The organism is Centipeda felix (genome assembly GCF_900186465.1).
Taxonomy (GTDB): domain Bacteria; phylum Bacillota; class Negativicutes; order Selenomonadales; family Selenomonadaceae; genus Centipeda; species Centipeda felix.
On the sequence record NZ_LT891958.1, the window covers coordinates 115344 to 173014 of the forward strand.

Genomic DNA, 57671 nt, shown 5'->3' on the forward strand with positions numbered 1-57671 from the left:
CACGCCGCCGAGAGACGCGCGAGGATCTCGGGCGGAAATCCGTTCGGATACGTCGGCATGGGCTGCTCGGAGACGATGCCCGCGATCTCCCAGTGTCCGATCGTCGTATCCTTGCCGCGCGAGAGCTCCCGCAGGCGGGCAAAAGTGCCGATGGGGCTGTCTGCCGGCGTGCCGCAGCCGACGCCGTCGATGTTGAAGAGGCCCAGTTTTGTGAGGTTCGGCGCGTGCAGCTCCGGCGAGGTCGTCAGCGACGCGAGTGTATTGCATTTCCCGTCGCCAAAATCCGCTGCGTCCGGCTCATTCCCGATGCCAAAGCTGTCGAGCACAATGATGAATACGCGTTTGATACCAGCCATTGCCGTCTCCTTCCTCCGTTAGGCGATGGACGCCTCCAGTGCAATCTCGATCATCTCGCTGAACGAAGTCTGACGCTCCTCCGCCGTGGAGGGCGGCTCGTCACTGACGAGGTGGTCGCTGACGGTAAAGAGCGCGAGCGCACGCACGCCGAACTTCGCCGCGATGAGATAGAGTGCCGCAGCCTCCATCTCAAGGCCAAGGACGCCGTAGCTCGCGAGCTTCTGGATGTCCATTTCGTCATCGTAGAAGCGATCCTGCGACATCACGTTGCCGACGCGCACGGCGATGCCCTTGTCCGCCGCTGCCTGATAGGCGTGACGCAGCAGGTCAAAGTCCGCCACCGGTGCAAAGTTGACCGAAGCGCCGAAGATGTTGCGCGGCATGGAGGAGTCGGTCGTCGTCGCCTGTGCGATGAGAACGTCGCGGATATGGATATCCTTGTGGCACGCGCCGCAGCTGCCGATGCGGATCAGCGTCCTGCAGCCGTACTCACGGATGAGCTCATTGACGTAGATAGAGATCGAGGGCATCCCCATGCCCGTCCCCTGCACGGAGATGGGATGTCCCTTGTACATGCCGGTGTAGCCGAGGATATTGCGGATGTTCGTGTACTCCTTCGCGCCCTCGAGGAAATTCTCGGCGATGTACTTGGCGCGGAGCGGGTCGCCCGGCAGGAGAATACGCTCGGCGATTTCGCCCTTCGCTGCGGCAATGTGTGGGGTTGGCATAATGTGTACCTCTCTTTCGTCATGATAGAAAAATTTTATCGTAAACCGCCATAGCGGTCTATGTCACTGTGCTGCCTCAAAGACGAGCTGCAGGAGAAACAGTACGCCGAGGACGTAGGAGAGCGTTCCAAGCTCACGGCGGCGTCCCGTGAACACTTTCATCATGGGGTGTGCGGCGAAGCCGAACGCCAGCCCTGTAGAGATGCTGTTCGTCAGCGGGATGAGCACGATGATGAGGAACGCAGGGAACCACTCGGAGAAATCCTGAAACTGGATGTTCTCTAGATGCTGCATCATCAGTGCGCCCGTGATGATGATGACGGGCGCAACCGCCGCCTGTGGAACGTAGGCGAGCAGCGGAATGAAGACGAGTGTGAGCAGGAACAACGCGCCGCCGACGAGTGCCGTCAGCCCGCTCCGCCCCCCTTCGACAATGCCCGCCGCACTCTCTGCGGCAGCGACGGTGGGGCTCGTTCCGAGCACCGAGGACAGCACCGCCGTCAGGGACGATGCGCGGAATGCATTGCGAAATTTTTCCGTATCGGGCAGCAGTCCTTCGAGCAGGCCGATGGACTCAAAGACGAGAATCATCGTCATCGAGAAGACCGCAAGCCAGAACGAAACGGTCAGCATGGAGGAGAAGTCCTCTGCAAAGAGCAGCGCACCGTATTCGCCGAGCCGCGTCATATCGATCTCGATCGTATTGGCTTGGACGAGTCCGAGCGCATTGGCAATGACCGTCACGATGAGGATGGCGATGAAAAATCCACCCTTCACCCGCCGCTGGTAAAACAGCAAGCTCAGCACGAGGCCGAGGAGCGCGAGCAGTGCAGAGGGATTCCGCAGATCGCCGAGCGCGAGGATCGAGTTCTCGCCGGCGCGGATCAGCTCTGCCTTCTCCAGACCGATCTCCACGAGAAACAGTCCGATGCCCGCCGTCACTGCGTATTTCAGTGATTTCGGCACGGCATCCGCCAGGATCCTGCCTGCACGCGTCACCGCCAGCGCAAAGAAGATGAGTGCTGAGACAAGCGAAATGGCAAGTGCCTCCTGCCAGCGGAACCCCATGTTCACCACGACGGTATACGTAAAGAACGCATTGATGCCCATGCCGGGCGTCAGAATGATCGGCGCATCCGCCCAAAACGCCATCAACAGGCACCCGATCGCCGAGGCGAAGATCGTCGCAAACACGCTCAGCTCCGCCGGGATCCCCCCGTCCGCAAGGATCAGCGGGTTGACGATGACGATGTACGAGATGGCAAAGAACGATGTCAGCCCCGCCATCACCTCCACGCGCCTATTGGGCACGTTGTTCGAACTCATATCTCATCCTCCCTTTAATCCGAGTATATCAAATAAAATAAGCGAAAAAAAAGGACATGTGACTTTTCAGCACGAAATTTTTTCGTTAAAATAGAGGAGAAATGATACATCCAGCGATTTCCATACAAAGAGGAGCATCACCATGCTTTTGCCGTCATTTCCCGAAGTGCCGCCGCACCTCCTGCGCACGGCACGTCCGCTCACATTCCAGCCCGACGAGATCATCCGCTGTAAGGGAACGCACGCCGACACGGTTTACATCCTCCTCGCGGGGCGCGTGCGCATTATCAACGAGTTCTCAAGCGGCGATCGGTATGTGTTTGCCATCGCCGACCCGCCAACATTCCTCGGTGAGTACGAGGCTCTCGCGGGTACGCCGTACTATGCCGCGACATGTGAGGCAGAAACGGTATGCGATCTGCTCGCCATCAGCATTGACGCGTTCGGTGCATGGCTCCAGCACGACGCGGCAGCAGCGTTTTCCGTTGCCTGCATGATCGCACGAAAATCCTGGCCCATCTCGGACGAATACGGTCAGATCAAATACCTAACGGTGCAGTCGCGTCTCCTCGCCTACCTGCAAAAGCAGCTGCCTGCGACCGATGCCGCCGTGCGTCTCCCCATGCGGCGGCAAGACATCGCCGATGCCATTGGTACGAGCCTGAAGACGGTCAACCGCAGCGTCGAACGCCTCCGTGCAGAGGGGATACTCTCCCTCGACCGCGGCAAGATCGCCCTCACACCCGACCAATGCGCAAAGATGCGGACAATGGATGTGCACCAAAAAACATAGAGATGCTGCGACACAATCACTGCACCACATGAAAAGGGCGCTGCACGAAGCCAAAGACTTCGTGCAGCGCCTTTTGTGTGCCCCTTCCACCGCTTGCTGGCCTGTCCAAGAAGCAAGCCCATAGGGCGCAGCTGATTGGGAAACAGGTCGTATGCGAAAACGTCCCAAGAACACGAGCGTTAGCGACGTGTGATTGGTTGACGTTGACCGCTCGCGGTCCACCTTCCCCGTCATAGCGGGGAAGGCGATTATGCTTTTTCACTCTTTCGCTTCGACCGATAGCCGAGCCAGAGCACGATCAGCCATACGGGCAGGATCGGCACGGCAATCTGCATCCCGGGGATCTGTGCCATCATGATGACAACCCCCGCGAGGAAGATGAGGCAGAGGTAGTTGATCCACGGATAGAACGGCGTGCGGAATTTGATTGGCTTTCCCTCACGTGCACATTGCTCACGAAACTTCAGATGCGTAACGACGATGGTCGTCCAGCTGATGACAGCCGCGCAGGTTGCGATCGCGATCAGATAGAGAAATGCATCGCCCGGGAAAAAGTAATTGAGAAAGACGACAACGAGCGTCATCCCCGAGGAGATGAGAATGCCGCGCACGGGCACCCCGCGGTGTGAGAGACGGCAGAGTGCCTGCGGTGCATCGCCGCGCTGTGCGAGTCCATAGAGCATACGGCTGTTGCTGTAGATCGCGGAGTTGTAGACCGAGACTGCCGCCGTGAGCACGACGAAATTCAGGATATGTGCCGCCGCAGGGATACCGACGTTACGGAAAATCTGGACAAAGGGGCTCGCATCCGCACCAACCTCGTTCCACGGCCAGAGAGCCATAAGAATCGCCATGGTGCCGACGTAGAAGATGAGGATACGCCAGATCACCTGATTGATCGCCTGTGGGATGGTGCGGTCGGGATCCTCTGCCTCCCCCGCTGTGATGCCGATCAGCTCAACGCCGCCGAACGAGAACATGACGACCGCCGTTGCGAGGAGGAAGCCCCACCAGCCGTTCGGCAGGAAGCCCCCGTGCGCCCAGAGGTTGCTGACGTTCTCGGGGAACGGTGCCCCTGTCACGAGCAGCCAGCCGCCGAGCCCAATCATGAGCACAATCGCCGTGATCTTGACAAGTGCCATGCAGAACTCCATCTCCCCATAGGCACGCACATTCGTGAGATTGAGGATGGTGATGACCGTGAGACAGACGAGCGCAGAGAGCCACTGCGGCAGATCGGGCAGCCAAAAATTCATATAGATGCCGACCGCCGCCAGCTCCGCCATAGAGACGATGATGTAATTGAACCAGTAGTTCCAGCCGGAGAGGAAGCCCGGAAAGTCGCCCCAGTACTTTCCCGCATAGTGACTGAAGGAGCCCGAGACCGGTTCATCCACTGCCATCTCGCCGAGCATCCGCATGATGAAGAAAATCATGATGCCGCCGAGCAGATATGCGAGCATGACCGCCGGCCCCGCGAGCGCGATCGTCGAGACAGAGCCGTAGAAAAGCCCCGTACCGATTGCGCCGCCGAGGGCGATCATCTGGAGATGCCTGTTCTTGAGCCCGCGCCGAAGGGCGGGCGATGCTTCCTTTTCCTGCATAAATCCTCCGTCCAAAAATACTGCTATCCGCGCTGACGTGATTTTAGTGCCTGTTCCACCTCGCGTTTTGCCGCCTTTTCCTTCAACGACTGACGCTTGTCGTAGTTATGCTTGCCGCTCGCGAGTGCCAGCTCGAGCTTTGCACGTCCGTGCTTGAAATAGACCTTCAGCGGGATGAGCGTCATGCCCTTTTCCTGCGTCTTGCCAAAGAGCTTCAGAATCTCCGCCTTGTGCATGAGCAGACGGCGCACGCGCAACGGGTCATGGTTGAACTGATTGCCCTGATCGTAGGGGCTGATGTGCATGTGGTCGAGGAATACTTCCCCGTTCTTGATGTAGGCGTAGCTGTCGCGCAGATTTGCCTTGCCGGCGCGCAGGGACTTGACCTCCGTACCGACCAGCTCCATTCCCGCCTCATAGGTCTCGTGGATGAAGTAGTCGTGCCGCGCCTTGCGGTTCTCACAGGCGATCCGTACGCCATCGTTTTTCTTTCCCATTGATGTTCCTCATTCGGTGCCTCGCGTGCCGCCCTCCGTCTTGCGGTTCATGCGGCGTGCGGGGCGCGGCGCACGGCGCGGCTTCTCCGTCCGCTCCGGCTCCTCACTCCGGCTGCGGTAGCCCGGCGGATCGGGCCAGACCGCACTGTTGAGCCCCGTCACCTTGACGCGGTGATAGTCGCGTCCACTGCGCTCATCGTCACGACGGCTCTCGCTGCGCCCGCCGCGTGGCGGGCGGTCTGCGTTTGGCTTTCCGCCGCGCTCACTGTGCCACGAGGCCGGCTTGCCGTCCGTCGCGCGTCTGCTCTGCCCCCGCATCCTTCTTCGCGGGGCGCGGGGCAGCGCCGCGTTTCGCAGGAGCGGCCGCGTTCGGGTCGTAGACGCCGTTGTCCTTCAGGACGAAGTCGAGCGTCCGCGCCTGTACGTCGGCGCGCGTGATGATGATGGTCACCGTATCGCCGAGGCGGTAGCGCGTGCCCGTGCGCTCGCCCACCATCGCATACTGATCCTCGACGTAGGTATAGTAATCGTTGACCATGGTCGAGACGTGGACCAGCCCCTCGACGCCATTCTCGAGCTCGACGAAGATGCCGAACGCCGTCACGCCGCTGATGACACCCTCGTAGGTCTCGCCCACGAACTGCGCCATGTACTCGATCTTTTTCATATCGGTCGTCTCGCGCTCCGCCTCGATGGCAATGCGCTCACGCGCTGAGGAGTGCTCCGCCGCCTCGGGGAGGAGCGCACGCAGACGCTCGCGTTTCTCCGCCGCGATATGTCCCGTGGCAAACGTCTCGCGGAGGAGACGATGCACGAGGAGGTCGGGATAGCGTCGGATCGGCGAGGTAAAATGCGTATAGTAGCGCGCCGCAAGGCCAAAGTGCCCAAGGCTCGCCGTCGAATAGCGCGCCTGCTGCATCGAACGCAGGGCGACCGCCCCGATGATGCGCTCCTCGGGCTGTCCCTTAACGCGGTCGAGCACCTGCTGGATGTCGGAGGGGCGCACCTTGCCGTCCTCATCGACATGGAGGCGCAGGCCGAGCGCGGCGAGGAGGCTCTGCAGACGCTCGATCTTCTCAGAGGTGGGCGTCTCATGCACGCGGTAGACGAACGGCTCTTCCTTCAGCTCCATGTGACGCGCCACGGTCTCATTTGCCGCGAGCATGCACTCCTCGATGATGGACTCGCCAATCGAGCCTGTACGCTTTTCGAGCGCGACAGGATGTCCATCGGCATCGAGCTTTACCTTGACCTCGGGCAGCTCAAAGTCAATCGAGCCGCGCCGATGACGCTTGGCACGCAGCACCTCGCGCAGACGGCGAAGCGTCTCAAGCATCGGGCGGATGTCGCCGTTGTCCGAGACGAACGGCTCATCACCGGCAAGGACGCGGTTGACGAGCGTATAGGTTAGGCGGCGCGCAACATGGATCACGCACGGCACGATCTCATAGTTCTTGACCTCGCCGTCCATGCCGATCTCCATCTCGCACGCCATTGAGAGACGATCTACGCCCTCGTTCAGGCTGCAGATTCCGTTCGACAGCTCCTTCGGGAGCATCGGAATCACGCGGTCGACGAGATAGACGCTCGTCCCGCGCCGCGCTGCCTCACGATCGAGCGGCTCGCCCGCACGGACATAGTGGCTGACATCGGCAATGTAGACGCCGAGGAAGAACCCGCCGTCCTTCTCATAGGCGTAGACACCGTCGTCGATGTCCTTCGTATCCTCGCCGTCAATCGTGACGATGGGGAAATCACGTCGATCCCGCCGCCCTGCATACTCCTCGGGAAGCGGATCCTTCGGGCAGTGCGCCGCCGCCTCTGCAACATCGGGCGGGAACTTCTCATCGAGATCGTAGGCGCGCATGACAGCAAGCACGTCCACGCCGGGGTCACCCGTCTTGCCGAGCACCTCGACGACGCGTCCCTCAGCGCTCCTGCGCTGCTCCGGCCACTTCGTGATCTCGACGACGACCTTGCTGCCCGTCTTTGCCCCGCCAAAGTCCTTTTTCAGCACAAAGACATCGCGCCCGATCTTCGTGCTGTCGGGTGTGACAAAGCCGAACGCCTTGCTGCGCTCGAACGTGCCGACAATATGCGTATTGACGCGCTCGAGGATGCGGATGATCTCCCCCTCACGCGCGCGTCCCGGCTGCTCGGACGGCGTGACGCGTGCGACCACGCGGTCACCGTGCATCGCCGTCCCCATCGCACTGCCGGGGACAAAGACATCCGTCTCCTCCTCCGTCTCACGCACATCGGGGATGATGAAGCCGAACCCCTTCGGCGACATGGAGAGCCGCCCCACCACGAGATTCATGCGGCTCGGCAGCCCGTAAAGGCCGCTGCGGTTGCGGATGACCGCACCCTCGGCCTCAAGCGCGGCAAGAGCATCGGAGAGCTCCTTCCCTTCGCTCTCCGGGAGCCCCAGCCCCGTACGCAGCTCCGCCTCAGGCAGCGGGCGATAGGCGTCCTCCCGCATAAAGGCGTAGACCCTCTCCTTGAGCGTATCCAGTTGTTCCTGTTCCATATTTTCCTCTTTTTTCGTTTCTACGATCTTCTTCCCTGCACAGCCTTCTCCAAAAAATCTGCCGTGCGCTCAAATACGCGTTCCCTGACCCCCTCGTCAAGCGGAAGCAGATGCCCCGCATCAGGGAGAATCACCGTCTCACAGTCCGTGCTTGCCACGTGTGCGCGCAGCTCCTCGGCACTCTTTGGATCCGCCGTATGGTCACGCGCTCCGTGGACGATCAGGAGCGGCGCGCGCACCTTGCCCAGCTCGCTGCGGGCAGCGGCGATCACATCCATCATCTCATGGACGGAGACGAGCGGCATACGCCGATAGGTGTTGTTCGCTCCCTGCGGGACGTTCTCCAGTTTGCGGCGCGCCTTCGGCACATAGCGGCCGACGCTCGCCGCGCGCGTCGGCAGATGCTCGATCCCCTGCTCACGCGCAATGATCAGTGGCGCACCGAGGCTCACAACACAGGTGACCTCCGCCTCGACCGAAAGCAACAGGGCAAAGATCGCCCCCATCGAGTGCCCCACGACGGCGATGTCGTCACACGCACCACGCAGAATCGCGTAGCCGTCACGCACAGAGTCCATCCAGTCCTCATGCTCCGTACGGCTGAGATCCTCTGCTGTCGTCCCGTGCCCCGCAAGTCGTATGGCGAGCACCGTAAAGCCGCGCGCATGAAGGTACTCCCCCATGAGTCGCAGCTCAGCGGGAAGCCCAGTAAATCCGTGAATGAGGAGGACACCATGCCGTCCGCCCGGCAGAAAAAAAGGCTCTGCGCCCAGTAAATGCATGACGTATCCCCCTTTCACAAAATGATTCCATGCATCCCAAAATAAAGCCCTGCCCCGCAGAGCGGCAGCAGGGCTCCTGCACGGATACGGTCAGCTCGACAACCGCGCGATAATGATCGTAATCACCCCGAACAGTATCGCGAACACGACGGTCACGCGTGCGAGCAGCGCGTCCATGCCGCGTGCCTTGCCCGAGAACACCGTATCCTCGCCGCCGTCCAAGCCGCCCATGCCGGCAGACTTTGCCTCCTGTCCGAGCACAGACGCGATGAGGATGATCGCGACGATTGCATCCAGTACCATTAAAAGCGTGAGCAAGAAAAAGCCCCTTCCTTCTTAAAACGAACGATATTTTGTAATCATAACACAGAGAACGCAAACGTGGCAAGCGAAATGTATCCGCACCGCCATGCGGATTCCGTCACTTCTCCCCGCTGGCGGCCGGGAGCTCCTGTACCACGAGCATCGTATGCGGCATACGCAGCAGTACGCGTGTAATGCGGATGCCCTCTACCTCCTCCACATAGAGGAGTGCGCCCGCATGCGCCGCCATCTGCCCGACGCGCGGTGCCTCGCCGAGCTGGTCATAGAGCCAGCCGCCGATACTGTCCACATCCTCATCCACGATGCAGACGCCGAGGAGATCGTCGACCTCCTCGAGCAGCAGCTTTGCGTCGATGGAGCAGATATCGAGCCCGCGCCACTCGACGCTTTCGCGCTCGACGTCGAACTCGTCGCGGATGTCGCCGACAATCTGCTCGATGATGTCCTCGACGGTCACCATGCCCGCCGTTCCGCCGTACTCATCGACGACGATAGCCAGCTGCGAGCCCTGCTCCTGCATCGTGCGCAGGAGGATACTGCCGTCCATGCTCTCGGGTACGATGAGTGCCTTGCGGATGTAGCGGCGCAGATTCAGCCGCTCCCCGCGCATGAGCGGCGGCAGGAGATCTTTCACATGGATAAAGCCGATGATGTGATCCTTGTCCTCGTAGCAGACAGGATAGCGCGTCTGCTGCTCCTCGATGATAGTCTTGATGCGGTCGGCGGGCGAGTCATCCAGATAGAGACAGATCATATCCGTGCGCGGCACCATGATTTCACGTGCATTCAGTTCCGTAAAGGAGAACACCTTGTCAACAAAGTCCGCCTCCGTGCTGTTGATGAGCCCCTGACGATAACTCTCCTTCATCAGGAGGCGAATCTCCTCCTCCGTATGGGCATCCTCGTTTTCGCCTTTGGCCTCGTAGCCGAGCTTGCGGCTGATATGATTGGCCACCGTGTTGAGCACCCAGACAAAGGGGCGCATCACGCGGCCAAAAAGTACCATGGGAAAGGAAATCGCGAGAAGAATGCGCTCCACGTTGGCGATGGCCATGGACTTCGGCGTCAGCTCGCCGAGCACGATATGGAGCGAGGTGATGAGCGTAAAGGCGATCGCGAGCGCGACCGTGTGCCCGACCTCATCAGGGAGTCCGACACTCTGCGTGACAGGCAGGATCAGCACGGCAATCGCCGGCTCACCCACCCAGCCGAGGCCAAGTGAAGCAAGCGTGATGCCAAGCTGTGTCACAGACAGCGAGGAATCGAGATGATCGGTCAGCTGCTTCGCGTACTTTGCACGGCTGACGCCCTCGGCGATCAGGGTCTCCAGACGTGACGGACGGATTTTGACACAGCAGAACTCTGCCGCGACGAAGAACCCATTCATGAAAATCAGAAAGACAACGAGCAGTAAATCGAGTAGTGTGGGCAATATGTCCACGAGTCAAGGCCTCCTTTGGGAAGGAACATCAATTGATCTTTTTCAAATCAAGTTTCATGCGGACAGCGAGGGCTTTCAGCCGCTCCACTTCCTTCGCATCGACAAGCGAGATGACTGTGCCCTCCTTGCCCGCGCGTGCCGTCCGTCCTGCACGGTGACGATAGGTGCGCACGTCCTCGGGCAAATCGACCTGAACGACATAGTCCACATCCTCGATATCCAGGCCGCGCGCAGCAAGATCGGTGGAGATGAGAAGCTGTACACGCCCCGTGCGGATTGCATTGAGAGCGGCGCGCCGCTGATCGCGCCGCTCGCCGCCGAGCAGGGCGGCAACACGAATGCCTTCGTACTGCAGCTTCTCTGCCGCTTTTTCTGCGTCAAAGCTGCGCCCGACAAAGACCAGTCCCCGCCGAATCGGCAGGCGGCGCGCCAATTTCTGCACAGCCTTTATTTTATCACGAAACGGCACAATATGATAGTAGTTTTCACACGTCGTCTCCTGCACTGCCGCACGGATGATGCGCAGTGCGCAGAGTTCCTCTGCCGCATGCACAGCCGCCACAGCCGCTGTCGCCGAGAGGAGGAGCATCTGCCGCTCACGGGGCAGGAGGTGCAGAACGGCACGCACCTCCGCACTGTGCTGCTTGTCGAGGAGGCGGTCGAACTCATCGAGCACACAGAGGCGCACCTCCTGCAGTTTCAGTTTGCGGAGGCGGTGCAGCTCCACGATGCGCGGCGCAGAGCCGACGATGAGCGCCGGCTTTTTCTTCAGCGCGTCGATCTGCCGCTGTACATTCGCCCCGCCGATGAGGGCCTGCACGCTGACAGAGAGCCCTGCCGCCTGAATAAGATCCCGCGCGGCGCCCGCGATCTGCATCGCGAGCTCATGCGTCGGTGCGAGAACGAGTACCTGTGCCGCGCGCACGGCGGGGTCAATGCGCATGAGTGCGGGCAGGAGGTAGGCGAGCGTCTTGCCCGTCCCCGTCGGAGCCTCGCCGATCAGGTTCTCGCCTGTGCACGCGGCAGGAATCACCTCCCGCTGGATCTCCGTCGGCTCCGTGATGCCGCGCGCAGCCAGTGCCGCCGCGAGCGGCTCGGGCACGCCAAGTGATGTAAAGTCCATCGTATCCTCCTGCAAACCAGATCTAAATGTTAGGGAAACACGGATAAATTCGACACAGCCATCTTAGCGCATTCGCTTGGCAGTCCGCGTTTCCCAAAGCCTCCCCCGCCGCTGCGGGGGGGACCGCTTGCGGTGGTGGGGGCGCCATGAGCGACAGAGGAGGCTCACCTTACTGGTCAAAAAACAGCGCATCCATCTCCGCCTGCTCATCTGCCGTCGGTGTGTAGCTGCGGCGCGCCGTCATCGCGGCGGCAGGGGGATGTGCCCCCATCCCGTCCGCAGAACCGCGCGGCACACGCCGTCCCGCAAAGTTCGGCTTGCCGCCCGCATCATCCGCCGTCATGCGGCACTGCGGGAACGCCGAGCAGCCCCAAAAATCGCCGTGCTTTCCCTTGCGTTTCAGCATGACGCCGCGCCCGCAGGCAGGACATGGTATCCCCTCGCCTCCCGTGATCTGCGCCGTCCGTGCCGCTTCGCAGAGATCACGTGCGAATGCCGCCTGCCCCGCGAGGAATTCCTCGGGCGTCCCCACGCCGTCCGCCATCGCGTGCAGCTGATCCTCCCAGATCGCCGTCGCATCGGGATACGTCATCGTATCGGGCAGCGCGTCGATAAGGAGATATGCCTCCGCCGTCGGCGTCAGCACCTTCTTCTTTCCCGCAGCATGGAGGAATTTGCGGCGGATGAGATCCTCGATGATGCTCGCACGCGTCGCCTCCGTCCCAATGCCGGACACATCGCGCAGCATCTTTTTCGCCGCCTCGTCCTTGACGTACTTGTGAATCTCCTTCATCCCCTGGAGGAGCGTCGCGGGCGTAAACCGTGCGGGCGGCTTTGTCTGCCGCTCCTTCGTCTCTGCCGAGACGAACGCCGCCGCGTCGCCCTTTTTCATCGGCGGGAGTACCGTACTCTCCTCGTCCTCCTCGTCCTCCTTCTCCGCATCCTCGGACTCATTCTTCCCCGCACGGTACATCGTGCGCCATCCCGCCGTACGTTCCGTACGTCCGCGCGCCGTGAACGTCTCACCGTGATGCGTCACTTCTGCCTTCGTCTGATCGTAGACATAGTTCGGACAGAACTGCGCAATGTAGGCACGCGCGATCAGCTCGTAGATATTGCGCTCCACCGCTGTGAGCCGCGCGAGGTTCACGGGCACGGTTGTCGGGATGATCGCATGATGTGCCGAAATCTTTGCGTCGTTCCACGCGCGCGACTTCTGCGCGGCATCGGCCGCCCGTGCCCACCCCGCAAGCGGCGTATCAGAGAGCGCGGCAAGGTTGCCGAGAATCTTTGCCGCATCCTTGTGCTGACTCACGGGCAGATACTCTGCATCCGAGCGCGGATAGCTGGTCAGTTTTTCCTCGTACAGCTTCTGTGCCGTATCGAGCACCTGCTGAGGTTCATAGCCGTAGCGTTTGCCTGCGAGCACCTGCAGTGCCGAGAGCGAAAAGGGCAGCGGCGGCGGCTCCTCCTTTTTTTTGCGCTCATACTTCGTCACCACGCCGTCTGCGGGCGGCTCGCCGAATGACGCCGCAGCAGCATCTGCTGCTGCCCGATCCACGAGGCGCCCCTCAGGATCGAGCGGCGTACGCTCCTCCGACGGTTTCCACCGCGCACGAAAGGACTCCCCTGCCTCTGTGCGGAACAGTGCATCGACAAGATAGTAGGTCGCGGGCGTAAAGTGCTCGATCTCGCGCTCCCGCCGCACCACGAGTGCCAGCGTCGGCGTCTTGACCCTCCCGATGGGCAGGACGAGCCGCGCATGCCCGGCTCGCCGCGCCGCGAGCGTATAGGCGCGTGAGAGATTCATCCCGATGAGCCAGTCCGCACGCGCCCGTGCAAGTGCCGAGAGCTTCAGCGGAAGGAAATCCTCGTTGTCGCGCAGATCATTCAGCGCATCGTGAATGCTCTTATCGTCAAGTGCATTGATGAGAATACGGCGCACGGGCTTTGTATTGCCGAGGAAGTCCAGCACCTCATCCACCAAGAGCTGGCCCTCTCGATCAGGGTCGCCGGCATGCACGATCTCATCGGCACGCGTGATCAGCCCTTTCACCACCGCGAACTGCTGCGCCGCGCTCTCATTGACAACGAGATGCCACTCCTTCGGCAGGATCGGCAGATCCTCCGCGCGCCAGCGTTTCAGCGCAGGATCGTACTCCTCGGGCTCAGCCTGACGCAGCACGTGACCAAAGAGCCACGTCACCACGCCGCCGCCCGTCTCAATCCATCCGGAGCCTTTGCGGTGCGGCGCAGGAAGACATACGGCAAGCGCGCGGCCGACGCTCGGCTTCTCCGCAATATAGAGCCTCACGAAAGCACCTTCACGAGTGCCCAAACAAAGATGACAATCCACAGGAGCATGAGCACAGAGGCCCCTACAAGCAGCCACGTGCCGTAGCGCTCCACACGGCGTTCACCCTCCATGCGCGTATGCGCGGGCAGCATACGGATCAGCAGCGACGTCGCCGCAGGGAGAATCACCATATCATCCATTGCACCGAATAGAGGAATCGTATCCGGGATAATATCAATCGGGCTGATAAGATAAAGCAGTGAAAGCGGAAAGAGAAATTTCACGGCGCGCGGCGTATCGCGCTGCAGCATCGCGTAGAGCAGCAGGGCAATATTGCGCCGCATGGCACGCAGAAGCACCAAAAATCGCAGCATAAAGACCTCCGATCATGAAATGAATAGATTTAGTATACCATTCCGCCCGCTTTCTTTCAAACGAAAAAGACAGGTGCATACGCACCCGTCCTTTCAAACAAAACGATCTTACTTCAGCGTTATGAGCGGTTTGCCCGTCATCTCCTTCGGAATCGCAAGACCTGCGAGTGTGAGGAGAGTCGGTGCAATATCACAGAGCGCGCCCTTGTGGATGTCCTTCACGCGGTCAGAAACGACGATGAACGGTACGGGGTTCGTCGTGTGCTTCGTAAACGGCTGATTGTTGTCGTAGTCCCACATCTTGTCTGCATTTCCATGATCTGCGGTAATACAGACCTCACCGCCGACCTCGCGGATGGCATCAACGAAACGCCCAACGCAGGTATCCACCGTCTCGACCGCCTTGACAACTGCCGGGACAACCCCCGTATGTCCGACCATGTCGCAGTTGGCATAGTTGAGGATGATGAAGTCATACTTGCGGGACTTGATCGCCTCGACGACCTTGTCCGTGACCTCGATCGCGCTCATCTCAGGCTGCAGATCATAGGTCGCCACCTTCGGGGAATGCACGAGAATGCGGTCCTCGCCCTTGTACGGCTGCTCGACGCCGCCGTTGAAGAAGAATGTAACGTGTGCGTACTTCTCCGTCTCCGCGATGCGCAGCTGGGTATAACCGAGATCCTGCACATACTGGCCAAAGGTGTTGTCGATCTCCTCGGGCGGGAACGCCACGAGTGCGTTCATCCCTGCCTCGTACTCCGAGAATGTCGCAAAGGGAATTTTCAGCGATTCGTCGCGCGCAAAGCCGTCGAACTTTGCATCGACAAAGGCATGCGTCAGCTGACGCGCACGGTCGGGACGGAAATTGTAGAAAATCGCGCCGTCGCCGTTCTTCATGCCGTGATAGCCCTCGACCACGAACGGCACGACGAACTCATCCGTCACGCCCTCGGGCTTCTCGCTCGTATCCGCGTACGATGCGAGCAGTCCTGCCACAGCGGTTTTCGCCACCGTCTTTGCCTTGGCGTGGGCAATCGCCTCATAGGCGAGCTGCTCACGCTCCCAGCGCTTGTCGCGATCCATAGCGTAGTAACGCCCGCTGACCGTAGCGATCTTGCCGACGCCGATCTCCGCCGCCTTTTTCTCGACCGCCTCGAGATACTCCTGTGCGCTCTTGGGCGGCACGTCGCGCCCGTCGAGGAAGGCATGAATCCAGACCTCGGTCAGTCCCTCGCGCTTCGCGAGTTCGAGCACGGCGAAAAGATGATCATCGTGGCTGTGCACGCCGCCCGGAGAAACCAGGCCCATGACATGCAGCGCACCACCGTGCTCCTTGACCCCGCGCACGATGGTGAGCAGCGCCTTGTTCTTGAAAAAGTCACCGTTCTTGATGTCACGCGTGATGCGCGTAAGCTGCTGATAGACGATGCGCCCTGCGCCGATATTCGTGTGGCCGACCTCAGAGTTGCCCATCTGACCGTCCGGCAGACCGACGTACTCACCAGATGCCTGGATTTCCGTATGACGGAACTCCTTCATCAGGCCATCGAGCACAGGCGTCTTTGCTATCGCAATGGCATTGTACTTCAGATCGTTTGGATCGCCATCGCCGAATCCGTCCATGATGATGAGTGCAACAGGTGCGTTCTTTAGTTTTGCCATAATATTGACATCTTTCTAAGAGCTTTTGCTCAAAACTCGTATGGCGCTTCATTCCCGCCGAGCGGAAAATCCACGCCATACAAAATGAGGGTACGATCATCAGAAATTCACGATTGCCGCGAAATCCTGTGCCTTCAGCGAAGCGCCGCCGACAAGTGCACCGTCGACATTCGGCTGCTTCATGAGATCCTTGATCGTCGCCGGCTTGACACTGCCGCCGTACTGAATACGGATCGCGTCGGCTGTCTGCGCATTGAACTTCTTCGCGACTGCCTCGCGGATCGCCCTGCAGACCTCCTCAGCCTGCTCGAAGCTCGCCGTCTTGCCCGTGCCGATCGCCCAGATTGGCTCGTAGGCGATGACAAGCTTTCCCGCCTCATCTGCCGTAAAGCCCTCGAGCGCGGCGTTGATCTGCGCAACGACGTGCTCAATGTACTTGCCTGCCTCACGGACCGCAAGCGACTCGCCGCAGCAGATGATCGGCGTGATGCCTGCCGCGTATGCAGCACGGGCACGCTTGTTGACGCCCTCATCCGTCTCACCGAAGTAGTCGCGGCGCTCGCTGTGTCCGAGGATGACGTAGTCTGCGCCGATCTCCTTCAGCATATCTGTCGAGATCTCGCCCGTATAGGCGCCGCTCTTCTCCCAGTGCACATTCTGCGCACCAATGTGGATGTTCGTTCCCTTGACCGCATCGGCGACAGCGGCGAGTGCCGTTGCTGTCGGGCAGGCGACGACCGTGGCCTTTGCATCCTTAACGAGCGGGATGAGCTCCTTGACGAGCGAAACACCCGCTGCGATCGTGTTGTTCATTTTCCAGTTTCCGGCGATAATCGGAGTCCGTGCCATAGTTTTCTCCTTCTGTATCAAACGTAGATGTTCTTACTTGTCTGCGATGGCCGCGATGCCCGGCATCTCCTTGCCCTCAAGGAACTCAAGCGTCGCGCCGCCGCCCGTCGAGACGTGGGAGATCTTGTCCGTCAGCCCCGTCTTCTTGAGCGCCGCGATGGAGTCGCCGCCGCCGACGATGCTCGTCGCACCGGCCTCGGTCGCATCCGCAACCGCCTTTGCCACTGCCAGTGTGCCCTTTGCAAACTCGTCGCACTCAAAGACGCCCATCGGTCCGTTCCAGATGATCGTCTTTGCGCCCTTCAGCGCATTGACGTACTCCTCGGAGGTCTTCGGACCGCTGTCGAGCGCCTGCCAGCCATTTTCAACCTGGTCGACGTCGACGATCTTGACCTTGCCCTCGGCCTTCCACTTTGCCTCGTCGGCGAGCGGGAACATATTCGCAGCGGCAACGTCGAGCGGAAGGACAACCTTGACCCCCTTTGCCTCCGCCTTCTTGAGGAGGTCACGTGCGAGATCCATCTTATCCGGCTCGCAGAGGGAGTCGCCGATCGGCAGCCCCTTCGCCGCATCAAAGGTGTGTGCCATGCCGCCGCCGATAATGATCGTGTCGACCTTCTCGATCATATTGCTGATGACGCCGATCTTGTCGGAGACCTTCGCCCCGCCGATGATCGCAACGAACGGATGCTGCGGCGTCTCAAGCGTCTTGCCGATGTAGTTGATCTCCTTCTCCATCAGAAAGCCCGCAACTGTTTCAATGTACTTCGGCACGCCCGCATTCGATGCATGCGCACGATGCGCGACACCGAACGCATCGTCCACAGCGACATCGGCGAGCGACGCGAGCTGCTTTGCGAAGGCAGGGTCGTTCTTCTTCTCTTCCTTGTGATAGCGCAGGTTCTCGAGAAGCAGCACCTCCCCCGGCTTCAGTGCCGCCGCGAGCTTTTCCGCCTCGGGGCCGACGCAGTCAGATGCCCACTTGACCTCGCGGCCGAGGAGCTCCGCGAGATGCTTCACGAGATGCTTCGTGCTGAACTTCTCCTCGCGTGCCTCGGTCGGGCGGCCGATGTGGCAGGCGATGATGAGTGCCGCACCGCCGTCGAGCAGATAGTTCAGCGTCGGCAGTGTGCGCACCATGCGCGTATCGTTCGTGATGTTCATCTCGGCATCGAACGGGACGTTGTAGTCCACGCGGACGAATACTTTCTTCCCCTTGACGTCGATATCCTTGATTGTCTTTTTGTTCATGCTGTCTCCTCCATAAAGGAATCGCTGAATGGATCAGTGCTCCCTAAAAGAAACGAGGTCCGGCCCAAACATCGGCCGGACCTCGAAAGATCGTATGCTGAGGGAGTGCAGAAAAGACCTCTGCCCACCCAAGAAAACAATGTTTACTTATCAGCCGAGTTCAGCAAAGTACTTGATCGTGCGAACCATCTGGCTCGTGTAGCTGTTCTCGTTGTCATACCAGGAGACAACCTGGACGAGCGTATTGCCGTCGCCCGTATCGCTGACCATCGTCTGCGTCGCATCGAAGATCGAGCCATAGGTCGTGCCGATGATGTCGCTGGAGACGATCTCGTCCGTATTGTAGCCGAACGACTCCGTCGACTCCTTCTTCATCTGTGCGTTGATCTGATCAACTGTGACCTTGCCCTCGACCACCGCGTAGAGGAGCGTCGTCGAACCCGTCGGAGTCGGAACACGCTGTGCCGAGCCGATGAGCTTGCCGTTGAGCTCGGGGATGACAAGGCCGATCGCCTTTGCTGCACCCGTCGAGTTCGGGACGATGTTGACTGCTGCTGCACGGCTGCGGCGCAGGTCGCCCTTGCGCTGCGGGCCGTCAAGCGGCATCTGGTCGCCCGTGTAGGCGTGGATCGTCGTCATGATGCCGCTCTTGATCGGAGCGAGATCATTCAGTGCCTTTGCCATCGGCGCAAGGCAGTTCGTCGTGCAGGATGCTGCCGAGATAACCTTGTCCGCCTTCGTCAGCGTCTTGTGGTTGACATTGAAGACGATCGTCGGGAGATCGCTGCCCGCAGGAGCGGAGATGACGACCTTCTTTGCGCCGGCCTTGATATGTGCCTCAGCCTTTGCCTTTGCCGTGTAGAAACCCGTGCACTCGAGCACGACATCGACATCATGCTTGCCCCAGGGGATCTGCGTTGCATCCGCCTGTGCATAGATGTTGATCTTCTTGCCGTTGACCGTGATGGAGTCCTCACCGGCCTCAACGGAATCTGCATACTTATAGCGACCCTGCGTGGAGTCATACTTCAGGAGATGGGCGAGCATCTTCGGGCTCGTCAGATCGTTGATTGCGACGACTTCATAGCCGGGCGCATCGAACATCTGACGGAAGGCAAGACGACCGATACGACCGAATCCATTGATAGCAACTTTTACTGCCATTGAAATACCCCCTGTGTGTCCCTATACAACATGCGCCGCAGGGCTTTCCTGCCGCGCGCTCATTACGTTTTATATTATAAACCATTCCCAATAAAAGTCAAACCATTTATCCTTTGATTGGCACTCATTTTCACTATTTTCTGCGGGAAAATACTTGCAAAATCCCGTGAATTTTCGCTAAAATATAGACTGTACGTAAAGGAGGAGAACGCCATGTTGGAAACGATCAAAGAAACGGTACTCCGCTGCGCACAGCAGGCAGAGCGCGACGGACTGTGCCGGCACCGCGCGGGCAATTTCAGCATCCGCGACGCAGAAAGCGGCTATATCTGCATCACACCGACAGGCGTGGACCGCATGGAGATGCAGACAGACGACATCGTCGTCATCGACGGTGCAGGGCATACGGTCGAAGCGCGCAGCGGAAAGCGTCCAACCAGCGAACTGATGATGCACTGCGCCATCTATCGGAACCGCAGCGACGTGCACGCTGTCGCACATACACACTCGCGCACAGCAACTGCCTTTGCCGTCATGAATAAGCCCATCCCTGCCATCGTCTACGAACTCTCCCTCCTTAGCTGCCGCAAGGGTTACGTGCCTGTCGCGCCCTACGGGCGACCGGGAACGAAGGCCGCGGCAGAGAACGTCCTCGCCCCCCTCTCCATCGCAGACGTTGCCCTCATGCAGGCACATGGTGTCGTCGCCGTTGCCGCCGATCTCAAGGAAGCTCTCCTGCGTGCAAACTACGTCGAAGAACTCGCCGACATCTACTACCGCACCCTCACCGTCCTCGGGCACGAGCCGGAGACCATCCCGGCGGACGAACTCGCCCAATGGAAGTATCCGACAGTTTAGGAGGCATACAATGAGCACCAACATCCTCGATATGGAAACCGTCGCCCTCGACGACAGCGAACGCGCCCTCGTCATCATCGACCAAACAAAACTCCCGAACTGCGCCGAATACCTCCATCTCAAAACACAGGGCGAAATCTGGACGGCCATCCGTGAACTGCAGGTGCGCGGTGCACCTGCCATCGGCGACGCCGCTGCCATCGGCATCTACCTCGCCGCACTCGAAATCGACACCGAGGACTACGACACATTCGCGTGCCACTTTCACGCGGCGTCCGACTACCTGAACTCCTCTCGCCCCACCGCCGTCAATCTCTCATGGGCACTGAACCGTATGGAGCGCATCGTCAAGGCCAACGCGGGGAAATCCATCCAAGAGATCCGCAGGCTCCTTCGCGATGAAGCGCTCCACATCAAACAGGAGGACATCGACATCTGCAAAAAAATAGGTGAGCACGCGCTCACCCTCGTAAAGCCTGGCGACGGACTCCTCACTCACTGCAACGCAGGCCAGCTCGCCACCGCCAAATATGGCACTGCCACCGCCGTCATGTACCTTGGACACGAAAAAAGCTACAACTTCCGCATCTTTGCCGACGAGACACGCCCCCTACTCCAGGGCGCGCGCCTCACCGCGTATGAACTCAGTGCGGCTGGCATGGACGTCACCCTCATCTGCGACAACATGGCATCCACCGTCATGAAAAACGGCTGGATCGACGCCGTCTTCGTCGGCTGCGACCGCGTTGCCGCCAACGGAGATGCAGCGAACAAAATCGGCACCTCCGGGGTCGCCATACTCGCCAAACATTACGGCATCCCCTTCTACGTCTGCGCCCCTTCCTCCACCATCGACATGAACACCCCCACCGGCGCCGACATCCACATCGAACAGCGCCCCGCAGAGGAAGTCACCGAAATGTGGTACAGCGAGCGCATGGCTCCCGAGGGTGTGAACGTGTATAACCCAGCGTTCGACGTTACCGATCACGAGCTGGTGACGGCGATTGTGACGGAGGATGGGATATGGAATGCTTCCAAGAATCTTAAATAAGTAACCGAAACAACATTTCAGTTTTTAGTTTCATATTTCGGTTTTCTACTAAAAAGAGAAATACAAAACTAAAAACTAAAATGATATTTCAGTTTTAGTTTCATTTCTTGATTCTTTTCTCTCGCCTATTCACTATAGTATAACTGTTTTGGACTCGTAGGCTTCTCTGGAATACTGAGCTTGATTAAGCCTCGTTTCACAAGCGGCGTTACGTGACGTTTAATGACATAGGTAACAGATGAGAGCCCTAGGAAATCACAAATTTCCCTCCTCGTTCGAGGCGTCTTACAGAATATGATAAGGCTGTTTTCAAACTCATCAAATCGTGCTTTATTTTCCGGGGGCCTTCCTCCTTTGTATAGTTTCACCAGAAAGCTTCCACGATCATCAATAAATTCTGGCTCAGGCAAATCAGCCCGTGCCATCTCCCTGCGTATCGTGGGTATTCCAGAGTACCTGTTCTCCGTTATATGCAAAGATTCCAAAATAGATGTCAGTACTGGATTCCTAGTATCTGGCTGCACCTTTCCTAACTGATCAACACGAATTCGCCCATATAGACCTCCGGGGTTACGTATCTCCATACGATTCGAAAACATAAGAATTTGTATGAATTGACCTTCCGTGTGAATACTGTAATCCCGATGCACTAGAGCATTTAGAACGGCTTCACGCACAGCCGTAATAGGATATTCAGGTTGATCCTCTCTACGCCCTGTATCAGGATCAATCACCGTTTTTACCCCCATATTCTTTTTGACAAATCGAATTGCTCCATCAAGCAAATCGGATATATTCCCTTCAATGCGCTGGTTATCTACAAAGCGCTCTCCAGATTCTCCCGTATCGCCCATCTCCACGCCTGGAACTACAACAGCCGTAATACAAAGCTGTGGGAAGTATGCTTGCGGATACGGGCTAAAAATCAACGCCGCACTAAGCGTTATTTCACCATCACGGCGAATACTCATGAGCTCGTAAATATCATCGTCCTGTATTTGAGACAAATTCGGTCTCCCGCTTTTTAGTTCCTTGACATAGCTTTCCAACAGATCTCGATTAAGAGCAGAAAAACTTACGCGATTAACCACACGAATATCATCTTGATACTTCTTACGATAAGCTTCATAACTATATATCTCGTACTCCGTCATCGGCTCATCACTGTCACCGACACGAATATATGAAGATTTCAGGCGTCCTTTCCCCTGGTAATGGCAAGGACGTTCTGCTAAATCAATCCCTGGAATCTCAGCCGATACAAACGTCTTTCCATCTTTCATCACAACAGTAAGTAAGGGCCGAACTTTAGGCTCCATCTGCAAGCATTGCTCATTGATCTTCTTCTGTATATCATGGGGGTCGTATACGCCAACCTCTTTATACCCTTCCTCCTCTGAAACACCAAAAATAATGACACCGCCATCATCCTGATTCGAGAAGCTGGACAATGTATCATACAAACGTTTCGGACAAGAAGTTGCAGCACTTTTCAGCTCCAGTGTCCGAGTTTCACATTTCATTTCTTGGACGAATTCCAGTTTCTCTAAAAGTTCTTCTTCTGTCATCTTGGGACTCCATACATTTCTATAATAGGACAACGTCTTTCTTCGACCAAACATATCATACCCCGCCACCGGCGCCGACATCCACATCGAACAGCCCCCGCCGAAGTCGCCGAAATGTGGTACAGCGAGCGCATGGTGCCCGAGGGAATAAAGGTCTATAACCCCGCCTTCGATGTGACCGATGATGAGTTTATCACAGAGATCATTACGAAGAACGGTGTGTGGACTCCTGCATCTTCGCATCGAGAGCCGTCAAAAGAGCAATATATCTCTCCTTGACTACCCGATAAATCCCCCACGCACTATGTTCATCGTACGTGTGCGCGGACAGATTTCGTTTCTCCATCATATCCAGCCACGCCTCAGCATCCGCAATGAGTCCCTGCTTCCACGCTTCACGAATCGTACTGCGTGGACTGTTGACCTCGCTGCCTTCATATTCCAGAACTACTTTCATCAGCTTCCAAGCGAGCTCAAAACAAAACTCAAAGCGCTGAATCGTAGCATCCAAATACATATCATCCGTATCCGCATCTTTTTCAAGCGCAGTTTGCAGCCGCCCCAATGCACGGTGATAGTTTTCCCATTTCAGATGAATCCGCTCCACTGTCATAACACGTTTCCCCTTGTCAATGCAAAAAAGGAGCCTGCCCTCTGCATCAATTCGATCTCGTAATTTTCCATGTGCCAGATCGTCATAAAGAACAATATCGAATGTATAGGGCAGCCTACTCTGTTCAAAGGCCCCTTTCAACACACCTCTCAGATCACGCTCACACCCAATAGCCAAATCAACATCAGATGTCTCACGATAATCCCCTCTGGCTCGTGATCCAAAAAGTTTGACCCACCGAATATCGTCACGATGCTCATCTAAGATATGATAGATCTGCTTCCATTGTTCACTATTTAATCCATACATACCTTATCACTCCATGTAATTAGGGAAGCACTGATAAATTCAGCCACGCCATCTTGACGCATCTTTTTTGCCCGCACTGTGCCCGCGATCCTCCACATAGCCCTGCTATGCGTCCGGTTTGCCTCTTTGTTCGGACGAAAAAATCTACGTCAATCTGACGGACTTCATTTTATCAGCGATTCCTTAGTTCTCACGGTATATATTCTCTCCACGAAACGTTTTACCTCCTCCATGCAGATATGCGAATGCAAAAAGGCAGTGTCGTATTCCCCACCATCACGGAACACGATACTGCCCTTTTCATTCCTACAGATTCTCTTTATACCACTGGATCGCCTCGGTAATGCCCCGTGAGAAATCATACTCCGGTGCATAGCCGAGGTTCTTTTTTATCTTCGAAATATCCGCACCGCTGTGCCGGATGTCCCCCTTGCGCTCGAGTCCAAAGACAGGCTTCAGATCTTTGCCAAAGAGTTTCCTGAGTACGGCATACATTTCATTGAGGCTCGACCGTTTTCCCGCAGCAACATTGTACGCCTTGCCCGCCGCCTCATGCGGCGCGACACACGCGAGGAGATTCGCCTGAACAACATCCTCGACATAGACGAAGTCGCGCGACTGCTCCCCGTCGCCGTTGATCGTCGGCGGCTCATCGCGGAGCAGACACTCGATGAACTTCGGAATCACCGCCGCATATGCCCCGTTCGGATCCTGCCTCCGCCCATAGACATTGAAGTACCGCATCCCATAGCAGTCGAGGCCATAATTCAGCGTATACTGATACGCATACTCCTCATCAACGAATTTCGTCACCGCATACGTTGAGAGCCGCCGTCCGACGATCTCCTCCCGCTTTGGCATCGTCTCATCGTCGCCGTAGACGGCTGCGCTTGAGGCATAGGTCATCTTCTTTACGCCATGCTTCGCCGCCGCCTCCATCACATTCACCGTGCCGATGATATTCGTCATCGTATAGCTGACCGGCTGCTCGATGCTCTCCGGAACACTCACCTCTGCAGCCTGATGCAGCACATAGTCAACGCCCTCACACGCACGATTGCACGTCGCGGCATCGCGAATATCCCCCTGGATAAATTCAAACTTCGGGTTGTCACGAAATCCTGCGATATTCTTCTCGTAGCCCGTCAGCAGATTATCCAGCACGCGCACCCTGTGCCCCATCGAAAGGATTGCCTCTGCCAGATTCGAGCCTATGAACCCAGCGCCGCCCGTGACAAGAAATAAGCTATTTTCGGGAAAATTGATTGTACGGTAATTCATCAAAATTCACCTCATTATAAAAATCCTCATACCTATTTTACGACACCAACATTTTTCTTAATATCATATATGCATCGATATCGAATGTTTTTAAACCACTTCCCGATTTAACATAGAGAGGATGACGCGGATTTCCCAATTTTGTCAGCTCATCATAGTGATACCAATGAACTTTATGAGCAAGGATATGATATATCTTGTTTAATGCCTCATCCAGAAATGAAGCATTATTTATCATATTCCCCCATGCACACCAAACAGAATCAATAGTAAAAAACTTTATAACAGTGAGAACTGTAAAAAGCCTTCTAAATTCCATGTGGCACAGGAGTTCATCGAGTATGTAGAAACCTGTATCATAGAGCACAAATATGCACCTGACACAATCTATGGTCGAGCCAAACCGATGTCCATAAATGAACGCAACACCTTCGGGAACTGGAAATTCGATACCATTGTCGGAAAAAAGGGAACAGCCGCTATTCTCCTTGCGGCAGACGAGTACAAGAATTCTTCATGCCTAATTAAACAAGCCTATTCGTTTTCCATTCGAACAGCTTCCAATGCCTGTTCTATCACCTGATCCATGTTGTAATAGCGGTAGGTTCCAAGACGCCCTCCCAAGATCAAGCGAGGACACGTCTCCTCTGCACGCTTTCGATACTCTTCGTAACGACGCATATTCCCTTCATCATTAACAGGATAATACGGTTCGCGCCCCTCTGTCCAATTCTCCGGATATTCACGCGTAATGATTGTATATGACGTATCCACAGGCGAAAAATGCTTATGTTCTATAATACGCGTATACGGTGTCTCTGCATCCGTGTAGTTGACAACAGCGACACCCTGATAGTTCTCCACGGAGAGCCGCTCATTTTCAAAGCGGAGGCTGCGATATTCCAAGCCACCATAACAGGAGTCAAAATACTGATCAATACGTCCTGTAAAAACAATTTTCGATGCCAGTCTTTCGAGTTCGTCTCGATCATGAAAGAAATCTACATTCACACGCACATCGATGCCCTCAAGCATACGCCCAACAAGAGCAGTATATCCCTCACTCGGAATCCCCTGAAACGTGTCATTAAAATAATTGTTGTCAAAGGTTAGGCGAACAGGAAGCCGCTTGATGATAAACGCTGGAAGATCTTCTGCTTTACGTCCCCACTGCTTCTCTGTATATCCACGAATCAATTTCTCGTAGATATCACGCCCCACGAGCTTACACGCCTGTTCCGCAAGATTCTTCGGCTCAACATCTGCAAATTCAGCCCGCTGCTCTGCAAGTTTCTCCATAGCCTCTTGTGGAGTCCGTACTTTCCACAGAGCATAAAACGTATTCATATTAAACGGCAGAGAGTAAAGTTCCCCCTGATAGTTCGCAACAGGAGAGTTGACAAAGGGCTTCATAAAGACAAATTGATTGACATAATCCCAGATAGACTTTTGATTCGTATGAAAGATATGCGCTCCATAGGCGTGAACCTCAATGCCATCCATATTTTCTGTATAGACATTACCACCAATATGGCTGCGCTTTTCAACAACAAGAACACGTTTCCCACGCTCTTTCATCTCATGCGCAAAAACAGCACCAAAGAGACCTGCACCAACAACCAGATAATCGTATTGCGGCATTAGAATCCACCTCTCTACTTCGCTTAATCTCATTTTATTTCGTCATTGAATGAAAGACAATCAATTTGCTCCCAACGTAGTTCGCCAATATCACTAAGAAATTCGCCACACACTTTACAGTTAAATCGTCTCCATGCAGCAACTCAATTCCGATATACATCACGCCCATATCCAAAATCCCTGTGAAAACACGGCACCCAAAAAAGGATACTGCCTCACGTATGACTGACAATATCGTATGTGCTGAAGTTTCAAAGACCCAGCACCGTTGTGTCAAATAAGCAAACAGGACGGCAAAAAACCACGCAAAAGCATTGCTAATTGGCATTGAAATATCAAAAACACGAGTACATAGACTATAGGCCGCAATATTCACTACCGTTGTAAGGACACCAAAGAGTGCATAGAGGAATAATTGTCGCCGACTCAGCGATAGGCTCTTTAATGCACTCATCGGAGCTTCCTATTAATCTCACGAAAATCAGATAATGCTTTTTTCCCGATCCGGAAAATACGTTTCATATTGATGGAATTAACCCCACCTTGACGCGGACGGAAAGTGATCGGCATATACTTAACAGCACATTTTCTTCGTGCATAGATAACGGATAGAATAACATTCGATAGATTGTAATCCTTGGGGATAATATCAATATATCGTCGCAGTGTATCCGCTTTCATCAGACGATACGGCGTATTGGCATCCGTAACGAATACACCAAAGCAGAGGTAAACAACATATTTCAATACCTTCGTTACAAAGATACGGGAGAGGCCGTCTTCTCTTCCCTTTCGCCACCCGATCACCATATCAAACGATTCGCGCACATCCCAAAACGGCGCAAACTCACTCGGCAGAGTTTGTCCGTCGGAATCCGTCTGAAATACATAGTCTGCACCATGGTCAAGTGCATAATGATAGCCATAAAGGACAGTTGCACCATGTCCACTGTTAGGCTTTTGTAACGGAGTAAAAAGCGGCTTGTCTTTTGCACATTCTAACATAATTTCATAGGTATTATCCTTACTTCCATCATCAATGATAATGAGACGTGATTTTCCCCCCCCGTTATGTTCTTCAATAATAGGATACCAATCATCAATCACTTGTCAAATCGTCTCAGATTCATTATATGCGGGGATAACGATATAAAGACTATCCATTAACATGTTCATCCTTTCTAAAAAACGGCGTAGATACAAGCACCTCTAACAATACGAGAAAACATATCGACTGGATCGCTGCGATACTTCCTAACAAGTATACATGGGATGGAACAGCAATCAATCCCGGCAATAGGCCCAAAAATATAAGTGCAACTAGGACTCCATATAGTTCTTTGCCGACAACGCCTCCTATGCGTATGGGATACTTCTTTCTCATCGTAAAGTATACTGCCCCAATAAAGAATATATAGGCAAATGTATCTTTCAGTAACATTAACCCGCATACAAAGAACTTTTTTACATACGAACCTATGAACCACAGAGGATGCTCTTCAAATGCTGTGAGATATAGTTTCTTTAGTATGTCAAAATATCCTACAGTGAAGTTTTCAGAAAAGGCTCTTTTCGCCTCTTTCGCATACTCAAAATGTTCCTTAATATTAGTATACGAAGCTGGAGGAATGTGGTTTACTCTGGATACAGCCTGCATCGCACACTCATCCGAAAAAAAGATATTATAGGGATTTTCTCTCGCCAAGAATGATAATTTAGGAGAAATAGATATAGGACTATCCCAGCCCAAGCCAATATATAGCGTATGCCAGCCCCCTAACTTATGTTCCTTTGTCGCAGTCGTAGTATGATCATATCCAAACGTAGACAGATAGGCATTCGGAATGATTAACGTAAATAGAAAATATCCAAATCCTGCCAGTAAGATTACACCTACAGACCGTATTGCTTTCTGCCAAATACTCCAAACCGTATTACGATATATACTATACAACATAAGAAAAATTACTACTGTAATAATCCCAATTCCTGCATGAGCACGCGGGATGTTCGCTACTCCAGCCAATATACATAAAGCAATATATGCTTTCCATAAAGCCGCTGTTGTATCACACTTTTTTAGGAACACGAAAAATAACGGCAATGAGAGAAATATTGCCCACCCCATCCCCCAGTAATCGGTATAATACACATGTAAAAAGTACTGCCAAATCAAAAGAAAAAACAAAAAAGGGCTAACGAGTACCAAACGCAACGAGTGGAATGATTTTACGACGCAATACGGAAGAATCAAAAACAGGACACCGAAAGCTATAGTTTGAAGCTGAATATAAATATTCTCTGCCTGTATCTGTCCCGTAAAAAAACCATAGAGCGCGATATAAAAATAATACGCTATATGAAAATCTGCAATCTGATACATACTGTCGGCAATTCCAGCAAGTGTGCCATCCTGCAAAAACAATTGAGCAAGATATACACGTATCCCCATTAAGTCAACTTTTATAGGCAATAACATATAACTGACTCCAAGAATCAATATTGCTGTAATCCCCCCATATAAGAAGAGTAAATACATCTTTTTTCTAGTGAGTACCTGATCCGTTATCAACCATACCAATTCCTTTCAACAAGCTAATCTAAATGCAAACTTACTATATACCCCTCCATTATTCCCCATTCCCTGCGGCTTATTGCCCCTCCTCAACTTTGCCTCATGTTTACACCTAGCAACCATTCCTCAGAACTGAAAATACAAGAACTCCGTCACCTGAGACAAGGACATAATCTCCCATACATACAAAACTGCCATAGCAACAGCCCACTTGTTATTCGGCTCCATGTTCTTGACCAAATGGTTCGAACTCGGACATAGTGCAACAAGTAATAGTTTCCCTAATAGAATCAATATCTGCCGTACTCCCTCGCTAAAAAATACGGAACAAAATACTTATGTAGCATCCCTCATGTAGCTCTTACCCCCTCACTCTTGTACACTTTCCATATCCCCCCGAAAAGTATCTATGCGGCACAGGCTTCGTAATATTTCGTCCAAAATCCTGTATCCGCACCTCATTCTCCAAGATTTCCACGACACGATACACCTTTTCACCAAAGCCACTGTGTTCCATCACAATGGCGTTCGACGTCAGCAGCAATACCTTTGCAAATGTCGTCTCGTGCGCCATGGAGAACAGCCCCATCCGCTCTGGATTCCACGGGTTCTGCTCCATACCTTCCTTCTGAATGGTAAAATGAGCCGCCGTTGCACGAAACTCGTTGCGACGTTCGGGCAGCGGCGTATAGAGATATGTCCCAGGATCGACGATAATATCTTCTCCGTCAATCCGTAGGGTAAGGGATAGCTGATCGTTATGCGCATGGCCGCCGTTTCCGTTCTGACCAATCTCACCACAACGCACGGTCATATAAAGATGGGGAGATTTGAAGATATATAGCCCCATCCCCTCATATGGATAACAACGTAAAGCCGAAACCAGTTCCTTCGGCTTGGGGAAATGATATTTCTGCATATCAAGATCTGCCACAGGCAATGCATCAACAAAATCTCTCACACACACAGAGTCATCGGATGGCAGCATATTATCCGCAAGGTGAACTGCGGGTATTTTTTTTGCCAGAGATCGAAGGAATGCCATTTCAAAATCGATCGGCGAGTTGTTGCCAAGACCACACAAAACATGGTATGCCTCGTTCAGATGCTCATTGTTCAAGATATTCTCGTCATAGTATAGCGCATTTTCCCGCGCAGGGAAACTGAGGTTCATATACCTCGCGACGGCTTCCTGCTCACTCACGATATCATAGACAGGATGCAGCTTCAAAAATCTCCCGCTGTCGTTATCGCCGATCTGCGGGATCGTCCCATCCTCATGCAGGAGATCAGAGGTAAACCGCAGCGCCTTCGCAAGGCGTTCCCAGAACCATTCCGGGAAAATTTCATCGCGATCCAGATCGAAGTCCTGTCTCTCTAATGGCTTTAGTGACGGCTGCACATGATGAAGAGAACACTTATAAGCCTTCACTCGATTGCGTCGTGCCGGATCCATCTGCACAGCAAATAGCGCACCGTAAAGCATCAGCTCCGTTGAGAGCCGATGATAACTGGTTGACCCCTCAAAATTACTGCCATCCTCATGGAATTCGTGCGCCATCTCCGACACAAGCTCTTGGAGCGCAAAAGCAAGCCACGCATCCGTCTCATCCGTGGAGGGCAGATGAACTGCCGCAAAGAGCAGTCCTACGATATCGGAAAGGTAATGATTGGAGCGCAGATCAGGACTATACTCCAAATTGCGGATGATATGTCTTCCATGATCGTACACAGACGAGGCAAGGATGCGCTCAAAACCATCGTCAAACGAAGCGCCAAACGCCTTAAACAGATCGTAGGCAACAAGCCAGTTTGAAACACGGATCCCCACATCCATCGTACAGCGCCAGTTTACGCCGAACTGCGGTGGATTCAGTGCTATAAAATCCAATATTTCATTGCGGAACTCCCGCGCATACACATCACGCTCCGCGTCCTCTACCATCCGGAATGCGCGAGCAAGCATCGGAAGATGCTGCATACGGGCAAGCTCCCATGGAACCTTTACATCCACTCCGGGTAAATGTCCATAGGCGACCTCTGTATACCAAGTCTTCGCCGACCACGTATAGCCGGACTTAAAGTCCATCTGCCAAGGAATCGGCTCATATCCACGATCGATCAATGCCCATACTTTTTTTGCATAGAGAAGGTTGGCGGAAGGAATCTGCACCGATAGCCACTGTCCCTCATGATCAGCAGAGACTACATCCCCCGCAGGATACACATTCCCCTCGACACCATGAGCATCCATGCCATAATATACTTTGCGCCAGCCACTGCCGAGGAGGTCAAAGGTATGCGTACGAAAGAGATTCGCCACAGCAAATACCTGTGTCGTATTTTCCTTAGGCGTAATGACTTGAAAAGAGATCGGTATTTCGATGCACAAGTCTTCACGAGCACAATATGTCGATTGAAGCTCCGCTCGCCATTTGTTCCATTGATTGAGACTTTTACGCTGTATCATGCGAGAGCCACGACGCAGGATCTCATCAAAAGGAAGCGTCTGGATCTTATTCCAATAACGACTCATCAGTCGCCCCTCACAATTTCAAGTTCCAACGAAACAATCCACCCCTACTCAGATCACAACATGCCCATGTTCTACTTCCTACGGAAATACAAGTACAAATGATCAAAAATCGGCTTCTGATTTGTGAATCGGGTAACATCCCACATCCACATGAGTCTACCGCCAATTCTTGACAGCAGCGGGATTCCTCTGAACGGATTCACCATCCCCCCCGTTGTATACTTATAGCGCAGCAGTTCAAAATCAGGAGATAAGTACTCTGCCAGCCATTCCTTTGTATAGAAATTCAGGTGTTCTGGCGGACTATACATGTGCCAACGCTCATTTTCATTCTTCCATATTTTATGCTGCTTCCATGTATCAAAAGCAGGAACCAATATGACCAGTACGCCTCCTTGACTACACATTCTGGAGAATGTATCCAACACCAGTTTGGGTTGTTCCAGATGTTCTAATAAAGCATAACAAGACACGACATCGAACGGATGGTCAAACGATGCATTCTCAACAAAGTCACGCACAACATGAATTCCACGCTGTTGAGCAACACCGGAAGCATACTCCGATAACTCTACCCCGACACGCTCTACTCGATTCGGCCAATGCATCAAGAAGTCACCCGTACGGCACCCAATATCACAAATGCTATGTATTTTCCCCAGATGAAGCTCCGTAATTTCTTTGACCTCATTTTTCCAATATTTTGAGGGCGTAAATTCGAGACCATATACATTTTTATTTTTCTCAGCTTGGCTGTCATAAAGCTTTTTTAATATGTCGCTAGAGTTTTCACTTTCATCCATCCGAAAAAAACGTTGCTTACAATTCCGGCATTCATATAACGTATATTTCTCTTCGCTATACGGACTCTGAATCTTGCGAAGGACATCTACATGCTTTGAGTTACAAAACTTACATATGACTTCCATGAAAAACTCCTAACTTTTTCTCATGATGCTGAGAATGTCTTTCCAAACTGAGTTCGAAAGGCATATTTCACTAGTATGTATTCCACAACAATACAAGGAATCTCTGCCATAACAGGCGCAAAGGCCAAGCCATATATTCCATAATTTACAACAAGAAAATATGCAAAAACAGATTTAACGACAAAGCCAATAGTTACGGTAATGATATTATACTGTGTCTTATTGATTGTCATCAGAGTTGTTCCTATCAAGGAATATGTTGTTGTGAGCCACAACTGTAACAACAATACAGCCAGAAACCACAGGACCTCCACATAGCAATCTCCATAGTAAAAATGCACCAGCAGATATGCAAAAAGATAAATACCACCACAAATGAATATCATCCCTACAGATAAGTATCTCTGTGCCCTCTTCATCTGATTCCACAGCCACAATCCATCATGTGAACGCTCGGCAAAATAAGGTGTGAGAAAAGATTGCACCGTGCCAGTGAACTGAGTTCCTATCATGATGAAGATTGTAGCAAGGGCATAATATCCGATCACCTCGCGGTCTGCTACAAAATGATCCAAAAAGAACAAGTCTACATAGCTTCCAAGCATCGCTATTGTCGAACCAATTAAACTCATATGCGCCAAAAAAGAGAATCCTCTTGGCAATGCGCAGTCTCTTATCGGATGAAAAGAGAATCTACTTTGGAAAGCCAGTATAGACGCTGACAAAAATGATAGGAACAGCATAGCCACAATATAACCGGCTAGACCATAGAACCACGCTCCTGCAACAACTCCGAAAACAGATATAACCTTAATTAACGACTGGGTAACTGCAATTTTCTTAAACTGCTTGATCGCCTGCAAGTAATTGGTGAATATGCTGTAGATGACATTGGGTAAGATAATAGCTGCATAAAGCGGGAGCCAACGACATACAATTTCGTCTTGACTGATCCATCGCTGCTGAGCGGCAATAATCAATATGACCAACATGCCTAAACTAAGTGCAGAAGTGAGTAACAAGGTATGCTGCAGCATAAACATGCGAAGACTAGATTCACGTATCTCGGCACAAAATTTGATAATTGCCGAATTTCGCCCCAGCTGAGCCAGTGTTAAAAAGACCGCAATATATGCTTGGATGATCTTAATTGCCCCGACTTCTTCTGGTAGTAGCAGTTTAGATACAATAATCAATGAACCAAACCCAAGGAGCTGTGTTAGACAATTAGCAGAAAACAGATGAAAAAAACCTTTCTGTAATACTTGTTTTACTTGGTAAACGAATAATGAATCACACCTTATCTGCATTATGCCGCTCCAATAACTCCCGTGTTTTTTGTTCAAAATCATCCATATCGCGATTCTTAAAGAGAACTGCTCCTTCGGGGCGTGGACAGACATCACTAGCTATTGCGGGACAATCAAAAAAAAGAGCTTCTGCAATACTTATACCATATCCATCTGTACATGTTGGACGTATCATCAAGTCGGCTTTTTTCATGATCGGCCAAAGTTCTCTCTGTCCCGTCAAAAAATATATTCTCCCTTCCAACTGATATTCACGGATGCGATGCTTTATCTCAGCAAAATATTCCGGACGAAACTTATCATTCGCCAAAGCAAATAATAATCCAATACCAGGATAGTCTCCCTTCAGTCGATTCACAAGTTCAACACACATATCAAGACCATACAGATCTGTCCCATTCCAATCAGCCAACTGAAATGCATTTGCCACAAGAACAGGATTGTGTGCTTCAAGGAACGAGAATACAGCATCGTCATAAGTCAATAGGATAGATGACTCATCTTCCTCCGGCGGTGGCAGAAACGCATGTTTTACAAAACTATTTGCATTGCAATCCGGCAATAATTTTATAAGATATTCTTTCAGTTCGACATTCACTAACTGAATCCACTGCGCAGATACCAAGGCTCTCTTGATCAGAGACCATTTCCATGTGTGCGGAAAGTAGGTTTCTTCGCCATGAATGACGATGCTAAAAGTCCCGCTCGTAAATCTTGTAATCAGCCATGCCGTAATGATATGCTTCCACAAAAAGCAATGAATGACAAAATTCCGCTTGCGCGACAGAAGCAACCATATAAATCCAATACGACCTACACGGCCACTGTCTACATATTCATCTTCTGGAAGCAATTTACTCAAACGATATATATATACAGATACCCCCCCCAACGGTGGAGGGAATGGCCCATAGTGGCAGTTCTTCATATTCACTCCCTCAAAATACACAGTGTTTGTAGTCTATCGGAGACTGATCCAAATACATCCGTGCCCATATCTCAAACGAAAACGACATCCAGCAAATCTCTAGTACATCCAAGTCAATATGCTCATAGTTCTGAGCAGTTGATTTCAGCAATTTATGCCAATTCTCTTCTACATAAGCGGCATCAAGCAAATGCCGAGCTTGCATTCCCGGCAACAGAACAGTTTCAATGAATTGGATTACTTCATCTTGTTTCAAATAATCCATCAAACCTATACTAAAGCCCATCTTCTCTCGATAGGCAAAATTCTCTCCAAAAATTTCACTAACAATCTCCTTTAAGATTTTTTTAGAATTTCGACTAATCTTTACGGGGTCATGGAAAGCCGCCGGTGCCAAATATTCTGTTGGAATCGTTGCAGCATACTCGACCAGTTTCGGCATCAGAAAAGGAACACGAAGTTCCATACTAGAGGCCATAGAACATTTATCTGAACGCATCAGAATGTCCTGCATATAAGTTACTATGTCATAGTTCATATATTGACGAATTCCTTTCCCAGGAAGCTTCATCAATATATCCAGACGTTTTCGCTGTGCATGATCAATATCGGCTTTGGGATAAAGCTTTCTCACGCAAGACGTATTGATAAATTGATTGTTTCGCAGATAATGTCGCTCTGGACTTCCTATCAACGTCCCCAGTTCGAACGGCCAACGATGATAACGTTTCAAAATGGATGCCACTCGTACAAGCGAGTTTTTTAGCTGATAGGCATACCCTGGAAAGCGATCATATCCTCCCAACACCTCATCAGCACCATCACCACAAAGCAGAACGGTAACATCTTTCCTCGCTTCTCTATTGAGATAGAGAAGGCCAAGCGATCCCTCATGGTTCATTGGAGCTTCAAAAAAAAATGTTGTTTCCTTCCACAAAGCAAGGAATTTGTCCTTACTCAGTGGAATAGAATGATGTCTCGTGTTGCAAAGTGACGAAACTTGATCCATGTATTCTTTTTCATTGAAGTTTTCATTCTCCAATACTATTCCGAACGTATCAAGACCGTGACTCGATACGTCAGCGGCTATGCGAGTTACATACGAAGAGTCTATGCCACCAGAAAGTTGTACTCCTACCTTAACATCACTCACTAAACGTCGGCGTACAGACTGCTTCATCAAGCTTTGCAAATCTTTTTTGCATTGCTCATAAGAAATCGTCTTATCTTCTATTCCCGGAAGATCCCAGTAAACAATTTTCTGGATCCCGTCTTTGCTTAATTCTAAATAAGTTCCAGGCGCAATATTCTTTACTCCTTTGAGCAGAGTTTCTCCGCCTGCAACAAATCGATAAAGAAAATATTCCGTTACTGCTTCCTCATTGAGTTGAGGATGAAACGATGGGTGACAATAAAAAGCCTTGTACTCCGATGCCCAAATAATAATATCAGAGTTCTCATAAATATAAAGAGGCTTCTCTCCCAATCGATCACGGCAAAGATAAATAGTATCTTTACGCAAATCTGTGATACAGATGGAAAACATCCCATCCAAACGTTCCAGCATCCCGTCAATTCCATATTCTTCATAGAGATATAGAATAACTTCTGTGTCGGAGTGTCCACGAAATGTATAGTCCTTTTGGATTAAATCATTACGGTAGTCATCTGCATTATAGATTTCTCCATTAAAGGTAATGAATATATTATGTGTATAATTCCACATAGGTTGATGCCCCTGCGGTGAAAGATCACGTATGCTCAAACGATTAAACCCTATTGCAAGGTTCTTTTCATCTGAGCCAAATATGGAGCACCGTTCCAAACCGGCGTCGTCCGGCCCACGATGTAAAAGTATCTTCATCATCCCACGTAAAACTTCTTCAGATGCATTCTTTGCTTTTTTTTCAAGAAACCCCATTATTGAGCACATATCACACAAACTCCCTCGACAATCGAAATATATCTGGTAATCTTATATTTTCGAGATAATATACCGATACTTTCCATTCCGCGTTTGTTCAACTGCGTCCACATAGGAAAATTCAAGATCCAGGAATTCTCCCAGTTTTCCCTCCAAGGCATGACGTATTGCAGTCTCATCCATTTGGGTGTATCCATCATTCTTGACAATACGCATCGTAACTTTACCGGGAGTATCTTGATAGAACTGATAAAACTTCACACGATCAAAAATATCAGAGTGAAAATTAATCGCCGTCATCGAGATTTTATTTCCTTTCGATGTAACAAGCATCTCCTGTAGCCAACGACCTTCCACATCCTGTAAGACTCTCCCAGAGTAATGACATTTCGCATTATGTTCGGCATATGCAGCATAATCTGCAGTACGGTAGCGAATCAATGGAAGCACATAGTTGTTAAGTCCCGTTGCTGTGATTTCTCCCATTTGTCCCGGCTCTGTAATAACTTTCTGAGCCGCATCCAAAAGTTCTGTATAACCATAGATCTCTTCCAGATGATAGTGATTTTCCTCAAGACACCATGACGCTACGCAACACATCTCAGAATGTCCATAATGAAGCAGCATAGGACAACCAAATGCAGTCTCGACAATTTCTCTCTGCCCCATATAAAGATTCTCCGAACTTGCGAATACAGCCTTTGGTTTATACCTCAGACAATTTCCTGTCCTGTTGATATAGTCGGCAAGCATCAACGCAGATGATGGGTACACATGGAAAAACGGAATTTGTACCTCATTTAGCTTTTCCATAATTCTGGCACAGTTATCATCAGTCAGATGATAGGGATCTAATATCAGACTTTTATCTCGATGATTGTATTGCCACAATGCACCTTTGGGTAATACATTATTTCGCAATACCACTTTTTCTGATGTCCCGGCAATGTACCCAACTTTCGACCAAAGATAATCAAAAAAAGCTTTTTCTCTCGCCATTGTGAATCGTTTTTGCGCATAAAAAACAAGCTGGCGGCCCGTAGTACCACCGGTAGTCATCCGGATCTGTTGCTTAGAGGAAAACGCATCCGACAGCATATCCTGTAGATTCTCTTGGACTGTTTGCTTTGTGATGGACGGAATACGTTGAAGATCAGAAACATCTCGAAACGACTCAGGATTAAAGCCGGCATCGTCAAATATACGCCGATAGAACACAGTTGTGCTATAAGCATGCTGAAGCAGTTTCTTTATTGCAACATTTTGCCAAGCATGAATTTGATCCTGTGTCCATGAATCCGACGCAGACAAAAGTTTACGCATATCGCTATATGCCGTACCTAGTTTAATGCTAGGCGGAATCGAGCTCCACACCTCATCGATACCACGCTGAAGAGGGGGGGGTAAGCTATCATATATTTCTCGGAGCACATCTACACCTCAAATCTGCTCTTCCACAGCAAAGGCAATCTGCATTGCCTGCATCTGCTGCCACAGAGGAATCGGTGGTTCACCGCCGTTCTTAATCATCCTACCGAATGCTTTGATCTCCTCGAGCTGCCCCTTTTCGCTGCCCTTCGTCTCAATCGAGGCAAGCTTTACACCATAGCCCTTTATCGACTTGTAGTCATTTAGCGTAATCATCTTCCCGTCAAAGAACACTTCCATCGTTTCCTTGGGGTAGTCCTTGCTTCCCGCAGCCGTATAGATGAGATCGGCTACAGAACCATCGTCATAGGTGACGGTGGCAATAAAATTGTCTTTGGCACTATAATATGCTCCATTCGGCTGAATGGAGGATGCACTGACAGAAACAGCCTTTGCTCCCGTGAGGAAGTTGAATACATCATAGATATGGCATGCCTCTCCGATGTTGCGCCCCGCCCCCTCTTCAGTATGCACCCAATGATCAAGCGGAATGTAGCCTGCATTCATCGTATAGTGAATGATCATGGGATTCTGGCGTGCAGTCGTGTGCTTCGCGATCTCCTGCAGATAGCGTGAATGGCGACGATTGAATCCAGTCAAAAGAAGAGGTGCATCATGATGTTCCCGATAGAACTGCTCAATCCTTGCCAGTTCCTCGGCATTGATGGCAAGAGGCTTTTCAACAAGAACATGCTTACCCGCCCCCAGTGCTGCCAAGACCATATCGGCATGAAGGTTGTGACGTGTTGCGATCAGTACCATGTCAACAGCATCATCCGCAAGCACCTTTTCGTAATTCGTTGTCGCATAGTCGGCTCCGAACTGCTTTGCGACCGCTTCGGCATTGGTTCCCGTGCGACTCATCACGGCACGCAGTTGGTAGAGATCGCCGAGCTGTTTGATGTTCGGCAGGTGCATTCCCTTCGCGAATCCGCCCGCACCAATGAGTGCGACCTGTATTCTATCTTTTCGGAGTGGATGTGTGGCGACTGTGACGACATCTGCAGCTTCCTGCTCTTTCTGTGGATAAGAGAGAAGCACCATGAGCGGTTTCGGCGATGCCGTTTTCAGCGATTCGTATGCGGTATCCGCCTCCTCCACGGGATAGATCTTCGATACCATATCCATCACATGGAGTTTCTTCGCCGCCATGAGATTAAGCACTTCCTGCAGGTTGCGATTCTCCGTCCAACGCACATAGCTGACAGGGTATTCCAGTCCCTTCTCCTCGTAGAGGTTGTCATAGCGCCCCGGCCCATAGGACGTGGAGATGAAAAAATCAATCTCCTTCTCATAGAAATCCGCACGGTTCAGATGTAACCCGACATCGCCCACGAGAACAACGCGCCCCTTGCGGCGGCACATCTTAAACGCTGTCGAGACGATCGCGTCGGACTTTGCCGCCGCCGTGATGATTACTCCATCTGCACCAATCCCATCCGTCAGACGTTCCACCTGCTCGGCATCCGTCGTGCCATCCGGCTGAATGGCGTAATCCGCCCCATGCTTCAATGCCATCTCGATACGACTGGCATCCAAGTCGCTGACAATCACCTTGCAGCCACTTGCTTTGAGCATTTGCACGGCAAACTGTCCAATCACACCAAGACCGATAACAACGAAGCACTCGCCGAGTGTCGTATGGGCACGGCGAACTCCCTGCATGGCAATCGAGCCAAGTGTAACAGTACTTGCCTCTTCAAAAGAAACGGCTTCAGGAATCTTCACGAGCAAGTTGCGTGGTACATTGATAATTTCTGCATGATGTGCGCACTGCGCTCCGGCACAAGCAACACGCTCGCCGACCTTCACGTCACGTATATTTGCACCAACACCAATGACAATGCCTGCCGCCGAGTAACCAACAAGAGAACCTGTATCCAGCTTCCCTTTCACAATCTCTCTCGTCTGGGAGATTCCCTTCTCCGCAACCATATCAAAGACTTTTTTTACTTTTTCGGGTTCTTTCAGTGCGCGTTTCCAGAGAGGGACGGAGCTGGCACGCACACCACTCATCTCCGTACCAATCGAGATACACGAATTGACAACATGCACGAGTACCTTATCTTCTTCCACTTGTGGAGCTGGCACTTTTTCTGTAACCGCCCGCCCTTTTTTGATCAGTACCTGCTTCATGCAAAAATCCCCCGTGTATCGATGACCGTCTTCCCCTTAAGAAGTGCCCGATCCATTCCCTTGAACTCCTTGTGATCGACAAGCAGAAGAACGATATTCGCGTTCCGTATTGCCTCCTCCAACGAAACAAGGCGCACATTCTTTTGATTGGCAAGAGATGCGGGAAGCACATGGACATTCGGCTCGACAACGAGGAGCTCATCAAGCGCCCCTGCTGCAAGTTTCTCCGCGATCTGCAGCGACGGACTCTCGCGCAAATCGTCAATGTCAGGCTTAAATGCAAGGCCAAGACATGCGACCTTCGGATTCTCCGTCATACGAACAGCTTCATATACCTTTTCCATCACAACATGGGGTTTGCTGTCATTGACCTCACGTGCAACACGAATCAACCGCGCATCACGCGGCGCCGAATCCACAATAAACCACGGATCAACGGCGATGCAGTGTCCGCCGACCCCGGGGCCCGGCTGAAGGATATTGACGCGCGGATGACGATTTGCGAGACGAATCAACTCCCAAACATCAATGCCGAGTTTATCGCAAATGATCGAGAGTTCATTTGCGAATGCAATATTCACATCACGGAAGGAGTTCTCCGTAAGTTTTGCCATCTCTGCCGTACGTGCATCGGTCGGTAGAAGTGTACCCGTAACAAAATGACCATAGAAGTCCACTGTTTTCTTCGTCGATTCCTCGTCAATACCGCCGATGATACGGTCATTGTGCGGCAGTTCCTCAACGATCTTGCCAGGCAGGACGCGTTCCGGGCAATGGGCAAAATACAGATTCTTCCCCACAAGATCTGTACGCTCCTCAAGCACCCATTTTTGCACCTTCTCTGTCGTCCCAACAGGACTGGTGGACTCGAGGATAATCAGATTGCCCTCTTTGACAAAGGGAGCAATTTCCCGCGTCGCTGACTCGACGAACGACAAATCCGGCTCCTTATCTCCCTTAAACGGTGTCGGAACCGCGAGGATAAACACATCCGCTTCATGCAGCTTTACATCGGCATGGAGATTTCCAGAAGAAACAGCTTTCTTCACATACGCAGCAAGTCCCGGTTCCACGATATGAATCTCTCCGCGATTCACCGTCTCCACGACACGCTCCACCGGATCCATCCCATAGACCTTAAACCCGCTGTTGGCGATCAAGGTAGCAGTGGGGAGGCCTATATATCCCAGTCCAATAACACACACATTCTCCATTTATTTTACATCTCCTCTTATTTTCTCGTCAACCAGAGCTTCAAATTGATCCACCACACGGCGGATGTCATATTGCGCTAGGTCAACATGATACTGCTCACTGTAGTCCCCTTTTAGGAATGCCTGAAAGACCTCGGGACGAAACGTCCGACGATTAAAGCTTAGGATTGGCCTGCGGCTCATCGCATAGTCAATCAGCTTGCTGGGACGCTGCGTAGTGTTATCATTGTCGAAGTTAATCACAAAATCCATCTTTGCCATTTCATGGATGAGAGACTCGCGGTCAATGGGAGGTACAACAACCAATCGATCCTTTAGTTGCGCCTTATATTTCACTAGCAGTGATTGTGTAAACGGCTCATCCAGCGCATATACGACAAAACGAAAAGCCCCCTGAGTCATCATAAGATGTTCAAAAAAGAACTCCGGATTACGAATCTGTTCATAAAAAACACCTGCATAACAGAAAGTCGGTATAAGATTCCCTATGTATATATCAGCAGGGATATCAATTATACGAAAACCTTGAGGAATCACTCTAATCTTCCCTTGTGGAATACATTCTTGATAGGCTTTTCGTGCATGATCGAACGGAATTGTAACATAATCAAAAGACTTTAGCACCCACCGTTCAAACCACTTCAAATACGCAGCTTTTGCGAAGGACGTATTGTAATACAAGGGATCTCCACAATCGGCGATAAAGCACACCCCCGAGGAGAATATCTTCACAAAAAAGGAAACAGCAACCAAATTATAAAAAGGATAACTGATAACCACCACTGCATCGTAGCTATTTAACATTCTTTTTTTCAATAGCAACCTAAATAAATGTATTGAATAAAGAATATTACTGGGTGAATCACCTAAAAAATAACTTGATATTTTTCTTATGTACTTTTTCAAAGAAGAATATTTTGGGGTACCTAGATTTCTTTCATAATTTCTGCCATAGTCTACGGGGTGATATTCCCACAGATCGTCATCCGTATGTTTAATTCCCTGCGGAGCTATCAAACCTGCACATATCCCCCTTTCACAGAGTCCTCGTAATAATTCATTGGCACGAAATGCTCTAGGATTTCGGAGGGGTGGATAGGATCTCGTTATCATTAAAATCTTCATCTGGCATGACCATCTCTTGCTACAACATACCAAGTAAAAGCAAAAACAACCCAATAAGACATAACGCGAAAGGCATCAATATTAAAGCCGAACAAGCTCGTTCCTACCAAGCTTACAAAAAGATTTTTTTTTGCGATCAGATGAACAGACGCTTTTTCAACTCCAGCAGAACGTAAAAGCCCAGAAAATAAAGAAATATAATATAGAACCCAAGCGAAAAAACCGAATGCTCCCGTTTCAGCCAGTAAGCGTGAATACAGCCCATGCGCAGATACCAAGGCATGTTGAGCAATATATTCTTGTATCCATATATGGATTTCAGGACTTGCATACGACCATAGGGGATAATAATTGGGAAGATATAAGCCGATAGCGCCAAACCCAACCCCATAAACAGGATAGTCAAGAAAAAGCTGTAAGGCAGCAAACTGAGAACCTAACCGTGCATCATTCGACCCACTAAACCCCCCAACATCTCCCCCCAATAGAGAGCCAAAAACGGCAACGATATCGATGTCGATAAAATTACCATATGCGACACCACCTATTCCAAGAAGAACAAGGCTCATCACATAGAGCCCTATCCATTTTTTTACGGCCTGAATTTCTATCCTAAACAACAACAAATAGACGATCATTTCAATAAGAAAAATAAAATAGGAGGTTCTCGATATACTCATGATGTTTAAGAAAGTAAAGTATATCACCCCAAAAACAACAAGAATCCTATACCTACTTTTCACAAGAAAAATCAAGGAGAACAACCACGGCATTAAAATCCCAGAATACATACCAAAGTATGAGGCTTCAGCAGCTACAGATCTCACGCGCCCATAAGTTAAAAGTATATTTTCCGTATCACTTTCACGAAATAAAGAGTCTAAAAACGATAAAACATCACTGAACACACTTTGTCCGACAATATTTCCCACTTCAAACATAGAGTATATGCCTGCAACAAAAAAAGATAATATCAAATACTTATACAAGAATCGAAACACGTCACCATCATAGTATCTAATCCAATTATATATATAGAGAGAAATAGCCACGTAAACACAAATAGACATCGTCTGCATAAACCATATATATATCCCTGTTCTGTCTCCATAGACAATCTCCCACAAATCTATGAAGTTCAATAATCCAGATAAAATAACAGCAAGCATAAAGGCAGACAAAAACGCCATAGGTCTGACATGAGGAATATATAGTTTCTTCCCACCAAGAACACAGCTAAGCAACCAAATTCCCACCCCGGCCATAAGTGGATAAAAGCTTAGCTCTTTTCCCAACCAGCCTAAACTAGCAATTCCTTTAATCGATGTAATAAAAGGAGAAAAAAGTATCGCCATACCTATACAAATAGAGTGGTACGTTTTTTCGATTTTACCCATATATCCTCCTCTATTCACATAGGCTCAGAATCTTGACAGGAATGCTTTTAACAAACGACATGGTGTAAAGTAAATAACCAACGCAACCAATTTATCCCTTTTTCGCAAATCTGTACTCTGTATGATAGCACACAGATTTTTTCTAATGAGATGTCTTCCTTTTTCATATAACTCTCTCCCTTCCGCAGATAGAGAAAGTGCCATGCATCCTACGAGAATAGTTTTCCAATAGCCAGCTTTTGAGCAAGGAACGCCCAAGCATAAAAAAAATTTGTATCTTCTGTGCGCGATAACAAAAGATTGTCTAATAAACTTTACTGGTTTTCTTTGATTCGTCAAGCTATTTGATCGATACATATAGTAATACAAATGACAAGGCAAAAAGTATACTGTTTTTAGCTTAACCGAAAAACGTGTAAAAAAATCATAGTCCTCATAAAACTTCAATGAAGGGTTAAATGAAACACTTTTGACGATCGAAGATTTAAGAATATGTGTGCATAAATAACTTTTAATATATCGATCACAAGAGAGCTCATATAGATAGTTTTCTATTTTTACATAACCATCAAAGCGCAATGGCTGAGGAACATTTTTTTCGTCAATGATCTTGGTTAGTCCAATCACAACACAATCCGGCTCTGCGGATAGAGCCCCAAAGATCATGTTTTTCCATCGCACATCAACGTAATCATCTGGGTCACACCATGCGATATAATCTCCAGAAGATTTCTGCAGCCCCAAACTTCTGGCTGAACCAACCCCTTTGTTTTGCTGATGAAACACCTTGATTTCCTTGTATTGTAAAGCATAATCATCGCAAATTTGCCCGCTACTATCGGTTGAGCCATCATCTATACAAATCAGTTCCAGATCATCTAGGCCTTGTTGTATAAAAGAAATTAAGCAACGCTCAATATATTCTTCTACGTTATATACCGGAAGAATAACACTTATCTTAAGTTCCTTTTCCCGCTCGTTTCCCGTTCCAGAACTTCCTTTTGAGGAAAATACCACCTTTTTTCACCCAATTCTGTCGTTCCATAAACCGTACCTGTACCTCTTTGTAAGGAACACTGTTTGTTTCAAGCCAAATATCTAAAAGAAGTTCAGACAGGTACCCATATATTCTTGCCTCGACTGGGTCATAATGCGAGATGTCTGTCCTCCGCTCAACTTCACTTAATATATAGAAGAGCCATCTGCAATATCCATCGAGCAAGTCTCGTCTCATAACAAACATATTAAACATATGTGCCCAGGTGCGTTCCATAACTCTTTTAAACGAAGGCAGATATTGCGGGTACAACTCGGATATGACTGTTTCTACCGTATCTAAATCCTTAGCATAATGCGCATGATTATAATGGCTGCGATTTGTTTCGATAAAATATCGTCTCTTTTGGGGTACAATCACGGGAATCCGAGCTAATATATCTTCGAAATCTCTTTTCCCAAGAATAGCATCCTGCGCTTTCCTCCAACGTGTTTTCACAAAATATCTTCTATAGTGACATAGTCCAATATAGTCATCCTCCAAATTCTTCCACGCCCAATAGAGTCCTGTGAGTTCACAATAGTTTGCATTTTTGATACTAATATTATCCCCTGTATCATCACCTTGGTAACCTAGCTTAACTTTTCCAGCACACCCAACATGGATGGGTAAATAGACTTCATCATCCGGCATCCAGTACTTTTTATGCGTAGCCACAATAATTTTTATGTCCAACCCATTTTCCTCCATAGATGGAATTAATTCAATACGCACCTTTTCCAGTAAATACAGTCTTCACAGTCTTGAACAAATATACAAGATCAATCCAAACCGACCAGTTGCGCACATACCATGTATCCATGCCAACACGCTCTTCGTACGTAGTGTCACTACGTCCGTTCACCTGCCACATGCCCGTGATGCCCGGAGGCACCATATAATACTCCTCGATGTTCTCTCCGTAGAATTTAACTTCCTTTGCCACTATAGGGCGTGGTCCGACGAGACTCATATCTCCCATCAGCACATTCCAAAGCTGCGGAAGTTCGTCAAGACTGGTCTTGCGCAGGAATGCCCCTAATTTCGTCACGCGAGGATCGTTCGTAAGTTTGAAGGACTCCTCCCATTCTTTTCGTGCTTCTGGATTCTTTGCAAGATACTCTTCCAGTCGTTCCTGTGCGTTCGGCACCATGGTCTGAAATTTATAGCAAGGGAAAGGTTTTCCTTTCCGTCCGACGCGGCGATGCGCAAAAATGATACGCCCCTTATTGTCAACACCAACAACGACAGCAAGTATAAGCAGAATCGGAGAGATCAATATGCCTCCGATGATGGTCAGGATAAGGTCAAAGATGCGTTTCGCCAGTCGGTTCCTCCTACGCGCGAGATTGTTTCGTATGCTGAGCATGAATACTTTTTCGGTATAGAACGGCTCAACGCCGACATGCCCCAGAGGGAGCATCATGAGATCAGGAACAAAGAGGATGTCACGCACCAGTGGCTGGATCTTCGCGACAAGTCGCTCCATCCGAGTACCGTCCATCCCAGGGGCCGTGATAATCACAGTCTTTACTCCTGAATCCCGAATAATATCTACGGCATTTTGCACCTGTCCTAAGAGCAGAAATTTTTGTGGAAGAATCTTCGATATTGGGGCATCATCGAGCAGCCCTACAACCCGATAGCGATAGCCCAAGTCTCCATCGAAGAAAGAAAGGGCAAGCTCCGCCGTTTTTCCTGCGCCGATCAGGATCACAGGCTTCATTAGCCAGTTCATCTTTTTCAGCAGTTTGAGGAGAATATACCGTCCTATATAGATGTTAAAGAGTGCCAGGAAACCAAACAGGACGACATAAAGGCGCGAGGCAAGCATACTTGCCTGCATAAAATAAAGTATAAGGATGCAGGTGATCAGTGCATAGAGCACCGCATAGAAGATCTGCTGTACCATAGCGATGATTGGCCGCATCTTTGTGTAGGTCTGCGAGATAGCAAGGAACGCAATGAATACGAGTGGTATCCAAAAAAACAGATAGGCATTAGGTACGTGATAGGATATTCCTATCAGCGCCCCATAGATGTCATGCATGCCAAATGCCATTCTCTCTGCAAGGAGAATAGCCAGATAGTCAAAAACGATAAACAAAAGAGGTGCACACACTCTGCGAAGTATGGCTGATGTCTCAGATACAATCGCCATGAATATGTACACCTCCTAAAGTCGTTATGCTTCGCGTTTATAGGTCAGCAGGCCGTACCCCATAGAAAGGAGTATGCCGAGAGCAAAACCGATCGCTGTGATCAGCATCTTACGCGGTGCAGCAGGTCTATCCTCATCCGGCAGATTCGCCGGGTCAATGATCTGGATGTCCATACTCTCCATCGCTGCCTGCAGTCGGTTTTGCTCATACTGCTTGACGAGATTCGCATAGACTTCATTCTTGATTTTTGCTTCGCGCGTGAGGCGCATATACTCGGCAACATCGTCGGGGAACGTGCCGAGTTCCTCCTCCCTCTTGCTGCGCTGTGCCTTCAGTGCCTGCTCACTCGCCTGTGCCACCGCGAGGTTGACCGATGCGAGGGCGCGCTCCTTGCTCAGTTCGGAGTGTGTTGGATTCAGCGTCGTCGCCCCGGAGTCGACACTCGAGATGACCTCTGCATTGAGGCTCGCACGCAGCTGATCCAGTTCCTTCTGCGCCTTCTGGACGCTCGGATGCAGCTCTGTGTAGTTCTGCTCGAGCCCGGCGAGCTCGACGCGCTTGCTGACAATCTGATCGCGTATTTTCTGTACAGTCGTGTTGTCAGAGATGCTATACGCCTTGCTGCCGCTTTTTTGCTCACCGAGTTTTTCGTTGGCTGCACTGAGCGATGCCTGTGCCGAGGCAGCCTCAACCTCTGCCTTGCCAATCTCCTTGTCATACGCGGCCATCTGCTCGATCACTGCTTTTGCCTGATCGGTAGGGCTGTATACCTTATGCTCACGGCTGAACTGCGCGAGTTTATCCTCAGCTTCTTCAGCCTCCTGCTTCGTTCCGTTGATGCGTTCATCGAGGAACTTCATAAGGAGAGACTGCGTCTGTTGATTCATATCCGTCTGCATGAGGAGGAAGTTGTCGACGACATTCTGCGAGATCTGCTGTGCTTCCTCAGGACTTTTCCCGCGCGCCGTCACCTCGATAAGGTTTGTCCCTTTGGTATTCTTGATATCGAGATGGCTCTTAGCGAAGGACTTTGCATCTGGTTTTTTCTCTGTACCAAAGTCAATAGAGTCAATGATCGGGTCGAGCACGGTGCGCGACTTCATCAGCTCGATGTAGTTTGTCGTGGGCGAGGCAACGCTCCCCCCGCCCAATCCACCGAGCCCAAGTGCTACCATCGTACCTGCCGCACCCGAGATATCCATCTTTGCCGTCGTACGTGTCTGAACGAGGGTCGTAGACTCATACTGCTTGGGCAGGAGAAAGGAGATCACGAGGGCAACCAGCGTACAGACGCCCACGATGCAGAAGATCACAGGCTTGTGGTCGCACATGATCTGAAACAGTCTTGAGAGATCAATCGAGTCTTCGTTACGATCCATGCTGTCCTCTTTCTAGTCCGCCAATGCTTTATACATCGTAAATACGTTCAGATACGGCAGGACATCCTCTTGGAACTTGATGCCGTTCGAGGTCGGAACGTAGACGATATCGCCGTCCTGCAGTGCCAAATTCTGCGTCAGATCATGCTTCTTGATGTAGTTCTTCAGGTTCACCTGTTTATAGTACATTGTATCGCCGACGACGCGGATCACCTGTACCTGTGTGCTGCGTCCACGATTCGTAAAGCCGCCTGCCGAGGTGATCGCCGCATACGCGTTCAGTGTGTCGGCAGACATCTCCTTGATGCCTGGCTCTCGCACCTCTCCCATGACATAAATGTTCCGTTTTCCGTATGTCTTAACGCCGACGGAGAGCTCCGGAAAGCGCAGGTAGCGGTGCATCCGCTCGGAAATCAAGTCCTGCGCCTCATCAAGTGTAAGTCCTGCCAACCGCAGCGAACCCGCATAGGGGAGCTGGGCGTAGCCATCGGGACCGATCATGACAGAATCAAGAGCCGCTGCCCCATTCCCTAAGGCAGAGTTGAACCCGACGACTTGGACACTGAGCACATCATATTTGCTCAGTCGGTACGTCTCGCCATGGCGATCTCCGATCGTTGTCGCCATCCGGAAGTCTCCTCCTTCGACGACATGATACGGCGCATCCGTGCTTGGTGCAGGCTCGTTTGCCTGTGCTGCCTGCGGCATCCATATAAGCCCTGCGGCAAGTGCCACTGCGCAGACTCCTGCCCGTTTCTTTTTCCACGTCATGGTACAATTCTCCTTTATTTTGATGCAGAATGCTTTAGAACAGCTCCAATGTCTTGAACAAAAATACCCAGCCGAAGATGGTAAAGCAGGCAAGCGCGCTGCTGTAGACAACGCAGTTGCCCGCGAGCTCGGCGTCCGCCTGCATCTGCTGTGCCATGGCAAAGCCTGCAACGGCACAAGGCGTGGCAAAGATTGCGATGAGCGTGACAAGCTCGACGCCGCGAAAGCCGAGTGCAACGGCACAGGCGAGTACGACGGCAGGTACGAGGACAAGGCGCGCAGTGACCGAGAAGATGAGCTGGAGCAGATGCGTGTGATAGCTGCCGCCATGGAATGACGCCCCGAGGATGATGAGTGCGACAGGCGTGGTCGCCGCCGCGATCTGTGCGACGGGCTTCAGGACGGGCGCAGGAATCGGCAGTTCTGCGACGCGGCACAATGCCCCTAGTATCGCGCCGAGAATCATCGGGTTCATAACAACGCCGCGCAGGATATGCGGCAGGTTGAATTGCCTGCCGCGAAATGTCTCAAGAATAAAGACGCTGAGAATGTTGTAGAGGGGAACAATGACGGCGATCATCATGGTCGGGATGGCAATCGCCTCGTCCCCAAAGATGTTGCCGACAAGCGGGACGCCCATGAGGACGTAGTTGCCGCGAAAGCTCGCCTGGATCATCGGGCCGCGCCGTGCATTGTCCTTCTCGATCATACAGACGATCGCACCGAAGACGAGCGCCGTCAGGATGACGCCGCACGCACCGAAGACCATGAGCATCGGCTGAAACGCCTTCTGCGGGTCAGAGACGTAGATGTTGTAGAACATCATGAAGAAGAAGAACACACGGAACACCATACGGTTCACGTGCTTCAGTTCTTCCTCGGTAAGGAGGCGTACGTGCTTAACGAAAAGCCCGACGGCCATCAAGCAGAATAGCGGGACGACGCCGCCGAGTGCGACAAAAAAATTACTCAACACGACGAATCCCTCCGTCCATTGTCCTATATTATAGCAGGAAAAGAAAAAGAGGGCAATAAATAGCTTCACTCGTCACAAATCTGCATTTTCCGCGCACGGAAGGTGACGACGGTGAGGTCAAAGGCATGGGCAAGCTCACGCCCACGGTCACAGCGCGCACCGATCGCCTCGGGGACATGGGCATCCGATCCGATGGTGACATAGCGTCCGCCGAGCTCGTGGTAGCGGCGGCAGACGGGCGCGAGTTCCTTGATGCCGCGCGGCGCGGAGAGGCGGCGCGTGTTGATCTCGATGACGGTGTCCGTCTCGATGAGCGCACGCAGGACGGCGTCGATGTCGCCTGTGAAGTCGCCATAGCTGATCTCGGGATGAGCGAACGTGGCATTCCTCGCGATGTAGTCGATGTGCGCGAGGGCGTCGATGAAGGGATGCGCGTAGATCTCGTCGCGCATGACGGTAAAGTACTCATGGTACATCTCCGCCTTTTCGCGCCCCGCAAAGGTCTCAGGATAGTAGAGATCCTTGCACTCCAAAAAGTGAATCGAGCCGAGGACAAAGTCAAACGGAACACGCTGCACGAACGCGGCGTTTTTTTTGCGTGCGCTCGCCATCATTCCCATCTCGACACCGAGCGAAAGATTCCCCGCTGCGCGCAGGGGCTCGTACGCCGTCCAATACGCCTCGGGATCAAAGATGAACTGCTCCTTTCCCGCCGACGGGTAGTCATAGTCGAGGTGCTCGGTGAAGACAAGTCCGATTCCCTGCTCCTCTGCATGGGCAAGTGCCTCCTCTGCCCGCATCTCAGAGTCAGCAGAAAACGATGTATGAATATGGCTGTCAAAGAACATGGTCATTCCTCCTCCGGCAAAATCGCGCCCACAGCATCCGACAGGCGGGCGAAGTCCGCGAGGGAGAGCTGCTCGCCGCGCAGCGATTCGGCAATCCCTGCCGCCGCAAGTCCTGCACGGCACAGTTCCTTCGTCAGTCCCGCCCCCGTGAGTGCATTAAGGAGTGTTTTGCGCCGCTGTCCGAAGGCAGCGCGAACGAGACGGAAGAACAGCTTTTCATCCGTTGGACAGACAGAAGGTGTCTCCCGCACACGGCAGGCAATGACGGCACTCGTGACCTCGGGTGCGGGCATAAAGGCGCGCGGCGGTACATCCATGACGATATGTGCATCCGTATAGTACTGCACAGCGATGGAGAGCGCCCCGTAGTCCTTCGAGCCAGGGCGCGCCGTCATACGGACGGCGACCTCCTTCTGCACCATGGTCACCATGCGCTCGATGGGCAGATGCTGTTCGAGGAGTGCCATGAGGATCGGGGTGGTGATATAGTAGGGAAGATTCGCAACGACTTTGAACCGCTCTCCCGCACCGAGGTTCAGGATGCGGAGGATGTCCAGCTTCAGGATGTCGCCCGGCACGACGGTCACGTTGTCATAGCCCTTCAGTGTCTCGGCGAGGACGGCAGGAAGTTTTTTGTCCAGTTCGACGGCGACGATGCGTGCACCGCTCTCGGCGAGCCCCTGCGTCAGCGTGCCGATGCCGGGGCCGATCTCGAGGACAGTATCTGAGCGGCTGAGGTCAGCCGCATCCACGATGGCGCGCACCACGCCCGCATCCACGAGGAAGTTCTGCCCGAGCCGCTTGCTCGCGCGCAGGTGAAAGGCGCTCAGGATGTGGCGCGTGACCTTTGGGTCGGCGATCACGGGGATACTTGCGTTCATTCCATGTCCTCCCATGCGGCAGTAAACTCCGCGCGTGTAATGCCATAGGTGTTGAGTCGGCGCAGAAATGTCTTTGCATTCGCAAAGCCGAGCCCAAGACGGCGTCCGAGCTGTGCGCGCCGTTCGGCGGCGTCCCCCGTTCCTGTCAGTCCCGCCTGCATCATATCGCTCATCGAAAACGTCTCCTCCGGTTCTTCCATCGGCGTGCGTACCTTGTCGAGTGCCGCACGGACAGCCGCGGGGGATGCCTGCTCCACGCCGATGTCGCCGTCCCCTGCATTCGTCGCGTCCTCCACAGGGATAAAGGCATGGCGGGCACGCGGAAACATCTCGGTCAGGCGCGCACGGATGCGCTCACCGACTGTATCGGGATCGGTGAGGATGATGATACCGCGCTTTTCATAGGCGGCACGGATATTTTTGATCGCCGCATTGCGCAGGCGAAATCCGTCGGTGATGATGCAGTCCGCATCGACTGCGCGCCGCACCGCCGCAACGTCCATCTTGCCCTCGACGATGATGACTTCTTTGATCACAATCGGCTCTTACACTCCTCATCCTGACACGTCACTGTATTCGCCACTTCCACCGCTCACGCGGTCCCCCTCCCCCGTAAACGGGGGAGGCTTTTTCGTTTACAGGATACTGACTTTCCTATCGTAATACGGAGAGGCTTCATACAGCTTCTTCCAGCGGGTCATTCACCACGGGTGATGCGTAGACCGTAAACGGATCAATATCGATACATTTCGTTTCATCGCGATTGCCGGCGATATCCCATGCAACTGTACCATTCATCACCGTCAGACGATCCACGAATACCTTACGGTCACGAAGCTGTGCGAGGATGCCCGAGCGCATGACGAGCTCCGACGCATCGTAACGGCGCACCGTGCCATCGTTGAAATACGCATAGACGGTGTAGTTATCCCCTGGGACAACCTGCAGTACTTCGGGGAAAAACCGAGAATCCATCTTCCTCATCTCCTTATCATCGGCGGAATCGGATTAGGCTCTCTGCCAGCCTTGACCAATTCCCAGTCCTGCATGAGTTCATCCTGATAGAGAACACACCATGCCAAGACGAGTTTTAGCTGTCGGTTGGGAAGGTAGCCATTCAAAATACTGGCATTCTGAATATCTATCGTGGCTTTATTCCCTGCATATTCTGCATGGATATGCGGGGGATTATGGTCGTTGTGGTAAATCGTAATACGGATACCAAAGAATAGGCTAATTTCAGGCATGAGATTCTCTCCCCGTCGTCAAAAACTTCCCCACCTCCGCATACAGCCGTTCATGAATCTCCTCGATGGGGAGAGGTGCGCCGTCTGCGCTCGATGGGATGCGTACCCAGCCGCAGCGTGCGGTGAGCAGGACATAGGCATCGTGAGTGCGGCGCAGGTAGTCCGCGTCGCGCTCGTGGATATCGGGCGTCTCTCCCTTCGCCTGTGCGCGCGCGGTGAGCAGGCGCTCTGCCGCGCACGGCTCCATGTCGAGGAAGAATACGGCGTCGGGCACAGGCAGTCCAAGTTTGTTGAACTCGAAGTCATCGAGCCAGTCGAGAAAGGCATCGCGCTCGGCTGCATCCCTGATCTTCACCGCCTGATGCACCATGTTCGATGTGGTATAGCGGTCAGCAAGGATGATTGTCCCAGCCTCATAGTCCTGCCCCCACTTCATCCGATAGGAGGCGTAGCGATCAACCGCAAAGAAGGTCGAGGCGGCGTATGGATTCACCTCGTCCGCCTGCGTGCCGAAGTCACCGCGCAGGTACATCCGCACGGGCATCGACGCATCCGCCGCGTAGTCGGGAAAGGTAACGGCGCGTACGCGATGACCCTCGCGTATGAGCCGCTGCGTGAGAAGGCGCGTCTGCGTTTCCTTGCCCGAGCCGTCGCCCGCTTCGATGATAAAGAGCTTTCCGCGTGCCATACTTATCCTTTCGCAATTACCGTCACCGTATCGAGAGACGCGTCTGCCGCCCCCACGACACGCGCACCGATCGCGCGCATCGTCTGCAGACAGCGGATGGTCGCCGCATCGATCACGTCGCCGGGTGCGAGGACAGGGATGCCCGGCGGATAGAACACAATCGTCTCTGCCGCTATACGCCCCACGGCATGCGTCACAGATACGTGCTCCGTGCGCGCAAAATACGCCTCACGCGGCGTGAGTGCTGTCTCCGGCAGCGGGGGCAGCGCGCAGAGCGCCGCCTCCCCCGCTCCGCGCGAGGTGCAGAGCGGCGCACAGGTCTCCGCCATCGTGTGCAGCGCCGCATAGAGCCGCTCCGTCTCCTGTGCGCCATCCGCATAGGAGAGAAGAAAGAGCACGTTGCGCGCATCCGCCAGCTCACAGGCGATCCCTTGCCGCCGCAGCTCCTCCTCTGCCGCAAAGCCCGTCATGCCGAGCCCCATCACCTGCACGGTGAGCTTGGTGCGATCGAGCGCCTCCATCCCGGGCGCCCCCATGTGCTCTGCACCGAAGGCCCACAGTCCCGGAATGTCATTGATGCGCTGCCGCAGATCATCGGCACGGCGAATGAGTGCCCCGAGGTGCTCTGCTCCCTCCTGCTCCATCTGCTCCCGCGCCAGATCGAGGGCCGCGAGAAAGATTTCATTTGGACTGGTCGTCTGGAGTACGCCCGATGCTGCGCGAATCCGCGCGGGCGGCACGCGTCCGCCGCGTGCGAGGAGCATCGAGGTCTGCGTCAGCGAGCCGAGCATCTTGTGCGTGCTCTCCGCCGAGAGATCTGCGCCCGCCGCCATGGCAGACGGCGGCAGCTCCTCCGCAAAGGCAAAATGCGCCCCGTGCGCACTGTCTGTGAGGAGGAGCATCCCGTGCGCGTGAAGGTGCGCGGCAATCGCCGACAGCTCCGAGGTCACTCCGTAGTAGGTCGGATGGATAAGGAGCACGGCACGCGCCTCGGGATGCTCCCGCACCGCGCGTTCCACCGTCGTATACGATACGCCCATCGCGATCCCGAGCCGTGTGTCAATCTCGGGGGCAAGCCAGACGGGGCGCACGCCCGTGAGGATCATCGCGCCGACGATGGAGCGATGTGCGTTGCGCGGTACGAGGATGGTATCGCCGGGCGCGGCCGCCGCCATCAGCATCGTGTGGACAGCGCCCGTCGTCCCGTTCACCATAAAGTATGCCTCGTCCGCACCGTATGCGCGCGCCGCCAGCTCCTCCGCCGCACGGATGCAGCCCGTCGGCGTATGGAAGTCATCGAGCTCTGCCGAGAGCGAGACATCCGCGCGCAGTCCCTCGTCCGTCAGCAGCCGACGCAGCAGCGGATGTACTCCGCGCCCACCCTTGTGCCCCGGCGTGTGATAGGGGGCAACGCCCAGCCCCGCATAGCGGAGCAAAGCCTCGGCAATCGGTGCGCTCACGCGTCCTCCACCATGCGGTTGCGCACGCGCAGATGCACCTTCGTCCCCTTGCCCGGCTCGGAGAGGATCTGGATCTCGGCGCCGATGAGCTTTGCTCTCTCCTCCATGCCGATCATGCCGAAGTGCCGCCCGCGCCGCCTGCGCTGCGACTCCATATCGAGCGCATCGTCGTCCTCATCGTCTTCTGTTTCATCCACATGGTCAGGAGAGAATCCGATTCCCTCATCCGCGATTAGGAGGGTGAGCGCCTGCGGCGTGTAGTGCATGCGCACGCGCACCTTATCCGTCCGCGCATGCTGAACGACGTTGTTGAGTGCCTCCTGTACGATGCGGAACACAGCGATCTCCACGTGTTTCGGCAGGGCATAGTAGTCGCCCTCCATGCTGAATGTCCCGTGCAGTTTTCCGCGCTCGCCAAAGAGGGCGATCAGCTGCTCCACCGCCTGCGGGAGGCCGAGATCGTCGAGTGCCATCGGCCGCATATCGAAGATGATCTGGCGGACGCTCGTCAGGCATTTGCGAATCTCGCCGCGCAGCTCTTCGAGCGTTTTCTTCGCCTCCGCCATGTCCTGATCCATCAACCGCTCGACAATGGTCGTCGTGAACAGGCTGTTCGCGAGATCCTGCGCGGGGCCGTCGTGGATCTCGCGCGAGATGCGGTAACGCTCCTCCTCGGTCGCCTTGATGATGCGCGCACCGACAAACTTATCCTTCTGTACCGCCTCGATCTGCCAGATCACCCCGCTCACCTGTGTGCTGAGATAGCTGAGTACCGAGCCGATAGAGAGCGCCATCTGCTCCGCACGGGCGACCACATTGCCAAGATAGCGCAGACGTATCTCAAGCTTGTCACGTTCCACACGCATGGACTGCTCTTTCTCGCGCTCAATCGCAAGGTTGATCTGGATGATGGAAACCGCCTCGTACGTCTTGCGGATCTCATCCTCCGTATATTCCGTGAACTTCTCGCTCACCTCGGCGAGACGACGCTTGGCCTGCTGCTCCTCTGCGGTAAGTGCATCTACACGTTCAATGGTCGCAGCGACGTGTTCTTTCAGCTCCATGAGACGGCGCCGTGCTCTCTCCACTTCCCTGCGCGTATTTTCATAGATGTCAAAGATCTGGGTCTTGTTGTCCTCGATCGTGTTGATCGTATTGGTCAGCAGTTTGCGCAGCTGTCCCTCTTCAACCCCCTCCACGGGCTGATCGTCTGCGGGTGCACTGCTCATCCGCCGTCTGTCTGTTGTGCGCATCATATCCTCCTATCTCTTTGCGCTTTATTGTACCCCATTTATCATGAAAAGTCACGTTCCCTTACTCCTTGCATTTTCTGCAAAAAATCGGTAAAATGTCAAAACGGAGAGAAAAATACAAGAACACGAAACGAAAGCATAGGTGAACCCGATGAGTATTTTTTCACGTTTCCTGCCGAAGCGCAAGCCGCCCGAGCTGAAGAATAACATCCCGAAGGAGAAGGAGAACATCCGCAAGACCTTCGCCGTCTACTGCGCGAAGCATCACAAGCCGAAGAACGGCAAGCTCTGCCCCGCCTGCACGGCACTGCTCGCGACGGTGTTTACGAAAATGGATCGCTGCCCCTACGGCATCACAAAGCCGATCTGCGACCGCTGCGACCGTCCGTGTTTCGGTGCGAAGGCGACGCAGGATTTCCTCACGATCATGAAGTCCGCACAGCGCGGGATGTTCCTGCGCCACCCCGTCATGGCGATCAAGCACAAGCTCGCGAGCATGGGCGTGGACTACGCAAAGTATCAGCAGGAGAAGAAGACGACGGATAAGGCAAAGGCGAAGGAGAAGGCGGCAAAGGCGCGCGCCAAGGACAAGGAAAAGAAGAAGTAAAGCGATACGCAAAAAGGACGGCAGATGAAGTCACCGCTTCGTCTGCCGTCCTTTTGTATGCACTGCTTATGCGAGGCTCTTGACGTAGTCCCTGAGCTGCTCGGTGGCACGCGTCACCTGCGAGAGGTTTGCCGTAATCTCCTGCGTGGAAGCTGCCTGCTGCTCACTGATGGAGCCCGTCGTCTCGATGGAATGCGAGATGTCCTCGACCGCACGGTTCATCTCCGTCAGCGTCACCTGGATGCGCTCCGTCGCCTCACGCGACTGCTCGGCGAGCTTGCGCACCTCCTCGGCAACGACGGCAAAGCCGCGCCCCTGCTCACCCGCACGCGCCGCCTCGATGGCTGCGTTCAGACCGAGCAGATTCGTCTGTCCCGCGATGTTCGTGATGAAGTCGATGACCTTGATCGTGTCGGCGTTGCGCTCCTGGAGG

At 52.5% G+C, this 57671-nt stretch carries 53 protein-coding genes and 1 pseudogene (2 of these 54 cut by a window edge); 5 read left to right on the forward strand and 49 right to left on the reverse strand.

The features are described 5' to 3' along the window. The 3 genes from C1713_RS04915 to C1713_RS04925 form a co-directional block, all read right to left on the reverse strand. Window positions 1–356 carry the start of a phosphopentomutase gene (locus tag C1713_RS04915; protein ID WP_102493221.1) on the reverse strand. The gene continues 829 nt to the left of window position 1, outside the view, so only the first 356 of its 1185 coding nucleotides appear in the window; its start codon is at window positions 354–356; its stop codon lies beyond the left edge, outside the window. Window positions 357–374: 18 nt separating this feature from the next. Next, window positions 375–1085 (reverse strand): purine-nucleoside phosphorylase, encoded by a 711-nt coding sequence (gene deoD / locus C1713_RS04920; protein ID WP_102493222.1) that lies wholly within the window; start codon window positions 1083–1085, stop codon window positions 375–377. Between the two features lie 63 nt (window positions 1086–1148). After that, window positions 1149–2411 (reverse strand): NCS2 family permease, encoded by a 1263-nt coding sequence (locus tag C1713_RS04925; protein WP_102493223.1) that lies wholly within the window; start codon window positions 2409–2411, stop codon window positions 1149–1151. Between the two features lie 142 nt (window positions 2412–2553). Between C1713_RS04925 and C1713_RS04930 the strand changes: the two genes are divergently transcribed. Then, entirely contained in the window at window positions 2554–3204 is a 651-nt protein-coding gene (locus C1713_RS04930) for a Crp/Fnr family transcriptional regulator (protein WP_050341286.1), read from the forward strand. A 248-nt stretch (window positions 3205–3452) separates the two neighbouring features. Here the strand turns inward: C1713_RS04930 and C1713_RS04935 are convergent, their stop codons facing one another. From C1713_RS04935 to gap, 14 genes are all read right to left on the reverse strand, one after another. Continuing rightward, window positions 3453–4808 (reverse strand): amino acid permease, encoded by a 1356-nt coding sequence (locus C1713_RS04935; protein WP_102493224.1) that lies wholly within the window; start codon window positions 4806–4808, stop codon window positions 3453–3455. A gap of 23 nt (window positions 4809–4831) precedes the next feature. After that, complete coding sequence (smpB, locus tag C1713_RS04940; protein WP_050341290.1) at window positions 4832–5305, reverse strand: SsrA-binding protein SmpB; 474 nt, start codon at window positions 5303–5305, stop codon at window positions 4832–4834. 9 nt (window positions 5306–5314) lie between these two features. Further along, window positions 5315–5623 (reverse strand): hypothetical protein, encoded by a 309-nt coding sequence (locus tag C1713_RS12365; RefSeq protein ID WP_245870989.1) that lies wholly within the window; start codon window positions 5621–5623, stop codon window positions 5315–5317. Further along, entirely contained in the window at window positions 5568–7835 is a 2268-nt protein-coding gene (gene rnr / locus C1713_RS04945; RefSeq protein ID WP_245870990.1) for a ribonuclease R, read from the reverse strand. The genes C1713_RS12365 and rnr overlap by 56 nt, the downstream gene beginning before the upstream one ends. A gap of 20 nt (window positions 7836–7855) precedes the next feature. Beyond that, the gene (locus C1713_RS04950; RefSeq protein ID WP_102493225.1) at window positions 7856–8617 is read right to left on the reverse strand and encodes an alpha/beta hydrolase; all 762 of its coding nucleotides are present in this window, start codon (window positions 8615–8617) and stop codon (window positions 7856–7858) included. 90 nt (window positions 8618–8707) lie between these two features. Beyond that, window positions 8708–8920, reverse strand: a complete 213-nt coding sequence (gene secG / locus C1713_RS04955; RefSeq protein WP_039981420.1) for a preprotein translocase subunit SecG — start codon at window positions 8918–8920, stop codon at window positions 8708–8710. Between the two features lie 118 nt (window positions 8921–9038). Then, complete coding sequence (locus C1713_RS04960; RefSeq protein ID WP_102493226.1) at window positions 9039–10382, reverse strand: hemolysin family protein; 1344 nt, start codon at window positions 10380–10382, stop codon at window positions 9039–9041. 28 nt (window positions 10383–10410) lie between these two features. Then, window positions 10411–11505, reverse strand: a complete 1095-nt coding sequence (locus C1713_RS04965) for a DEAD/DEAH box helicase (protein WP_102493227.1) — start codon at window positions 11503–11505, stop codon at window positions 10411–10413. A gap of 169 nt (window positions 11506–11674) precedes the next feature. After that, the gene (locus C1713_RS04970) at window positions 11675–13819 is read right to left on the reverse strand and encodes a DNA topoisomerase III (RefSeq protein WP_102493228.1); all 2145 of its coding nucleotides are present in this window, start codon (window positions 13817–13819) and stop codon (window positions 11675–11677) included. Next, window positions 13816–14175: a YkvA family protein gene (locus tag C1713_RS04975; RefSeq protein WP_102493229.1), complete on the reverse strand. Its 360-nt coding sequence runs from the start codon at window positions 14173–14175 to the stop codon at window positions 13816–13818. Before C1713_RS04975 ends, C1713_RS04970 begins: the two co-directional genes overlap by 4 nt. A gap of 108 nt (window positions 14176–14283) precedes the next feature. After that, complete coding sequence (gene gpmI, locus C1713_RS04980; RefSeq protein ID WP_102493230.1) at window positions 14284–15840, reverse strand: 2,3-bisphosphoglycerate-independent phosphoglycerate mutase; 1557 nt, start codon at window positions 15838–15840, stop codon at window positions 14284–14286. 99 nt (window positions 15841–15939) lie between these two features. After that, entirely contained in the window at window positions 15940–16689 is a 750-nt protein-coding gene (tpiA, locus tag C1713_RS04985; protein ID WP_102493231.1) for a triose-phosphate isomerase, read from the reverse strand. Window positions 16690–16722: 33 nt separating this feature from the next. After that, window positions 16723–17940: a phosphoglycerate kinase gene (locus C1713_RS04990; RefSeq protein WP_050341305.1), complete on the reverse strand. Its 1218-nt coding sequence runs from the start codon at window positions 17938–17940 to the stop codon at window positions 16723–16725. A gap of 150 nt (window positions 17941–18090) precedes the next feature. Continuing rightward, entirely contained in the window at window positions 18091–19104 is a 1014-nt protein-coding gene (gene gap / locus C1713_RS04995) for a type I glyceraldehyde-3-phosphate dehydrogenase (RefSeq protein ID WP_102493232.1), read from the reverse strand. A 213-nt stretch (window positions 19105–19317) separates the two neighbouring features. Between gap and C1713_RS05000 the strand changes: the two genes are divergently transcribed. Both C1713_RS05000 and mtnA read left to right on the forward strand, forming a co-directional pair. Beyond that, on the forward strand, window positions 19318–19962 hold the full coding sequence (locus C1713_RS05000; RefSeq protein WP_039981412.1) for a class II aldolase/adducin family protein: 645 nt from the start codon (window positions 19318–19320) through the stop codon (window positions 19960–19962). Between the two features lie 10 nt (window positions 19963–19972). Then, a complete protein-coding gene (gene mtnA / locus C1713_RS05005; RefSeq protein ID WP_102493233.1) occupies window positions 19973–21016 on the forward strand; it encodes an S-methyl-5-thioribose-1-phosphate isomerase in 1044 nt (347 codons plus the stop codon). 125 nt (window positions 21017–21141) lie between these two features. Here the strand turns inward: mtnA and C1713_RS05010 are convergent, their stop codons facing one another. Continuing rightward, window positions 21142–22584 carry an ATP-binding protein gene (locus C1713_RS05010; protein WP_039981747.1) on the reverse strand — a complete coding sequence of 481 codons (1443 nt, stop codon included), beginning with the start codon at window positions 22582–22584 and terminating at the stop codon, window positions 21142–21144. 67 nt (window positions 22585–22651) lie between these two features. Here C1713_RS05010 and C1713_RS12610 point away from each other — a divergent pair. Further along, window positions 22652–22863 (forward strand): annotated as a pseudogene (locus tag C1713_RS12610) (hypothetical protein); the annotation flags it as partial. Here the strand turns inward: C1713_RS12610 and C1713_RS05020 are convergent. The 30 genes from C1713_RS05020 to C1713_RS05175 all read right to left on the reverse strand — a co-directional run bounded on the left by C1713_RS05020 (window position 22790) and on the right by C1713_RS05175 (window position 56631). Further along, the gene (locus C1713_RS05020) at window positions 22790–23506 is read right to left on the reverse strand and encodes an HI0074 family nucleotidyltransferase substrate-binding subunit (RefSeq protein WP_009754078.1); all 717 of its coding nucleotides are present in this window, start codon (window positions 23504–23506) and stop codon (window positions 22790–22792) included. The pseudogene C1713_RS12610 and the gene C1713_RS05020 sit on opposite strands and share 74 nt — an antisense overlap. Window positions 23507–23812: 306 nt before the next feature. Further along, window positions 23813–24787 carry an SDR family oxidoreductase gene (locus tag C1713_RS05030; protein ID WP_102493234.1) on the reverse strand — a complete coding sequence of 325 codons (975 nt, stop codon included), beginning with the start codon at window positions 24785–24787 and terminating at the stop codon, window positions 23813–23815. 534 nt (window positions 24788–25321) lie between these two features. Next, window positions 25322–26428 carry a UDP-galactopyranose mutase gene (gene glf / locus C1713_RS05040; protein ID WP_170950777.1) on the reverse strand — a complete coding sequence of 369 codons (1107 nt, stop codon included), beginning with the start codon at window positions 26426–26428 and terminating at the stop codon, window positions 25322–25324. Between the two features lie 34 nt (window positions 26429–26462). Next, window positions 26463–26882, reverse strand: a complete 420-nt coding sequence (locus C1713_RS05045) for a GtrA family protein (RefSeq protein WP_009754066.1) — start codon at window positions 26880–26882, stop codon at window positions 26463–26465. After that, window positions 26879–27535: a glycosyltransferase family 2 protein gene (locus C1713_RS05050; protein WP_212669092.1), complete on the reverse strand. Its 657-nt coding sequence runs from the start codon at window positions 27533–27535 to the stop codon at window positions 26879–26881. Before C1713_RS05050 ends, C1713_RS05045 begins: the two co-directional genes overlap by 4 nt. 49 nt (window positions 27536–27584) lie before the next feature. Beyond that, window positions 27585–29000: a hypothetical protein gene (locus tag C1713_RS05055; protein ID WP_102493237.1), complete on the reverse strand. Its 1416-nt coding sequence runs from the start codon at window positions 28998–29000 to the stop codon at window positions 27585–27587. Between the two features lie 364 nt (window positions 29001–29364). Then, window positions 29365–31326, reverse strand: a complete 1962-nt coding sequence (locus C1713_RS05060; protein ID WP_245870991.1) for an alginate lyase family protein — start codon at window positions 31324–31326, stop codon at window positions 29365–29367. A gap of 284 nt (window positions 31327–31610) precedes the next feature. Further along, a complete protein-coding gene (locus C1713_RS05065; RefSeq protein WP_170950778.1) occupies window positions 31611–32342 on the reverse strand; it encodes a class I SAM-dependent methyltransferase in 732 nt (243 codons plus the stop codon). Window positions 32343–32488: 146 nt separating this feature from the next. Continuing rightward, a complete protein-coding gene (locus tag C1713_RS05070; protein WP_170950779.1) occupies window positions 32489–33814 on the reverse strand; it encodes a lipopolysaccharide biosynthesis protein in 1326 nt (441 codons plus the stop codon). Then, window positions 33762–34640, reverse strand: coding sequence for a glycosyltransferase (locus C1713_RS05075; protein WP_245870992.1), 879 nt, complete (start codon window positions 34638–34640; stop codon window positions 33762–33764). The genes C1713_RS05070 and C1713_RS05075 overlap by 53 nt, the downstream gene beginning before the upstream one ends. 76 nt (window positions 34641–34716) lie before the next feature. Then, window positions 34717–36639, reverse strand: coding sequence for an asparagine synthase (glutamine-hydrolyzing) (gene asnB / locus C1713_RS05080; RefSeq protein ID WP_102493240.1), 1923 nt, complete (start codon window positions 36637–36639; stop codon window positions 34717–34719). 42 nt (window positions 36640–36681) lie between these two features. Next, entirely contained in the window at window positions 36682–37953 is a 1272-nt protein-coding gene (locus C1713_RS05085) for a phenylacetate--CoA ligase family protein (RefSeq protein WP_245870995.1), read from the reverse strand. Window positions 37954–38070: 117 nt separating this feature from the next. After that, a complete protein-coding gene (locus C1713_RS05090) occupies window positions 38071–40194 on the reverse strand; it encodes a bi-domain-containing oxidoreductase (RefSeq protein WP_102493242.1) in 2124 nt (707 codons plus the stop codon). Then, the gene (gene wecC / locus C1713_RS05095; RefSeq protein ID WP_102493243.1) at window positions 40191–41408 is read right to left on the reverse strand and encodes a UDP-N-acetyl-D-mannosamine dehydrogenase; all 1218 of its coding nucleotides are present in this window, start codon (window positions 41406–41408) and stop codon (window positions 40191–40193) included. Before wecC ends, C1713_RS05090 begins: the two co-directional genes overlap by 4 nt. After that, on the reverse strand, window positions 41409–42314 hold the full coding sequence (locus C1713_RS05100) for a glycosyltransferase family protein (RefSeq protein ID WP_170950780.1): 906 nt from the start codon (window positions 42312–42314) through the stop codon (window positions 41409–41411). Between the two features lie 215 nt (window positions 42315–42529). After that, the gene (locus C1713_RS05105) at window positions 42530–43930 is read right to left on the reverse strand and encodes an O-antigen ligase family protein (RefSeq protein WP_102493245.1); all 1401 of its coding nucleotides are present in this window, start codon (window positions 43928–43930) and stop codon (window positions 42530–42532) included. A 24-nt stretch (window positions 43931–43954) separates the two neighbouring features. Further along, window positions 43955–44947: a glycosyltransferase family 2 protein gene (locus C1713_RS05110; RefSeq protein WP_009754053.1), complete on the reverse strand. Its 993-nt coding sequence runs from the start codon at window positions 44945–44947 to the stop codon at window positions 43955–43957. Then, entirely contained in the window at window positions 44889–45701 is an 813-nt protein-coding gene (locus C1713_RS05115; protein WP_245870997.1) for a DUF4422 domain-containing protein, read from the reverse strand. The genes C1713_RS05110 and C1713_RS05115 overlap by 59 nt, the downstream gene beginning before the upstream one ends. Then, window positions 45691–47127, reverse strand: coding sequence for an undecaprenyl-phosphate galactose phosphotransferase WbaP (gene wbaP, locus C1713_RS05120; RefSeq protein WP_102493246.1), 1437 nt, complete (start codon window positions 47125–47127; stop codon window positions 45691–45693). Before wbaP ends, C1713_RS05115 begins: the two co-directional genes overlap by 11 nt. A 24-nt stretch (window positions 47128–47151) precedes the next feature. Beyond that, window positions 47152–48507: a GumC family protein gene (locus tag C1713_RS05125; RefSeq protein ID WP_102493247.1), complete on the reverse strand. Its 1356-nt coding sequence runs from the start codon at window positions 48505–48507 to the stop codon at window positions 47152–47154. 12 nt (window positions 48508–48519) lie between these two features. Further along, a complete protein-coding gene (locus tag C1713_RS05130) occupies window positions 48520–49278 on the reverse strand; it encodes a polysaccharide biosynthesis/export family protein (RefSeq protein WP_009754049.1) in 759 nt (252 codons plus the stop codon). Window positions 49279–49312: 34 nt separating this feature from the next. Next, window positions 49313–50254, reverse strand: coding sequence for an AEC family transporter (locus C1713_RS05135; protein WP_102493248.1), 942 nt, complete (start codon window positions 50252–50254; stop codon window positions 49313–49315). A gap of 65 nt (window positions 50255–50319) precedes the next feature. Then, window positions 50320–51108: a PHP domain-containing protein gene (locus C1713_RS05140; RefSeq protein ID WP_102493249.1), complete on the reverse strand. Its 789-nt coding sequence runs from the start codon at window positions 51106–51108 to the stop codon at window positions 50320–50322. Further along, the gene (gene rsmA / locus C1713_RS05145) at window positions 51105–51983 is read right to left on the reverse strand and encodes a 16S rRNA (adenine(1518)-N(6)/adenine(1519)-N(6))-dimethyltransferase RsmA (protein ID WP_102493250.1); all 879 of its coding nucleotides are present in this window, start codon (window positions 51981–51983) and stop codon (window positions 51105–51107) included. The genes C1713_RS05140 and rsmA overlap by 4 nt, the downstream gene beginning before the upstream one ends. Beyond that, the gene (gene rnmV / locus C1713_RS05150; protein WP_050341363.1) at window positions 51980–52519 is read right to left on the reverse strand and encodes a ribonuclease M5; all 540 of its coding nucleotides are present in this window, start codon (window positions 52517–52519) and stop codon (window positions 51980–51982) included. Before rnmV ends, rsmA begins: the two co-directional genes overlap by 4 nt. A 139-nt stretch (window positions 52520–52658) precedes the next feature. Further along, entirely contained in the window at window positions 52659–52958 is a 300-nt protein-coding gene (locus C1713_RS05155) for a DUF2442 domain-containing protein (protein WP_050341365.1), read from the reverse strand. A gap of 5 nt (window positions 52959–52963) precedes the next feature. Then, the gene (locus tag C1713_RS05160; RefSeq protein WP_006691089.1) at window positions 52964–53230 is read right to left on the reverse strand and encodes a DUF4160 domain-containing protein; all 267 of its coding nucleotides are present in this window, start codon (window positions 53228–53230) and stop codon (window positions 52964–52966) included. Then, window positions 53223–53918 (reverse strand): dTMP kinase, encoded by a 696-nt coding sequence (locus C1713_RS05165; RefSeq protein ID WP_102493251.1) that lies wholly within the window; start codon window positions 53916–53918, stop codon window positions 53223–53225. Before C1713_RS05165 ends, C1713_RS05160 begins: the two co-directional genes overlap by 8 nt. Window positions 53919–53920: 2 nt before the next feature. Continuing rightward, window positions 53921–55378, reverse strand: coding sequence for an aminotransferase class I/II-fold pyridoxal phosphate-dependent enzyme (locus tag C1713_RS05170; protein WP_102493252.1), 1458 nt, complete (start codon window positions 55376–55378; stop codon window positions 53921–53923). Then, window positions 55375–56631 (reverse strand): sensor histidine kinase, encoded by a 1257-nt coding sequence (locus C1713_RS05175; RefSeq protein ID WP_102493253.1) that lies wholly within the window; start codon window positions 56629–56631, stop codon window positions 55375–55377. Before C1713_RS05175 ends, C1713_RS05170 begins: the two co-directional genes overlap by 4 nt. Before the next feature lie 151 nt (window positions 56632–56782). On the opposite strand from C1713_RS05175, the gene C1713_RS05180 reads away from it, so the two are divergent. After that, complete coding sequence (locus C1713_RS05180; protein ID WP_009754038.1) at window positions 56783–57238, forward strand: nitrous oxide-stimulated promoter family protein; 456 nt, start codon at window positions 56783–56785, stop codon at window positions 57236–57238. Window positions 57239–57304: 66 nt separating this feature from the next. Here the strand turns inward: C1713_RS05180 and C1713_RS05185 are convergent, their stop codons facing one another. Then, window positions 57305–57671, reverse strand: partial view of a methyl-accepting chemotaxis protein gene (locus C1713_RS05185; protein ID WP_039981396.1) — the 3' portion only. 194 nt of this gene lie beyond the right edge of the window; only the last 367 of its 561 coding nucleotides appear in the window; its start codon lies off the right edge, out of view — the gene reads right to left on this strand; its stop codon occupies window positions 57305–57307.

Coding starts and splice junctions, on each gene's coding strand:
- mtnA (WP_102493233.1), top strand. CDS start 19,973: ATGAGCACCAACATCCTCGATATGGAAACCGTCGCCCTCGACGACAGC.
- C1713_RS05045 (WP_009754066.1), bottom strand. CDS start 26,882: ATGAGTGCATTAAAGAGCCTATCGCTGAGTCGGCGACAATTATTCCTC.
- C1713_RS05065 (WP_170950778.1), bottom strand. CDS start 32,342: ATGGATGAAAGTGAAAACTCTAGCGACATATTAAAAAAGCTTTATGAC.
- C1713_RS05000 (WP_039981412.1), top strand. CDS start 19,318: ATGTTGGAAACGATCAAAGAAACGGTACTCCGCTGCGCACAGCAGGCA.
- C1713_RS04965 (WP_102493227.1), bottom strand. CDS start 11,505: ATGGACTTTACATCACTTGGCGTGCCCGAGCCGCTCGCGGCGGCACTG.
- C1713_RS04935 (WP_102493224.1), bottom strand. CDS start 4,808: ATGCAGGAAAAGGAAGCATCGCCCGCCCTTCGGCGCGGGCTCAAGAAC.
- C1713_RS05165 (WP_102493251.1), bottom strand. CDS start 53,918: ATGGCACGCGGAAAGCTCTTTATCATCGAAGCGGGCGACGGCTCGGGC.
- C1713_RS04990 (WP_050341305.1), bottom strand. CDS start 17,940: ATGAACAAAAAGACAATCAAGGATATCGACGTCAAGGGGAAGAAAGTA.
- C1713_RS05140 (WP_102493249.1), bottom strand. CDS start 51,108: ATGACCATGTTCTTTGACAGCCATATTCATACATCGTTTTCTGCTGAC.
- C1713_RS05155 (WP_050341365.1), bottom strand. CDS start 52,958: ATGGATTCTCGGTTTTTCCCCGAAGTACTGCAGGTTGTCCCAGGGGAT.
- smpB (WP_050341290.1), bottom strand. CDS start 5,305: ATGGGAAAGAAAAACGATGGCGTACGGATCGCCTGTGAGAACCGCAAG.
- gap (WP_102493232.1), bottom strand. CDS start 19,104: ATGGCAGTAAAAGTTGCTATCAATGGATTCGGTCGTATCGGTCGTCTT.
- C1713_RS05010 (WP_039981747.1), bottom strand. CDS start 22,584: ATGACAGAAGAAGAACTTTTAGAGAAACTGGAATTCGTCCAAGAAATG.
- glf (WP_170950777.1), bottom strand. CDS start 26,428: ATGCCGCAATACGATTATCTGGTTGTTGGTGCAGGTCTCTTTGGTGCT.
- C1713_RS12365 (WP_245870989.1), bottom strand. CDS start 5,623: ATGCGGGGGCAGAGCAGACGCGCGACGGACGGCAAGCCGGCCTCGTGG.
- rsmA (WP_102493250.1), bottom strand. CDS start 51,983: ATGAACGCAAGTATCCCCGTGATCGCCGACCCAAAGGTCACGCGCCAC.
- C1713_RS05090 (WP_102493242.1), bottom strand. CDS start 40,194: ATGAAGCAGGTACTGATCAAAAAAGGGCGGGCGGTTACAGAAAAAGTG.
- wecC (WP_102493243.1), bottom strand. CDS start 41,408: ATGGAGAATGTGTGTGTTATTGGACTGGGATATATAGGCCTCCCCACT.
- wbaP (WP_102493246.1), bottom strand. CDS start 47,127: ATGGCGATTGTATCTGAGACATCAGCCATACTTCGCAGAGTGTGTGCA.
- deoD (WP_102493222.1), bottom strand. CDS start 1,085: ATGCCAACCCCACACATTGCCGCAGCGAAGGGCGAAATCGCCGAGCGT.
- tpiA (WP_102493231.1), bottom strand. CDS start 16,689: ATGGCACGGACTCCGATTATCGCCGGAAACTGGAAAATGAACAACACG.
- C1713_RS05175 (WP_102493253.1), bottom strand. CDS start 56,631: ATGCGCACAACAGACAGACGGCGGATGAGCAGTGCACCCGCAGACGAT.
- asnB (WP_102493240.1), bottom strand. CDS start 36,639: ATGTGCTCAATAATGGGGTTTCTTGAAAAAAAAGCAAAGAATGCATCT.
- C1713_RS05030 (WP_102493234.1), bottom strand. CDS start 24,787: ATGAATTACCGTACAATCAATTTTCCCGAAAATAGCTTATTTCTTGTC.
- C1713_RS04930 (WP_050341286.1), top strand. CDS start 2,554: ATGCTTTTGCCGTCATTTCCCGAAGTGCCGCCGCACCTCCTGCGCACG.
- C1713_RS05020 (WP_009754078.1), bottom strand. CDS start 23,506: ATGTATGGATTAAATAGTGAACAATGGAAGCAGATCTATCATATCTTA.
- rnr (WP_245870990.1), bottom strand. CDS start 7,835: ATGGAACAGGAACAACTGGATACGCTCAAGGAGAGGGTCTACGCCTTT.
- C1713_RS04975 (WP_102493229.1), bottom strand. CDS start 14,175: ATGCTGCGATTTTTGGTGCTTCTGCGTGCCATGCGGCGCAATATTGCC.
- C1713_RS05085 (WP_245870995.1), bottom strand. CDS start 37,953: ATGCGTAAACTTTTGTCTGCGTCGGATTCATGGACACAGGATCAAATT.
- C1713_RS05130 (WP_009754049.1), bottom strand. CDS start 49,278: ATGACGTGGAAAAAGAAACGGGCAGGAGTCTGCGCAGTGGCACTTGCC.
- C1713_RS04925 (WP_102493223.1), bottom strand. CDS start 2,411: ATGAGTTCGAACAACGTGCCCAATAGGCGCGTGGAGGTGATGGCGGGG.
- C1713_RS04950 (WP_102493225.1), bottom strand. CDS start 8,617: ATGCATTTACTGGGCGCAGAGCCTTTTTTTCTGCCGGGCGGACGGCAT.
- C1713_RS05105 (WP_102493245.1), bottom strand. CDS start 43,930: ATGGGTAAAATCGAAAAAACGTACCACTCTATTTGTATAGGTATGGCG.
- C1713_RS05180 (WP_009754038.1), top strand. CDS start 56,783: ATGAGTATTTTTTCACGTTTCCTGCCGAAGCGCAAGCCGCCCGAGCTG.
- gpmI (WP_102493230.1), bottom strand. CDS start 15,840: ATGGCAAAACTAAAGAACGCACCTGTTGCACTCATCATCATGGACGGA.
- secG (WP_039981420.1), bottom strand. CDS start 8,920: ATGGTACTGGATGCAATCGTCGCGATCATCCTCATCGCGTCTGTGCTC.
- C1713_RS05125 (WP_102493247.1), bottom strand. CDS start 48,507: ATGGATCGTAACGAAGACTCGATTGATCTCTCAAGACTGTTTCAGATC.
- C1713_RS05160 (WP_006691089.1), bottom strand. CDS start 53,230: ATGCCTGAAATTAGCCTATTCTTTGGTATCCGTATTACGATTTACCAC.